Here is a 56591-nt window from a genome sequence, read left to right as displayed (position 1 = left end):
GCGGCGGCTGATCGCCCAGGGCGGCGCCCCGCACGTCGACGAGATCACCGGCCTGCCCCCGGCCGTCGCCCTGCAGCAGCGCCGCGGCGCCCCGAGCTCGCGGTCGACCGTCGGCACCCTGACCACCCTGTCGAACTCGATGCGGATGCTCTACTCGCGGGCCGGCAGCTACCCCGCGGGGGCCGACCGGCTCGAGTCCGACTCGTTCTCGCCGAACACGGTCGCGGGGGCCTGCCCGCGCTGCCACGGGCTCGGCATCGCGCACGAGGTGACCGAGGCGTCCGCCGTCCACGACCCCGACCTGAGCATCCGCGACGGCGCGATCACCGCCTGGCCGGGAGCCTGGCAGGGCAAGAACCTCCGCGACGTCACGAGCGTGCTCGGCTACGACATCGACCGCCCCTGGCGTGACCTGCCGCAGGCCGATCGCGACTGGCTGCTCTTCACCGAGGAGCAGCCCGTCGTCGAGGTGACCCCCCAGCGCGACCGCGTCGCCAAGCCGTACAAGGGCCGCTTCTGGAGCGCCCGCGCCTTCGTCCTGCACACCCTCGCCGACTCGCAGAGCGAGACCCAGCGGACCAAGGTCCTGCAGTACGTCGAGAGCGGTCCCTGCTCGCTCTGCGGTGGCAGCGGCCTGACCCGGGCGGCGCTCGCCGTGACCTTCGCCGGCCGGACGATCGCCGAGCTCAACGCCCTGCCGATCGCCGAGTTGGGCGACGTCCTGCGGCCGACGGCGACCCTGACGAGTGCGTCGGCGGCGGTGTCGAACGCGTCGTCGGGCGAGGTCACCGAGGTCGCCGTCCGCATCGCCTCCGACCTGCTGGCCCGGACGACCGTGCTCGCCGACCTCGGGCTCGGCTACCTCAGCCTCGGCCGTGCGACGCCGACCCTGTCGCCGGGCGAGATGCAGCGGCTCCGCATCGCGACGCAGCTGCGCTCGGGCCTGTTCGGCGTCGTCTACGTGCTCGACGAGCCGAGCGCCGGCCTGCACCCCGCCGACGCCGAGTCCCTCGTCGAGGTGCTCGAGCGGCTGCGGGCGAGCGGCAACTCGGTGTTCGTCGTCGAGCACGACATGAGCATCGTGCGTCGCGCCGACTGGGTCGTCGACGTCGGCCCGGGGGCCGGCAGCCAAGGAGGCGCGGTGCTCTACAGCGGGCCCGTCGCCGGGCTCGCCGGGGTCGCCGACTCCGTCACGAGGCGGTTCCTCGACCCCTCCGCCGACGGTCGCGCCCAGGGCGGGTCGCCCGTCCGCCGCGAACCGACCGCCACCCTCGAACTGCGTGGCGTCACCCGGCACAACCTCGACGGCGTCGACGTCGACCTGCCGCTGGGCGTGCTGACCGCGGTCACGGGGGTGTCGGGCTCGGGCAAGTCGACGCTGGTCGGCGGCGTGCTGGCCGAGACGGCGACGAGCCACGAGCGGGTCGACCGCGTCGTGCAGGTCGACCAGAAGCCGATCGGCCGGACTCCGCGGTCGAACCTCGCGACGTACACGGGCCTGTTCGACGCGGTGCGCCAGGCCTTCGCCGCGACCGACGAGGCACGGGCCCGGGGGTACGGCGCCGGACGCTTCTCGTTCAACGTCGCCGGGGGCCGCTGCGAGGTCTGCCAGGGCGAGGGGTTCGTCTCGGTCGAGCTGCTCTTCCTGCCCGGCAGCTACTCGCCGTGCCCCGAGTGCCACGGAGCCCGCTACAACGCCGAGACGCTCGAGGTCACGTGGCACGGCGCGACCGTGGCGGACGTGCTCGCGATGACGGTCGACGAGGCGGCGACGTTCCTCGCCGAGGTGACCAGCGCCTCCCGGGCCCTCGAGACGTTGCGGCAGGTCGGGCTCGGCTACCTGCGACTCGGTCAGCCGGCCACCGAACTCTCGGGCGGCGAGGCGCAGCGCATCAAGCTCGCGACCGAACTGCAGCGGGCACGCTCGGGCCACACGCTCTATCTGCTCGACGAGCCCACGACGGGCCTGCACCCCGCCGACGTCGAGCTGCTCGTCACCCAGTTGCAGCTGCTCGTCGACGCGGGCAACACGGTCGTCGTGGTGGAGCACCACATGGGCGTCGTGGCGGCGTCCGACCACGTCATCGACCTGGGTCCCGGCGGAGGGGACGCCGGTGGGCGCGTGCTCGCCGTCGGGACTCCCGAACAGGTGGCCGGGGCGACCGGTAGTCGCACGGCGCCGTACCTCGCGGCGGCGCTGCCCGCCTGAGCCGCCGGGGGCCGGTCACCCGAGGAGCCGAGGAGGCGCGGTGCAGGCGACCCGCGCCTCCTCGGTTCCGTCGTCGGTCGGGCTACGGCGAGACCATGCCGCCGTTGACGTTGAGCGTCTCGCCCGAGACGAAGCTCGACTCGGCCGAGGCGAGGAACACGTAGGCCGGGGCCTGCTCGGCGGGCTGGCCGGCGCGACCGAGCGGGGCCTCGCTCGAGCCGAACTCGGGCAGCGACTCGGGGTCGACGCCGTCGGTCACCTGCAGCACGGTCCAGGTCGGGCCGGGCGCGACGACGTTGACGCGGATGCCCTTCGTGATGAGCTGCTGCGCCATGCCCTTCGACAGGTTGTTGACCGCACCCTTGGTGGCGGCGTAGTCGAGGCGGTCGGGCGCGGGCGTGTGGGCCTCGGCCGAGGCGGTGTTGATGATCGTCGAGCCGGGGGCGAGGTGCGGCACGGCGGCCTTGACGATCCAGAACGGGGCGTAGACGTTGGTGCGGAAGGTCAGGTCGAACTGCTCGTCGGTGATGTCGGCGATGTCCTCGTGCCAGACCTGCTTGCCGGCGACGTTGACGACGGCGTCGAGGCCGCCGAGTCCGTCGACCGCCTTCTGCACCAGTTCGCGACAGAAGGAGGCGCTGGTCAGGTCCCCGGGGAGGGCCACGGCCTTCTGCCCCGCGGCCTCGACGAGCGCGATGACGTGGTCGGCGTCGGACTGTTCGCTCGGCAGGTAGTTCAGGGCGACGTCGGCACCCTCGCGGGCGTAGGCGATCGCGACGGCGGCGCCGATGCCCGAGTCGGCACCCGTGATGAGGGCCTTGCGCCCCTGCAGGCGTCCCGTACCGCGGTAGGTCTCCTCGCCGAGGTCGGGGACGGGCGTCATCTGCGACTGCAGGCCGGGCTCGTCCTGGTGCTGCACCTCGGGGCTGATCGTGGGGTAGAGCGTGCGCGGGTCGGAGAAGGTGTACTGGTCGCGGGTCATGCGGGGTCCTCTCTGGTTCGGGGGTGCCCTGGACGCTACGCCGGGCCGCCTCCGCCGACGCGGCGCGTTCGGGGTACGGGCCCGGACGCAGCGGACGAGTGACCGCGGATCGTGCCCGCCATCGTGGCGGAGGACGATCGGCGACCACTCGTCCGGATCGTCGGCGGAGTGCGGGGGCCCGTCGGCGGGCTGCGGGGGACCCGTCAGCGGGTGACGGCGAACGCCGGGGGAGGCGCGTCCACGATCGTCGCCGCGCCGCACGCGATCGCGCGGCTGATCCGCTCGACCAGCTGGTCGGGGACGGGGCGGCCCCAGCCGAAGGCGACGGTGTCCTTGGCGCGTCGGTGAGGGGAGACGTCGCCTTCGAGGGCTTCGTCGAACCGGGGCACGGGGTAGATGCCGAGGTGGCGCGTCCAGGCCGCGAAGTAGAGCGTCTGCCCGTCCTCGAAGCGGATGGCCGGCATGCCGTACCGCAGGCTCTCGACGCCGCCGGTGCAGCCGGCGTGGATGGCCCGCCTCACCCGCTCGAGCGCTTCGCGTCTCTCGGGCGGGAACCCTGCGATGTACTGATCGACCACGGTGTCGCTCATGACGAGTCCTCTCGTTCGCTGGGCACCAGTGTGCGACGGAACGGGCGCGGGCGCCAGCCCCCGGGGCGAGCGCTCGTGTGCGCTCGCCGTGCGCATCGATCAGGATGCGTTTCCCGGCGAGGTGCAGCAGTCCTCCCTGTGGAGCGGAGCCTGCGACGACCGCGGACGAGGAGATCCCCCACTGCCTCTCACGTGGTGGGGCTGGGTGTCAAGGCCCTCACGAGTGGGTCGGGGGAGTGGCTAGATGACGGGACCGCATCGAAGGAGGAGTTCCGCCATGACTGCATCGAGCACCCCGAACGTCCGTCGCCGTTTCGCTGAGACGCCCGTCCAGAAAGCGGCCCTGGTCGTGGGCATCGTCTTTCTCGTCGTCGGCGTCGCCGGCTTCGTGCCCGGCATCACCACGGACGTGGGGGAGCTGCACGGCGCGGGCCACGACTCCGGCGCCCTCTTGCTGGGCCTGTTCCAGGTCTCGGTCCTGCACAACGTCGTTCATCTGCTCTTCGGAGTCGTGGGCGTCGTCCTCGCCCGGACGGTCCGTGCCGCCCGGCTCTACCTGGTCGTGGGCGGGCTCGTGTACGCGGTGCTGTGGATCTACGGCCTCGTGGTCGACAAAGGCAGCCAGGCGAACTTCGTGCCCCTCAACACGGCCGACGACTGGCTGCACTTCGTGCTCGCGGTGGGCATGGTCGGCCTCGGGCTGCTGCTCGGCCGTCGACGTACGGCCCGGACCGATCACTGACGGTCGCAGGAGGACGAGGTGAAGGCGAGGAGCACGTGTGTCAGCGCAGCACAGGGGTCCATTCCCCTGTCCTTGCCATCCGGGCGTTGCTGACCGCGTGCGCGACCGCGTCGCGCTCGTCGATCGGAGTCCTGGAGGCCGGCGACCCCGTCGGCTCGTGGTGCACGGCGGAGGTGCCTCGCAGGTGCGCCGATCATTGCGACCGTCTGCGGGTGGTGTTGTGAACGGCGCCGCCTCGGCCGGATGGAAGTGCTCGACCGATGAGGAGCAGCACCCGTGGTGCCGACGTCAGCTTCGCTTCATCGGGGGACTCCTTCTCGTGCCGGGTGCATTACTGCCATGGGGCTCGTGAAAGCAACCCCTCCCGGGAAAGAGGGACCTGGTCGATAGGTTCACAGGGTCCCTCCCGCCACAGGGGATCAGGGATGCGAACACGAGTGTCCTGCCGGATGCGCGTTCGTCCAACAAGGGAGCCCCGTGGGCAAGCTCACCTACGACCACTCGTTGTCGGTCGACTTCGAGGACCGCACCCTCGCTCACCTGCAGATCGTGATCGGGATGAAGCTACGTCGGGGAGAGTCGTTCTACTTCTCCTGGAAAGACGACCAACAAGTCGGCAACGGACGCACCGCGATCTGGCTGCACCCGTCGATCTCGCTGGTGTACAAGTTCTACGGCAGCCGGCTCCCACGGATCAACGGAGACTGGGTTCGTGCTCTCGAAGTCGCCGCGAACACCCACCAGGGGCTGCACCTCATCGACGAAGACACGATCAGGCTGGCAGAAACGGTCACGTCGTGATCCGGGTCGACGTCCACCACGGAGGGTTCGTCCACACGATCCACGACATCGACCGCGAGACCGTGACAGAGCAGATCGGTCCTGCCCTTCGTGGGCGGCTCCGCATCCCGGGTCGAGTCGGCGTCAGAGGTGGGTGGCGATCTCGTCGACGCCCGACACGGTGAGGGTGGGTGGCGAGAAGTGCGCCGGGTAGTCCCGCCCGGACCGGTTGATCCAGATCGTCGAGAGACCGGCGTTGGCTGCGCCGTGGACGTCCCAGGGGTGGACGGCGGCGAGGTAGAAGGGGTCGGAGCCCCCGATGCGTCCGCGGGCGTCGGTGTAGGCGGATCGGGCGGGTTTCCAGGGCGAGTGGCCGTCGACTGTCAGAAGTTCTTCCATGGTCCCTCGGGCGCCGGCTTCGTCGAGCAGTCGTTCGGCTGTGGTGGTGGGACCGTTGGACAGGGTGAACAGCCGATGTCCGGCAGCGTGGAGCGCCTGCAGCCCGTCGGCGACGTCGGGGTGCGGTGGCGCGTGGGTGAACGCGGTCATCACGGTGTTCACGCTCTCGTCGAGGTCCCGGGGCAGCACCCACGTGCTCAGCAGGTCGCGGGCGTTGTTCGAGGCGATGTCGGGGAACGAGGCGTCGCCGCCAGAGGTCGTGAGAGCGAAACCGTCTCGGAGGACAGTGGCGAACCACGTCGTTGCCAGCTCTCGGCTTGCTCCGAGGTGTTCGAACGCGGCGGCCACGGGGCTGAGGTCGGAGAGGGTCTCGTTGACGTCGAAGACGATGGTCGCTTGCTGCCGGGTCATCTCACCACTGTGCTCTCGTCTCTCGGGTGCACGGCCCGGGTCGGGGTTTCGCGGTGGTGACCGACCGGATCTCTCGGTCGGTCAGGCCGCTTCCGTTTCTGCGATCAGTCGACGGAGGGTGATCAGGGCATCGCGGATGCGGGTCTTCATCGTCCCGATGGCGACGCCGGCCTCACGGGCAGCCTCGCTGTGGCTCAGCCCGCCGAAGTACACCAGCTCGAGGGCTTGCTGCTGCAGGTCGGTCAAGGTGCGCATGGCCTTCGTCACTCGCTCGTGCTCGACCCGGGTCTCGGCCGTCTCCGCCACGTCGTCCCGTGCGTCGACGAATTCCTTGGCACCGACCGCGAGGTCGCGGTCGCGTGAGGACTGGGAGGCGCGCACCCGGTCGACGGCGCGGCGGTGCGCCATCGTGAGCAGCCACGACGATGCCTTGCCACGCGCGGGATCGAAGCGCCCGGCGGTCTGCCAGGCCTCCAGGAAGATCTCCTGCGTGACCTCCTCGGACTGCGCCGGATCGACCAGGATGCGACGGACCAGTCCGAGGACACGGGCAGCCGTCCGGTCGTAGAAGACCGCGAAGGCTTGCTGGTTGCCTTCGGCGACGAGGACGAGGAGGTCGTCGTCGGAGCGCTCGGTCCCCACGGGTGGCGCAGGTGCAAGAGACATGGCGTCCAGTCCGGGGGGCTCGGGATCGAGGTTTCGTGCCACCGACGGCACCCCTCGAACTCTATGCGCTTGAATTGAAAGCGGTGACCCCAGACCGAGGGTCACGAGTCGTGTCTGCGGTGGTCGTCAGCTGCCGGGCAGACGCGGAGGTGACGGGCGCGGTGAGCACGGCGCTCGTCACCCCCGCCGCGCCTCCTGACCCCCGGCCGTCAGTGCGCGAAGAACCCGGTTCCGAACGATGCACCCCGATTCTTCTGGGTGCGTCGTTCGAAACCGGGTTCACGGCCGCCAGACCTCGGGCCGGGCCCTGGGCGGGCAAACGGAAAAACCCCGCCCCGTGCGTGAGCACGAGGCGGGGTCCACCGGGATCGCCGACCCCGTCGAGCAGGGCGGGGCCGGTGCGTCGTCACGGAGACGACCCGGGTTCCAGGCCGCACCTCGCGAGGCGGGGTGCGGCCGTGGGGCCGGGCCGGCGGGTAGCCGGCCAGACAGGTACTACTCCGTGGCGACGGTGATCTTCGCGACGCCGACGAGCATCTCGTCCTGGACGGCGTCGGTCTTGAAGGTCTGGTTCAGCAGCGACGCGGCGTCGGGGCTGATGTGCACCGTGGTGCCCTCGAGGACGGCGTTGCCGTCGACGACCTCGAGGGGCTTCAGCGAGCCACCGTAGAGGTTGAAGAGGTAGGCGTCTTCGGCGGCGACGGTGCCGTTGGCGGTGACGGTGCCGTAGAGCTTGCTCTCGCCCGGGTCGATGCGGAAGTCGGTGAGTTCGACGACGGTGCCGTCGGCGGCGGTCAGCGACAGGCCGGAGCCGTCGTGGTCGATCTCGCCCTGGACGTAAGGTCGCACGTCGCTGTCGGGGCCGTAGTAGTCGACGTTGCCGCCGGTGATGGGGAAGGCGAAGGTGCCGTCGGTGAAGGTCGCGGTGCCGACGACGCCGGGGGTCAGGCCCAGGCTCGTGAGGGCGTCGACGAAGGACTGGTCCACGGCGACCTGGGTGTCGACGCCGTTGCTGAGGTCGGCGATCGACGCGGCGGGCGTCGACGCGGCGCTGGGCTCGGAGGACGACGAGCTCGACGAGGAGGACGTGTCGGTCGAGGTGCCGGAGTCCATCGAGCACGCGGCGAGGGAGAAGAGCAGGGCGCCCGAGGCGACGAGGCCGAGGGTGGTCTTGGTGATGTTCTTGCGAGTGAAAGCGTTCATGGTGAAGCTCCTTGTCAGTTGGTCCCGGTGGGGATGTACTGGGTTCGCCACCGGGCCCGAAAAGGATTGGAACGCATCTACTTCGTTACCCGGCCGTGACCTCCACCGCCGCGTTCAGCAGATCCGACGTGTCCTAGTCTCGGTCCGTGCTCTCGACCGTGCTCGCCCTGGTGCCGTGGCTCGCCTTCTCGGTCCTGGTCGGCGTCGTCGTCGTCGGTCCGGTCGCCGGACTGTGGCTCGTGGGACGCCGACGGACGACCGGCGTTCTCCTCGGCCTGGCAGTGCTCGCGGTCCTGGCGCTCACGCTGTACCCGGATGGCGCGCCCTACCCGGGCATCACGTGCAACCCGGGCCTGCCGTACCTCTCGCCCACTGCGGTGGAGTCGACCGCGAACGTCCTCTTGTTCGTCCCGGTCTCGTTCTTCGCGGGGGTGCTCTGGCGACGACCAGTGGTGGCAGTTCTCGGTGCCGTCGCCCTGTCGGGTGCCATCGAGCTGCTCCAGGCGCTGGTGGTGGTGATCGGTCGGGCCTGCGACACGGGTGACTGGATCACCAACACCATCGGTGCCGTCGTGGGGGGCGTGCTCGCGGCGACGGCCCTCACCTGGCATCGACGCCGCACGTCCGGTGCACGAGGCCGCATCGGCGGCTAGTCGGTGGGGACCACGTCCCAGTGCTCGCGGATGAGGCCGCCGTCGACGCGGAACAGGTCGGCCGCGAGCAGCGGGTCTCCGGGCTTCGCGCCGACCGCCTGGGAGAAGGTCCAGACGATGTCGCCGTCCGAGAGCGAGATGACGGATTGCTGCGCCGGGAACTGCGCACCGCTCCCGAACAGCTGCTTCAGCGCTGCCGTCCCGTTCGGAGCCACCGGGTTGTGCTGCAGGTACGCGGGGTCGAACGCGCGGTCGAGGATCGACGGGTCGTGGTCCCGGAACAGCGTGTCGTACGCCGACACCGCGAGGACGCGATTGCGTTCTTCCTGACGTTCCGACGGCGCGGCGGTCGGACGCGCCGGCCGGTAGAGGTCGCTGAACATCGAGTTCGTGTTCCCGCTGGCCGGTGTGCCGGTCGGAACGGGCTGCTCGAGCGACCAGTGCTCGACGATCCGGCCGTGCTCGAGGCGGAACAGGTCGACGGCGGCGTCACCGCGTCGTTCGTCGCCGGGGTCCGGCGTGATCTGCCAGTGCACCGCGACGAGGTCGCCGTCGGCTGCGACGTGTTTGATCACGGCGTGGGCACCGGGAACGCGGATGCGGTCCGCCGCGAACTGGGCGAGGAGTCCCTCCGGCCCCGCGGCGGTCCCTGCTCCGTGCGCGACCGCGGTCGGGGAGACGAGCCGGGCCGCGAGCTCGCGGGAGGACGTGCCGTCCGGGTCGGCGAAGGTCTGGGTGAGGAGCGTCCGCACGGCGCAGGCGTTGCGGTGTTCGGTGGTGGTGTCCCGCCGGTCCGCGGCAGCCGTCACGGTCGACTTCGGTGGGGTCCCGGGAGCAGCGGCCGCCGGCGTGGCGACGCCGAGTCCGGTGAGGAGGGCGACTCCGGCGAGGACGGCCGTGCCGCGGGCGAGGCGGCGGGAGGAGCTGCGCGTGGTCAGGTCGTTCGTCATGTGTTCTCCTGCTCGTGTGGTCGGCGGGTGATCGCAGCATCGCAGGAAGCCCCGTCGTCGGCAGGTACGCACTTTCTCGTAAGCCACTCACGTGGAGGTCGGAATCGTGGAACCGCCTGCGCCGACCGCGCAGGATCGTGGCGCACTCGTTCGCGTCCCTGCGGCGTGTCCGACGCGAGTCGTGCTCACACCCGTCGCGAGTCGGCGGGGCGTGCTCCTGGCGTGCGGGCCGCCGGCACGCGCCGGCGCTGTCGTCCACGACGATCACGCCGTCTCTGCCGGCGCTCGCTCACGGGTCAGAAGGGCAGGGGCGTCAGCAGCCAGAGAAGCAGCAGACACCCGCTGACCGCCAGCCCGAGAAGGCCGAGCGCCATCCCGGCCGTGACGAAGCGCGGTCGGTCGTCAGGAGCCGACTCGACGTCGTCGCGGGCGAAGGCGACGGCGGCGACTCCGAAGAACACGGACACGACCGCCCAGAGATCCAGCAGGATGCTCGCCCAGGGCACGAGTGGGGTGCCGACCAGCGAGGGGGCGTTGCCCGCGACCAGCAGGACCGGGCCGGACAGGCTCAGCCAGCCCAGGGCCCAGGCCCAGGACCGCGGCTCCGACGTCCTTCCCGGTGATGTCACGACGATCCCTCTCTCCCTCGACGACGACCCGTCCGCCTCCTCGTGACCCTCTCAGCATCGAGCCGCGGGCGCGTCCTCCCGACGGATGACACCCCCGGCGGGGTCGCGTGCTGCGGAGCCGCCGAGAGCGTTCCGCGGCAGTTGCCGTGCGACGGACGTCCCCGCCCGCCCGCCCCCTCGGCAGGAGGGGTGGGCGGACGGGGACGTCGGCGCGTCGGGGGCTACTCGGCCCGGCGACGGCCTCGGATCGGGCCGACCACGCGACGGCCGCGACGCGAGAGCGCCAGGCCGAGCGCGACCCCGAGCAGGGCCATGGCGGCGATGCCGAGCACCGACGCGCTGCCGGTGAAGGCCAGCTGCGTCGCCGACAGGATCATCGGGAACGACACCGTGACGACCGCCTGGACCGTCTCGCCGGCCGTGTCGGTCACGCGGTACTGCACCGACGCCTTGGAGTCGAAACCCTTCGCGGGGGTGAAGACGACGGTTCCGTCGACGACCGTCCAGGTGCCCTGCTCGGGCACGGTCAGCGTGCTGACTCCGTCACCGGTGGCCGGGTCGACGATCACGACGGTGCCGCGGTCGAAGGTCGCACCCTCGGTGGGGGCGTCGTTCGCCGTGACGTCGACGGCGACCGGGTGGTCCGTCGTGCCGCGCTGCTCGTCGTCGACCGCGACGGCCGCGCCCAGAACCGTGATGGTCACCGTCGCCCGGGACGTCTGCCCCGAGGCGTCGGTCGCCGTGTAGTCGAACGAGTCTGCTCCCACGAAACCGGCGTCCGGCACGTACTCGTACGAGCCGTCGCGCGTCATCGTCATGGTGCCGTGGGAGGGCTTCGAGGCCAGGGCGACCCAGAGGGCCGACCCGTCGTCGTTGCCCAGCACGCCGCCGACCTTGCCCGAGACCAGGCGCTGACCGGCGATCGTCGTGCCCTCGTCGTCGACGGCCTTGACGCCCACGGTGATGCGGACCGTTGCGGTGGCGGTGCCGCCGTCACGGTCGGCGACCGCGTAGGTCACGGCGTCCGGGCCGGAGTAGCCGGTCGTCGGCGCGTAGACCAGGCGACCACCGGCGTCGATGGTGACCGTGCCGTGGGTGGCGGTGCCCGTCCCGGTGACGCGCAGTCCCGTACCCAGGTCGTTGCCCAGCACGCCCGGGGCGGCCACGGTCAGCGTCGTGTCGGCCGGGGTCGAGGCCCCGTCGTCGACCGCCGTCGGCAGCACCGTGATGGTGACCGTGCCCGTGCGGATCTGACCCTCGGCGTCGGTGGCCGTGTAGGTGAAGGCGTCGACACCCGAGAAGCCGGGCTTCGGCGCGTAGACGTACGAACCATCCTTCGCCAGGTCGACCGTGCCGTGGGCGGGGCGCCCGTCGATTGTCGCGGTCAGCGAACTGCCCGAGTCGTTCGCGAGCACGCCGTGCGTGGCATCGACGGTCAGCGGCGTACCGGCGCGGGTGGCGCCGGCGTCGTCGACGGCGAGGGCGCCGACGACGATCGTGGCGACGGCCTTCGTGTTGCGGCCCGACGCGTCGGTCGCGGTGTACTCGACGTGGTCGGTGCCCGAGAAGCCCGCGTCCGGCGTGTAGGCGGCCGAACCGTCCCGCTGGGTGACGATCGTGCCGTGCGCCGGGGTGCCGACGCTCGTCACGGTCAGGCCGGTGCCGAGGTCGTTCACGAGCAGGCCGGGGGTCGGCACGGAGAGCGTGGTCGCCGCGGGCGTCGTGTAACGGTCGTCGATCGCGCGGGGCGTCACGGTGACGGTGACCGTCGCGGCGTCGGTTCCGCCGTCACGGTCGGTGACCGTGTAGACGACGATGTCGTCGCCCGAGAACCCGGGGGCCGGCGTGTAGTCGAACGTGCCGTCCGGCGCGACCGTCACGGTGCCGTGCGGCGCCGGAGTGACCGCGGTGACGGTCAGGCCGGTGCCGACGTCGTTGCCGAGCACGCCGGGGGTGGCGACCGTCACGTGACCGTCGGCCACGACGGTGGCGACGTCGTCGACGGCCTTCGGGGCGACCACGACGGTCACGGTGCCCGTGCCCTTCTGGCCGTTGCCGTCGGTGACCTCGTAGCCGAAGGTGTCCTTGCCCGAGGTGCCGGGCTCCGGGGTGTACGTGTACGAACCGTCGGGGCCCGTGGTCACGGTGCCGGCCTTCGGCTGGTCGGTGACCTTCGCCGTCAGGTCGGTGCCCTTGTCGTTCGAGAGCACCCCGTGCGCGGCGTCCACGACGAGGGGCTGGTCGGCCACGGTGCCACCGACGGGCGAGTCGTCGACCACGATCGGACCGACGTGGATCGTCACCGTCGCGACGTCCGAGCCGCCGGATGCGTCGGTGGCGCGGTAGGTCAGCTGATCGGTGCCCGAGAAGCCGTCGGCGGGCGTGTAGGTGATGGTGCCGCCGGCCGCGATCGTGGCCGTGCCGTGGGTCGGGGCGTCGACGATCTCCGCGCGCAGGTCGGTGCCGAGATCGTTGCCGAGCACGCCGGGCTCCGCGACGGTGACCGCGGTGCCGGCCTTCGTCGACGTGACGTCGTCGACGGCGTCGGGCACGACGACGACGGTCACGATGCCCGTGCTCTTCTGCCCCTCGGCGTCGGTCGCCGTGTAGGTGAAGGTGTCGGTGCCCGAGAAGCCCGTCGCGGGGGTGTAGACGTACGAGCCGTCCTTCGCGACGGTCACGTCACCGTGGCGGGGGGCGCCGTCGAGGGCGCCGGAGAGGCCGGTGCCGCTGTCGTTCGACAGCAGGCCCTTCGCGGCGTCGACCGACAGCGGTCGGCCCGCGGTGGCGGTGCCCTGGTCGGCCGCGGCGAGGTCGCCGACGATCACCCAGGCGCGAGCCGTCGCGGTCTGACCCGAGGCGTCGGTCACCTGGTACTCGAACGAGTCGGTGCCCGAGGTGCCGGCGTCCGGCGTGTAGCTCCAGCTGCCGTCGGCGTCGACCGTCACGGCGCCGTGGGCGGGCGTGCCGTGGTCGGTCACGCGCAGCCCGGTGCCGAGGTCGTTGGCGAGCAGTCCGGCCGAGGCTGGCGTGGTCACCGTGGTGCCGTTCGGCGTGGTCGCCGCGTCGTCGACGGCCACCGGCTTCACGGTGATCGTCACCGTCGCGGTCGAGGTGCGACCCGCGGCGTCGGTGACCTGGTAGGTCACGGTGTCGGTGCCCGAGAAGCCGGGCGCCGGCGTGTAGTCGAACTCGCCGTTCGTGGCGACGGTCGCGGTGCCGTGCTGCGGCCCGGTCTCGACCGCGGCCGTCAGGCCGGTTCCGAAGTCGTTGCCCAGCACGCCGGGCCCGTCGAGGTGGGCGTTGCCGCCCGCCGTGACCTGAACCGCGTCGTCGACGGCCTCGGGGGCGACCGCCACGCTGGCCGTCGCGGTGCTCGTGACCCCGTTGCCGTCGGTCAGGGTGTACGTGAACGAGTCGGTCCCCGAGAAGCCCTTCTGCGGCGTGTAGACGAACGAGCCGTCCGGCGACACCACCACGGTGCCGTGCGAGGGGGCGGTGGCGACCGCGGCGGTCAGGGGGCCGGTGCCGCCGTCGTTCGCCAGCAGGCCACGGCCGGCCGGGACGTCGAGGGGAGCACCCGCCACGGCGTCGACCGAGTCGTCGGAGGCGCGGGGGGCGACCGTCACGGTGACCGTGGCGGTGTCGGTGCCGCCTTGGCCGTCGGTGACGGTGTAGTCGAAGGCGTCGGTGCCCGAGAAGTCGTCCGCGGGCGTGTAGACGACGTCGCCGGAGGGCGTCACCGAGGCGGTGCCGTGCCCGGGCGTCGAGACCGCGGTCACCGTCGTGTCGAGGCCGTCGTCGTTGCTCGTCAGGTCGCTGCCGGCGATGGTCGTCGGGGTGCCCGAGGCGGCGGTCGCCGTGTCGTCGACGGCGGTGGGCAGCACGGTGACGGTCACCGTGCTCGTGGTGCTCGCGCCCTCGGAGTCCGTGGCCGTGTAGGTGAAGGTGTCGGTGCCCGAGAACCCGTCGGCCGGGACGTAGCGGTACGAGCCGTCACGACCGAGCACGAGGGAGCCGTGCGAGGGTCCGGTCGCCACGGCGGCGGTCAGACCGGTGCCCGAGTCGTTCGCCAGGACGCCCGAGGCCGCGTCGACCACGAGGGCCTGGCCGGCACGGGCGGTCGCGACGTCATCGCTGCTCACCGGGGTGACGGTGATCGTGACGGTCGAGGTCGACGTGCCACCGCCTCCGTCGGTCGTCGTGTACTGGAAGGTGTCGGTTCCCGAGAAGCCCGTCGCGGGCGTGTAGACGTACGAGCCGTCGGCCGAGACGGTGGCCTGCCCGTTCGTCGGCTGCGTGTTCGACGTCACGGTCAGGTCGGTGCCCGCGTCGTCGGCGAGGACGCCGGGTGCGCCGACCGTCAGGGTGGTGCCGGAGGCGGTGGTCCCGGTGTCGTCGGAGGCTGCGGCCGAGATCGCCGCCACGGTGTTCGCGAAGGTGCACACGACGTCGGTGCCGTCGGCGCTGGTCGCGGCCGGGAAGGTGAACTGCGCGGTGTTGCCCGAGCCCGACGCGACGGTCGCGTCGTCGGTGACGTTCGCGCAGCGGTACGTCGTCGAGTAGTCGGCGAGGTGCGTCGAGCTGTTGCCCGCCGTCTGCGAGACGGTGTACGTCCGGGCCGGGATCGCGAGCGCGGCGCCGGCCTTCTGGGCCTGGACTCCGTTCGCGGTGCCGGAGGTCGTCGCGGTGGACGGCGACGACAGGTTGCCGCCGTCGACCTTGAGGGCGAACTGGTCGCCGGACTTCCAGCGGCCCGTGACGTCCGCCTTGCCCGTCAGGGTGTTGGCGTAGTTGCAGCTCGCGAGGTCGGAGTACGAGGTGATGTTGCTGATGGCCGGGGTCGTCATGCGGCTGACCTCGGTACCCGAACTCGAGTCGAGCTTGATGATCTGCATGCCCGACGAGACGTACAGGTATCCGTCGGACGAGAAGGCGATGCCGGGGCTGTTGGTGCCCGTGGGCAGGTCGGTCAGCTTGGTGGCGGCGAGGGAGGTGGTGCCGGCCGTGGTCGGGATCGTCTCGTCGTTCAGTCGGTAGACCGCGTTGCTCGCCACGACGAAGAGCAGCCCCTGCGTGCTGAAGGCGAAGTCGCCGTTGCCGGCCTGCAGGCCGGGGATGCGGCCGACGACGCCGATCTTGTCCCCGGTCTTCGGGTCGTACGCCGAGATCGTCGACGGGTCGCCACCGGTCGCGTAGTAGTAGATCCCGGTCACCGGGTTGACGGCGCCCCGCAGGGTCGAGGCGGGTGCGCCCGACGGGTTCGCGTTGGCGACCGTCGTGACGGCCCCGGCCGCCGAGTCGTAGCGCGCGAGCGTGTTGCCGTTCGAGTTGTTGGCCGCGCCGTTGGTGAAGGCGTAGGCGTCGAGGCCGTTCCGCCCGACGCCGAGACCGTTGTTGGCCGGTGAGAACGGGTTCGCCGTCCCCGCGATCACGTCGGACACCGTGTTGGCCGCGACGTTGATGGCGACGAACTGGCCCTGACCGGCCGTCGCGTAGATCGTGTTCTGGTCGCACGAGAGCGCTGCGGCGGCCTGGGCCGGCGCCGGCGAGACGGCCTGGGTCACGGCGACGGCCGCCAGCAGGGAGGCGGTGGCGAAGGCCGCGAACGAGAGGGCGCGACGACGGGGGCGCACGGAGGCGCGGAGAAGCGACATGGGGGTGTCCTCGGGTGGGGGCGTCCGGCCGGGTCGGATCCGGTCGGACGTCGGTCCTGCTCGACACGCGGGGGTTCAGGTGCCCGCGTGTCGCCCCCACGGGTACGGGGGCTCCACGGAAGTGGATGCCTCGACAATAAAGCTTCTCGTTTGTCGAGTGGAGTCCCCAGAGCAGGGGTGATTTCGTCCGCCTTGTGGGGGACATCGGGGTACAGCGGGGCGGATGGCGGTGCCGAGGACGCGACCCGCGCCTCCTGCGTCCTACCGGCGGGGGCGACGCCCGCCGTGGCCCTGGCCCACGGTCGGGATCGACGTCGTGACGACCGCCACCGACGAGGTGATGACCGCGAGCGACGAGGTCGACAGGGTCGCCTGCGCGTGACCGGTCAGCGGGAATCCGCGTCGGCCCGCCACGATCACGACGAGGCTGATCGCGACGATGGCCGCGGCGGCGAACGGCACCGTGGCGAGGCCCGTCATCCCGTAGACCTGCCCGCCGATCGCGGCACCGGCGGCGATGCCGACGTTCGAGCCGGCGTTGATCAGCGCGCCCGCGATGTCGGGGCTGACCCCGCCGGTGCGGATCGCGGCCGCCATGAAGAGCGTCCCGGTCGTGCCGTTGGCGGCCATCCACAGCCCCGCGACCACGAACGTGCCGACGAGCGAACCGTGCACGAACGGCAGGGCGGCCAGGGCGCCGATCATCACCGCGACCGCGACGATCAGCGTCTGCCGGGGTGCCCGGTCGACGAACGCGCCGGCCGCGAGCAGGCCGACCACGCCCGTGCCGCCGAGCACGAGCAGGGCGCCGCCGACGAGGTCCTCGCCGAGGCCGGCCCCGGTCAGGTACGGGCCGATGAACGTGTAGACGACGTAGTGGCCGGCGAAGAGCATGAGGTCGGCCACGACCACGGCGAGCAGCCCCGAGCGTGCCCACGAGCGGACCGAGCCGACGTGCGGCGACGACTCGCCCTGGACGTGCGGCAGGAACAGCGCGGCCACGACGGCCAGCACCGCGGTGGCGACGGCGACCGCGCCCACGGCGGGACGCCAGCCGAGCTGGTCGCCGACCGTCGTCGCGAGCGGCACGCCGACGACGAAGCCCAGCGAGCTGCCCGAGTAGACGAAGGCGATGGCGCGGCCCGCCAGGCGCGGCGGCACGATGCGCGTCGCGTAGGCCGAGGCCACCGAGAAGAACAGGGCGTGCGCGATGCCACCGACCACGCGACCGGTCAGCAGCACGCCGAAGCTCGGGGCGAGCGCGACCATCAGGTTCGAGGCCGTGTAGCCGACCAGGGTCGTGACGAGCACGGCCTTGCGGGGGAAGCGTGCGGTGGCCCAGGTGAGGGGCAGGGCCAACGCGGCGACGGCCACGGCGTACACCGTGACGACGACGCCCATGCGCGCCTCGCTGACGCCGAGGTCGGTGCTCATGGTCGAGAGGAGGCCGACCGGGCTCAGTTCGGTGGTGATCGCGAAGAACGTCGCGAGGCCGAGCACGGCGATGCCGACGACGCCCGAGGGGGTCAGGCGGTGCGGCTGGGGCGCGGGGCGGGTGTCGCGCGGGTGCGTCGACGACGAGCGCGGGGGAGGTGCGGCGGCGGGCGTGCGCACGGCGGGCGTGCTCGAGGTCTGGGGCGGGCGCTGAAGGGTGTCGGTCACGGGAATGCCTCCGGGCCCGGGGCGCGTGCGCACGACGATCATCTCGTCGGGGGCATCGTGGACGTCGGCGGCCGACTCGTGGTCGACCCCGGTCTGCACGATGCAGCACACTCGTCGCGGGCCATGCTGCTGGCGGGTGGATTGGGGGGATTGCCACTCCACGACGAGGGCGCTCATCCAGTGTGACATGCCACCCCCGGGGGCTCGCAAGGCCCCCGAACGAGAAACCGAACGACGTTCGCTCGCGGCGAGCGAACCGGGCGGCGATCCGGCGTCCGGCCGGATTCCCGGACCGGATCTCGAGACCGGTCGGGGACGAGGAGGCGCGGGTGGCGTGCCCGCGTCCCGTCACCGCGCGTACCCTGGTCGCCATGAGCACCGACACCGCCCCCGACCGCATCCTGATGTTCGGCGCCGAGTGGTGCCGTGACTGCCGTCGCTCGAAGGCGCTGCTCGACCGCGAGGGCGTGGCCTACGACTACGTCGACCTCGAGGCCGTCGCCGACGGTGCCGACCGCGCCTACGCCGTCAGCGGTCGCACGCAGATCCCCGTCGTGGTCTTCCCCGACGGCAGCCACCTGGTCGAGCCGACCGACGCCGAGCTCGCCGCCAAGCTCTAGCCCGGCACCGCGGCACCGCGGCACCGCGGCACCGCGGCACCGCGTCACCTCGCCACGGGCCGTCCCTCCACCCGCCACGAAGTAAACAACCCGCCACGCGAACGTCTGGCGGGTTGTTCACTTCGTGGCGGGATGCCCGGCGACGCGCTCGTACGTCGTGAGCGCGTCGTACGACTTCGCCGGCCCGCGCACCGTCCACCGCTCCTCGAACGACGTCGGTGAGAGCACCCGGGTCTCGACGAGGTAGGCGTCCGGGGCGCACGGGTGGTGCGCCTCCCAGGCCCCCGACCGCAGGTCGAGGTCGACGAAGTGGCGGCCGTCGGCGAAGCGCACGTCGAGCGACCCGTCACCTCGGGCCGCATAGCCGAGTCGCCGGGTGGCGGGCGTCCGCCGGTCGGCCACGACCAGCACGCCGGCCTCGTCGTACGTCGCCACGAGGTCGGAGCCCGACCGCGCCTCCTCGATCGTGGCCGTCCCGTCGAACCGGGCGCGTTCGCCGGTGCGGTGGTCGTCGATATCGCGCGTGACGGACCACCGGCCGAGCAGCAGCCCGAGCGTCTCAGCCGGCATGTCGATCGACGACCACGGAGAACCCCTCTCAGGCGGTCCCCCTCGACGACCGCGGGAGGACACCCGATCTTCGCGCACGGCCGTCCACGGACCAAGTCGCGGTGGTGTGGCGGCCTGGTGCCGCGCGCTCGTGACACACCACACCGCGTTTCGTGCACCGCACCCCGACTGGTCGTGGTGCGGTGCACGAAAAGCGGTGCAGTGCGGGCGGGCGCCTAGTGGCGGGTGGGGTCGTCCGAGTCCTTGGCGACCGTGACCTTCTCGCCGTCGACCTCGTCGCGCTTGGCCTTCTGGGCGTCGCCGCGGGTCTTGGCGAGGCTGGCGATCGTGGCCACGGTGATGGTCGCGCCGATGAAGAGCAGCGAGAACCAGATGGGGATCTCGGGCACCCACAGCAGCGGTTCGCCGCCGTTGATGAACGGCACCTCGTTGACGTGAAGGGCGTGGAAGACGAGCTTGACGCCGATGAACGCGAGGATGATGGCGAGGCCCTGCGACAGGTACACGAGGCGCTCGAGCAGCCCGCCGATCAAGAAGTAGAGCTGGCGCAGACCCATCAGCGCGAAGGCGTTGGCCGTGAAGACGATGTACGCCTCGTTGGTCAGGCCGTAGATCGCCGGGATCGAGTCGAGGGCGAAGACCAGGTCGACGAAGCCGATCGCGATCACGCAGAGCAGCAGCGGCGTCACGAAGCGCTTGCCGCCCTTCTTGACGGTGAACTTGTCCTCGTGGAACTCGTCGTCGACGGGCAGGACGCGGCGGGCGATCTTGACGAAGGCGTTGTCGGCCGCGTTGCCGCCGTGGTCGCCCTTGATCTGCTGGTAGGCCAGCACGAAGAGCAGGGCGCCGAAGAGGTAGAAGACCCACGAGAAGTTCTCGATCAGCGCGGCGCCGGCGGCGATGAAGCCCGCACGCATGATGAGCGCGATGACGATGCCGATCATCAGCACCTTCTGCTGGTACATGCGCGGCACGGCGAACCCGGTCATGATCAGCAGGAAGACGAACAGGTTGTCGATCGACAACGCCTTCTCGGTGAGGTAGCCGGCGAAGTACTCGCCGCCGAAGCCCCAGCCGCTCACGAAGCCGATGCCGACGCCGAACAGCAGCGCGAGGCCGATGTAGAAGGCCGACCAGCGGGCGGACTCGCCGATCGTCGGCTCGTGCGGCTTGCGCACGTGGGTGAAGAACTCGAACACGAAGAACGCGATGGTGACGGCGATCGTGATGAGCCAGGTGGTCAGTGAGACGTCCACGGGGATGCTCCGGGTGGGTCGGGCTGATGAGGCGGGTCGGGCTGAGCGGCGCGAACGGCCGGACAGCGGAGAAGGCTCGTGACGAGCGGAAAGGCTCCTGAGACGACGGTACGTGGGGGTCCGCTGGGGGCGTGCCCTCAAGCGACCGTGACAGTGCTGAGAAGCTGCAGTGCGTGCAAGGCCCGCACCCGCGTCACCGGGGCGGCCGACGCCCCGGCCGGCACCGAGGCAGGAGGTGCCCCGGCTACGACCGCGGCGGCAGGTGCACCCCGGCGAGCATGCAGCGCACGGACCCGCCGGCGAGCTCGATGGTCGGCACCTCGAGCGGCAGTGGCCGTGCGTGCCGCCACACGGTGCGGCGTTGCGACGGGGTGAGGGACGCCCATCCTCGTGCCGAGATCGCCAGCACGGGCCCGTCGGCCCCCGCCAGTTCGAGCGCGTTGCCCGCGAACTCGCCGAGCTGGGCGCGGGTCAGGGCGACCACCTCGCGTCCGGAGGCCGACAGGCGCTCGACCACGCGCCTCCGTTCGCTCGGGGACGCGATCGACTCGAGACCGACCAGGGCGAACCGCGACGCCACGCTCATCATGACGTTCGTGTGGTAGATCGGCACGCCCGTCGCGTCGGTCGCGGTGAAGGTCAGGGGCTCGTAGCCGAGGTCGGAGCAGACCAGGGCGACGGCCGCCCGGTCGGCACGGTGCGAGAGCGCGACGTAGGCGACGCGCCCGACGTGGTCGAGGACGAGCGCCCCGGTGCCCTCGACGACGATCCCGCGCCGTTCGAGCGGCGAGTGGTCGAGCACCTCGCTGACGCGGTAGCGCTCGCGCAGCAGGTCAACGACGTCCGTGCGTCGCTCGCCCCGACGGTTGGGCGAGTGCATCGGGTAGAGCACCACCCGGCCGTCGTCGTGGGTCGAGAACCAGTTGTTCGGGAACACCCCGTCGGGCCGGTCGGTCCGCTCGTCGTCGACGAGGTGCACCGTGACGCCCGCCTGCCGCAGGGCCTCGGCCGCCCGGGTCACCTCGTCGAACGCGCGCGCCGCGAGCTGGGCCCGGGTCGCGTCGACCTCGGCCGGGTCGGTCTGGAACGCGTTGTCGGCCGCGGTCTGCGGGTTCGGCGTGAAGTGGTGCGGCCGCACCATCACGACCGCGGCGGACGACTGGAGGGCCGTCCGCGCCTCCTCGTCGGCGCTTCGGGTGCGCGAGGAGGCGCGGAGTGCGGGGGACGCCGGCGGCGTCACCACGGCGGTCGCCGGGGACGAGGAGGCGCGGGGCGGGGGAGCGACGGTCGTCACGACGGTCTCGGCGCGGCTTCGGCGGTGGGTGCGGTCCGGGGCGGTCGGGGGCTCAGGCGCCGACGGGTCGGCGGGCGGCGACGAGGCCGAACAGGTCCTTCGGGTCGTCGGGGTCGGCGACGAGGTCGATCTCGACGGCGTAGTCGGTGCCGACGACGTCCTGTCGGAGGTACTTCAGGGCGCACACGTCCTCGATGGCGAAGCCGACCGAGTCGAAGATCGTGATCTGCTCGTCGCTCGTGCGCCCGGGGCGCTGCCCGGCGACGACCTGCCACAGCTCGGTGACGGCGAAGTCGGCCGGCTGGTGCTGGATCTCGCCCTCGACGCGGGTCTGCTCGGGGTACTCGACGAAGACGTCGGCCCGGCGCAGCGTCGCGGGGTCGAGCTCGGTCTTGCCCGGGCAGTCGCCGCCGATCGCGTTGACGTGGACGCCGGGGCGAACGGCCTCGTCGGGCAGGACGACCGCGTTCTGCTTGTCGGCCGTGCAGGTCGTGATCACGTCGGCGCCGTCGGCCGCCTCACCGGGGCTCGCGCAGACCGTGATGTCGAAGCCGAGCGGCTCGAGGTTGCGGACGAACTTCGCCGTGGCGCCGGGGTCGACGTCGAACACGCGGACCGTGTCGAGCCCGAGGGTCGAGCGCATCGCGAGGGCCTGGAACTCGGCCTGCGAGCCGGCGCCGATCAGGGCGAGCACGCGCGAGTCGGCCCGGGCGAGACGCTTGGCGGCCATCGCGCTCGTGGCGGCGGTCCGCAGCGCGGTGAGGATCGTCATCTCGGCGAGGAAGGTCGGGTAGCCCGTGTCGACGTCGGCGAGCACGCCGAACGCGGTGACGGTCTGGTAGCCGCGGCCCGGGTTCGACGGGTGGCCGTTGACGTACTTGAAGCCGTAGGTCTCGCTGTCGCTGGCCGGCATCAGCTCGATGACGCCGATGGGGCTGTGGGAGGCGACGCGGGGCGACTTGTCGAAGGCGGGCCACCGGGCGAAGTCGCGCTCGAGGGCGGTCACCATGCCGCTGGTGATCGGGCCGACCCCGCGGTCGGTGACCCATCGGATCATGTTCTGCACGTCCACGAAGCGCACCACGGCGACCTCCTCCTGCTCGGCCCGGTTCGGTCGTCGCGTCCGGGTGGCACCACGTTAGGACTGGGCGATGTGCAGCCACAATCACCATCGAGCGCCATTCCGCACGCTCGATCACCCGTTGTGCGCGGTCGTGCTGTACGTTTCGATCCATGGCGGATCTCGACGAACTCGACCGGCGCCTCCTGGCGGCCCTGCGGGTCGACGCGCGCGAGTCGGCCGCGAGCCTCGCGCGGCGGTTGGGCGTGACGCGGGCGACCATCACCTCACGGCTCGACCGGCTCGAGGCGTCGGGAACGGTGCTCGGCTACACCGTGCGGGTGCGCGAGGCCGACGATCCCGACCTCATCCGTGCGATCGGCTTCATCGAGATCGAGGGGCGGTCGACCGACCACGTCATCCGGCAGCTGCGCGGGTTCCCCGAGGTGGCGTCGCTCCACACGACGAACGGCGGCTGGGACCTCGTCGCCGAGCTGCGCACGTCGTCGCTCGGCGAGTTCGACCGCGTGCTCGCCCGCATCCGCAGCGTCGAGGGCGTCGTGAACAGCGAGACCAGCCTGCTGCTCAGCTCCGTCCTCCGCTGACCGGCACCCGCGCGGCGGCCGCCGTCCTCGGCCGGGTCGCACCAGAGGTGCTCAGGCCGCGCCGCGCCTCCCGGCGACGATGCTCTTCAGGGCCTCGTCGAGGTGCGGGTGGACGAACTCGTACCCGCCGTCGACGAGGCGCTCGGGCAGCACCCACCGGCTCTTGAGCACGAGCTCGGTCTCGGTGCGGAGCACGGCCGTGCCGAGCTCGAGCATCCACCGCCAGGCCGGCAGGCCGAACGGCACGCCCAGCACGCGGCGGAGGGTGCGCATCACGGTGCGGTTGTCGCTCGGGTTCGGGGACGACAGGTTGAGCGGGCCCTCGACGGACGAGTCCGCACGGGCGAAGCGGATCGCCCCGAGCACGTCGTCGACGTGGATCCAGCTAAACTTCTGCCGTCCACCGCCGCGACCCTCGTGGTGGTACGTGCCGGCCGCGAGCCGCGCCCGGGTGGCCGGCCACGGGCCGTCGAACTGCGGCCCGCCGAGGCCGACCCGCACCAGGTTCATCAGGGGGACGAGCGCGCTGCCGTCGCCCAGCACGATGGCCATGCGCAGGGCGACGCGGCGGGTGGCGGGCAGCTCGCCCGAGAAGAACTCGGCCTCCCACGCGGTGGCCACGTCGACCGAGAACCCCGACCCGATCTCGCCGTCCGACTCGGTCATCGGGCGGTCCTCGGCGTGGCGGTAGATCGTCGCCGTCGACGAGTTCATCCAGACCCGAGGAGGCGCGGTGCACGCGAGCACCGCCTCCTTCAGTTCGCGCGTGGTCTCGACGCGCGAGCGCACGATCTCGGCGCGGTTCTCCGGGCCGTAGCGGCAGTTCACGCTCTTCCCGGCGAGGTTGACGAGCAGGTCGGCGCCCTCGAGCAGGGCGGTGATGCCGGCGGTGTCACCCCACGACGCGTCGGGTCCGTGGCGGCCGATCAGGCTGACGCGGGCACCCTCGGCGCGGAACGCGGCCGCGAGGTGCTGCCCGATGAAGCCGCTGGCTCCGGCGAGGACGATGTGGTCGGTCATGCGCTCAAACTAGGGGACCGGACGGTCACCGTCCGTGCGGTCCCTCGACGTCGAGAAGTCCTCACCTGTGGGACGCCGGTTAGCCTCGTCGGCATGAGCCATCCCCTCGTGACCGCCGCCGAGCTCGACGCCACCCTGACGGGCGGGGGAGTCGTGCGCCTGCTCGACGTCCGGTGGCGGCTCGACCGGCCGGACGGCCGTCCCGCCTTCCGCGAGGGGCACCTGCCCGGCGCCGTCTACGTCGACCTCGACTCCGAGCTCGCCCGGCACGGTGAACCCGTCGAGGGGCGTCATCCGCTGCCCGACCGGGCCGACCTGCAGGCCGCCGCCCGGCGCTGGGGACTCCGCGACGGGGACGCCGTCGTCGTGTACGACGACCTCGGCGGGCAGTCCGCGGCCCGCGCGTGGTGGCTGTTGCGGGCCTCGGGCGTCGCCGACGTGCGTCTGCTCGACGGCGGGCTCGCGGCCTGGACCGACGCGGGCCTGCCCGTCGAACAGGGCGATGCCGACGTGGTGCCCGGCGACGTCACCCTCGGCGACGATCCGTGGCCCGTGATCGACGCCGACGCGGCGGCCTCGTGGCCCACCACGGGCGTGCTGGTCGACAGCCGGGCCGCCGAGCGCTACCGCGGCGACGTCGAACCGGTCGACCCGCGGGCCGGTCACGTCCCGGGTGCCGTCAACCTGCCCACGGCGGGCAACCTCGACCCGTCGGGCCGCTTCGTCGACGCCGCCGGGCTGCGGACCCGGTTCGAGGAGGCGGGGGTCACTCCGGCGACGCCGGTGGCCGTCTACTGCGGGTCGGGCATCACGGCGGCCCACAACGCCCTGGCCGCGACGATCGCCGGGTTCGACCCCGTGCTCTTCGCCGGGTCGTGGAGCGCCTGGTCGAACGACCCGTCGCGACCCGTCGCCACCGGCGACCGCCCCGACTGAGTCGCGCCCGGGGTCGCCGGGGTGCGGTCCGTCAGTCGGCGTGACCCGGTTCGGGCACGGTCGTCCGGTCGTCGACCACCGCGTCGACGGCGGTTCGACGCAGGTCGTCGATCGCGTTCATCGCCGCGCCCTTCTGGCGATGGCCCTCGGAGGAGGCGATGACCACGCCGCTGCCGGTGGTGAGGGCGAAGCGGTACTCGCCCGAGGCGTCCTGGGTGACGACGAAGGTGCCTGCCATGGGGGTCCCCTTGCACGAAGTGGTGCACGCGCTCTGCGTGGCGACAGCATAGGGCCGCACCCCGGGCGGGAGGCCACGCGCGTCGCGGAATCGGGTGGCGCCTCCCGCGGGTCGGCCATCCGGCGACCACTTGACATGTGACATTCCAACTGTCACACTGTGTGAGTCGGTGCGGCCGCCCGCGAGTCTCGTCCCCCCTCCGAGACCGGGCGGCCGCACCGGTCCGTCTCGGTCGCGCGCCGAGCACACGAGAGCGCCCGACCCCGGATGGCAGTCGCGGGGTCGGGCGCTCTCGTCGTCCCGGGCGGTGGCCTCGGGTCTCGGGTGCTAGGTCAGTCGGCCAGCAGGACCGCCATGGCGCCCTTCAGGGCCTCGCGGTCGCGGCGCAGCTTGGCGACCTCCGCCTCGAGCTCGGCGACGCGTTCGGCCGTGGCGGCCGATCCCGAGCCCGGGGGGCGACCTCGGCGCGGGGCCGCGGTGGTCGACGGGGCGGGCTCGTCGTCGTCCGAGGTGACGTCGAGTTCCCTCTCGACCGCGTCGTCGGGTGCCGGCGTGGGGGCGGTCGCCCGCTCGTGGGCTCGGATCCAACCGCGCAGGGACTGCTCGCCGACCTCGAACTCGGATGCCGTCTCGCGGATGATCGACCGGTTGCCCGGCTCGGCCTCGCGACGCTCGAGCACCCGGGCGAGCGACTTCTCTCGCGTCTCGTCGCTGTACTTCTGTTCGAAAGGCATGTGCGCTCCTGGTGTCGAGACACGGTGTCGTGTCGGCTCATTGAATAGCCCCCGTGATGACCGTACTGTACGGTGACGTACGAGCGCACGGTTATGACGACAACTCACGTAACCGATCATGTCGCGCATGTTGACGGATGGTGTAACACGACCGTCGGTGGGCATCAGGTGTCGCCGATGCGTCCGCCGGCGCCGGGGTGGTGCCCCTCGGCGACTCGCGGCGGAACCGCCCGTCCTCCGGGAGTTGTCGGGGCGGACCGCTTAAGGTGTCAGGGTGTGGCGAGCCGACAGACAGCATGACAACGACGACGACGAGAACGACTCCGTCGCCGTCCCGACCGGCGCGCCCACGGGCGTGATCACACCCCACGCCGTCAGCCTCGGGCACCCGGGGCAGTCCCTGGGCAACGTGGCCGAGCCCGTCTGGAACACCTGGCGCGAGTCCCTCCGCCGGGTGGGCGGCCCCTCCACGCTGCTGCACTTCGGCGACTCGCAGCGGTCCCGCATCGAGCTGAGCACGACCCACCCCGGTGGCCTCGCGCAGTTCATCACGGGCAAGACGACCCTGCTCTCCAGCCTGATCCGCGACGACCTCGCCCTGCGCACGGCCCGTGCCGCGGCCGGTGAGATCGCCGCCAAGGGGCTCGAGCTGAGCACGGTCCGCGGCATCGACGCCGTCCACCTGGCCATCGGCGTCGCCGCCTGGTCCTTCGCCGGAGAAGACTTCCGGGCGCCCGTGTTGCTGCGGCCGTTGGCGATCCGTCGCCACGGGCGTGACTTCGAGGTCAAGCTGCTCGGCGAGCCCTTCCTCAATCCGGCGTTGGTCGACGCGCTGCACGACCAGTTCGGCATCACGCTCGACGCCGAGTCCTTCGTCTCCCTCGCCAGCCGAGAGGGGTCGTTCACGCCCAACCCGGTCATCGACCGGCTCCGTGGGCTGACCGCCCACCTCGAGTGGTTCACGGTGCAGCCCCGCCTGGTCGTCTCGACCTTCACCGAGGTCTCGACCGAGATGGCCCTCGACGCCCGCGAGCTGGGGCACCCGGTGCTCGACGCGCTCGCCGGCAACCCGATGGCCATCCGTCAGGTCGAAGAGGCCTACCGCCCGACCACCGCCACGCCCCAGGACGAGCGCAGCCCCGAGACCGACACCCTGCTGCTCGACGCCGATCCCGAGCAAGAGAACGTCGTGGCCCAGATCGCCGCCGGCAACTCGGTCGTCGTCAAGACCCTGCCGGGCACCGGTGGCACGCAGACCATCGTCAACGCCGTGGGTCGTCTGGTGTCGCAGAACAAGCGCGTCCTCGTGGTCAGCGCCCGCCGGGCGACCCTGCGCGGCATCACCAGCCGTCTCGCCGAGGTCGGCCTGCCGGGCGTCGCCGTCAGCCCGACCACGCTGCGTCGTGACGTGATCCGGTCGATCTCCCGCAACGAGAAGGCAACCCACCCGCAGATGGGTGAGGTCGACGACGCCCTCGTGCGCCTCCGCAAGGTGCTCGTCGACTACCGCGGCGCCCTCAGCCGCCGGGACCCCGAGCTCGGCGTCTCGGTGCTCGACTGCCTCACCGAGCTCTCGCGGCTGGCCCTGCTGCCCGCGGCCCCGGCGACCACCGCCCGCCTCAGCCGACGCAGCATCGCCGCCATGGTCGACGGTCGTGGCCGCGTCGCCGAGACGATGGTCGGTGCTGCCAACCTGGGCGAGTTCAAGTACGGCCCGGGCGACTCGCCCTGGTACGGCGCGCGCTTCACCGAGAGCGTCGGGGCCGGTGACGCCCACCAGCTCGCCAAGAACCTCCACCACCGTGACCTGCCGCGTCTGCTCGAGCGCGCCGAAGAGGTGATCGGCAGCACGCGCATGCGCCCGTTCGAGAGCGTCGCCGAGCTCGGCGTCTACCTGCGCCTGCTCACCGAGATCCGCGACACCCTCGACAAGTTCATGCCCGTCGTGTTCGACCGCTCGGTCGCCGAGCTCGTCGCCGCGACGGCGCCGAAGCGCGAGGCACCCGACATGTCGAGCGCCAACCGCCGTCGGCTCAAGAAGCTCGCCCGCGAGTACGTGCGACCCGGCGTCCACATCGCCGACCTGCACGGTGCGCTGCAGCGCATCCAGCAGCAACGCGTCGTCTGGCAGCGCTACGTGTCGGCGGGCACCCCGCCCGAGGTGCCGACGGGCATCGCCGACGCGCACGTGCTGCACCAGCAGGTGTCGCAAGACCTCGAGCGGCTCGACGGCCCCCTCGGCCTGACGGGTGACGACGGGCTCACCGAGATCGGCATCGTCGAGTTGCAGCAACGACTCGAGGCCCTCGCCGCCGAGAGCGACGTCCTGCAGAACCTCCAAGAGCGCACCGAGCTCATGACGACCCTGCGCGACCTCGAACTGACCCCGCTGATCACCGACCTGGCCAACCGCCACGTGCCTGAGCACCAGGTCGCGGCCGAACTCGAGCTCGCCTGGTGGCGCTCGGCGCTGGAGTCGCTGCTCGAGGCCGACCGGGCCCTGCTCGGCGCCAACACCGCGATGCTCGACCGACTCGAGGCCGACTTCCGCCTCGTCGACGAGGCCCACGCCGCGGGCAGCGCCCAGTTGCTCGCGTGGCTCCTGGCCGAGAACTGGAAGATCGGGTTGGTGGACTGGCCCGACGAGGCGTCGGCGCTCAAGGGTCTGCTGCGTCAGGGCCACCTGACCGCTCGCCTGCTGCACGACGCGGCCCCGCACCTGTCGCGCGCCATCGCTCCCGTCTGGGTCGCGTCGCCGTACGAGGTCCACACCATCGCCGACACCGTGCCGTTCGACACGGTCGTGCTCGTCGACGCCGGGGCCACGACCCTGGCCGAGAACGTCGGGGCTATCCGTCGGGGCAAGCAGACGGTCGCGTTCGGCGACCCCGTGACCCAGACCCCCTCCGAGTTCGACATCGGCGTCGTGCCGGGCAAGCCGCCCGTCGACGCGGACGAAGAGGCCCTGGCCGCGTCGCACTCCGAGAGCGCCCTGGCGCGCCTCGCGACCCTGCTGCCCACGCTCTCCCTCACGCGCAGCTACCGTGCCGGCGGAGAAGACCTCGCCGAACTCGTCAACCGTCGTTTCTACGGCGGTCGCATCGAGTCCCTCCCCTGGGCGGGCAGCTTCCTCGGCCACGGCAGCATCGCGCTCGACTACGTCTCGGGCGGCACCGCCGTCCCCGATCCCGAGTCCGGCGCCGTCGAGAGCGTCGACGCCGAGGTCGACCGCGTCGTGTCCCTCGTCCTCGAACACGCCCGCACGCGCCCGAGCGAGTCGCTCATGGTGTTGACGGCGTCGGCCAAGCACGCCATCCGCGTCCAGCAGGCCGTGCTGACCGCCGTCTCGGGGCACAAGGACCTGACCGAGTTCGTCGTGGGCGACCGCAGCGAGCCGTTCATGATCGCCACCCTCGAGCAGAGCGTCGCGCAGAGCCGCGACCACGTCGTGTTCTCGATCGGCTACGGCCGCACCCCGCACGGCCGCGTGCTCAGCGACTTCGGGCCGCTCGGCCAGCCGGGTGGCGAGCGCCTGCTGGCCGTGGCCATGACGCGTGCGCGTCGTTCGATGGTCATCGTCACCTGCTTCCAGCCGGGTGACATCGACTCGAGTCGCATGGGCCACGGAACGGTCGCGCTCAGCGAGATCCTCACCGAGGTGCAGGCCAGGACGTCGGCCGAGCACGTGCCCGACGACAGCGAGCCCATGCTCGTCGACCTGGCTCGCCGGCTCGAGGTCAAGGGCATCCCCGTCGCGCTCGGGCACCGGGGCAAGCTCGGTCTCGTCGCCGCCCACGACGGCGTCTGCGTCACGATCGAGACCGACACGACGCTCTCGCGCACCAGCCTGCGCGAGTCGCTGCGCTCGCGTCCCGAGGTGCTGCGGCGGCTCGGCTGGCACTACATCCGCGTGCACGCGTTCCAGCTCTTCACCGATCCCGACGCCGTCGCCGAGCGCGTCGCCGAGGTGCTCGGCATCGGTGACTCGCACACGCACGAGGTGCCGGCCCTGTCGGCCAGCCAGCACGTCAACCGTCGATGACCGCAGGAGGCGCGGCGTCCGAGGGCGACGCCCCTCACGCCCTCGAGGCGGCCGAGCCGAGCCCCCTGGTGGTGCGTCGGCGGTCCGGGCGTCGCGTCAGCACCGACCCGGTGCCGGGCAGCGACCCCACGCCCGCGCCCGAACTCGCTCGGCAGGGGTCGAGCGAGAACGACCAGCGACTGCGTGCCGACGTCCCGCCGCACTGGGGCTGAGTCGGCCTCGGGCGGCGACGCACGCCCGACGTCAGCATGAACCACGAATGCGACGATGAACCCCGATTCCGGGGGGTTCATCGTCGCATTCGTGGTTCACGGGCGGTCGTTGCCCGGGGGAGCCGCCGGAGCGTCAGCGGCTGCCGAGCGGACCGTTCTCGCTGTGGGGGTCGCGCGACTCGAGCACGGGCGCGGCGTGGGAACCGCCGCCAACGGCGGGTGCGGCCTGCGCACGCAGCAGGTCGCGGATCTCGCTGAGCAGTTCGACGTCGGTCGGCGGGACGTCGGCGGGGGTCTCCTCCGCCTTCTGCTTGGCGAAGGTGCGCTTGAGCAGGTTGTTGACCGGCAGCACGAGCACGAAGTAGACGACGGCCGCGATGATCAAGAACTGGATCGCGGACCCGATGACGGCGCCGAACTTCAGCTGGGCCTCGCCGCCGGCGAGCGTCGGGATCGTGACGATGAGCGCCTCGTCGAGCATGGTCGCGTTGAACGCGGCCCCGATCAGCGGGTTGAACACGTTGGTCACGAGCGACGTCACGATGGCGGTGAAGGCCGCACCGATGACGACCGCGACGGCGAGGTCGATGACGTTGCCGCGCAGGATGAACTCTTTGAAACCCTTCACGGGCGACTCCTTCTGATCGGACGAGATGAGATTCTCGACGTCAAGCAAACCACGGAGGCGCGCTCGGGTGGCCCCGTCGGTCGCCGCGGCCGGTCAGGACGAGCTGGACGAACCGCCCGACGAGCTCGAACCGGACGAGCTCGAGCCCGACGAGCCGGAGCCGGACGAGCCGGAGCCCGACGAGCCGCTGCCGGACGAGGACGAACCCGACCCGCTGCCCGAGGCGCCCGACGAGGACGAGCCGCTCGCGCCTCCTGAGCTCTTGTCGGACGAGCCGGACGACGATCCCTTCTCGCCGGAGCCGCCCGACGAGCCCGAGCCCGACGTGCCCTTCGAACGCGAGTCGGTGCGGTAGAAGCCCGATCCGTTGAAGGTCACGCCGACGGGGCTGAACACCTTGCGGAGCTTGCCCTGGCAGACCGGGCAGACCGTCAGCGTGTCGTCGGTGAACGACTGGACGATGTCGAAGGCGTTGTCGCACTCGGTGCAGCGGTAGGAGTAGGTGGGCACGGAGGCGCTCCTGAAGGAAGGCGAGTCTAGAACTCGTGGATGCCGGAGGGGGTGACGACGCCGTCGACGGGTTGGTCGTGCCGCTCTCGGGGCACCGACTCGACGTACTCGGGGTCGAACACCACAGCATAGACGGGCGGGCGACGCTCCATGGAGCCGAGGGTCTTGTCGAAGTAGCCCCGGCCCCAGCCCATGCGCATGCCGCCGTGGTCGATGGACGCCGCGGGCACGACGATCAGGTCGACGTCGTTGACCGCCATCGGGCTGAGCACCTCGCCGACGGGCTCGGGCAGGTCGAAGAGGCCCCGGGTCTCGCTCTCGCCGTCGCCCACCGCCCAGTCGAGCAGGCCGTCGGCCCGCGTGATCGGGAACAGCACGCGGACGTCGTTCGCGAAGGCCCAGTTCAGGAACGGACGCGTGTTCGGCTCGACGTCGGTCGACAGGTAGGCCGCGATCGAGCGCACCGACAGGCCCGTCGCGAGGTCGGTGAGGTGCCGCGTGATGCCCTCGGTGGCCTGGTCCCTCTCGTGCGCACCCAGGGTGCGACGCTTCTGGCGGATCTCGGCTCGCAGGGCGCGTTTGGCGTTGCCGACGTCGTCAGTCATGACGACGAGCTTAACCGTCCGACTATTAACCTCCGCGAAACGTCGGGGATGGATACGCTGACCCGCATGGGCTTCACGATTTCTAAAGCAGTCATTCCCGCCGCGGGCCTGGGGACACGATTCCTGCCCGCCACGAAAGCAATGCCGAAGGAGATGCTGCCGGTCGTCGACAAGCCGGCGATCCAGTACGTCGTCGAGGAGGCCGTCAACGCCGGCCTCACCGACGTGCTGATGATCACGGGACGCAACAAGAACGCGCTCGAGAACCACTTCGACCACGTCAGCGAGCTCGAGGAGACGCTGAAGAAGAAGGGCGACCACGACAAGCTCGCCAAGGTCAACCAGTCGACCGACCTCGCCGACATGCACTACGTGCGCCAGGGCGACCCGCTCGGCCTCGGCCACGCGGTGCTCCGCGCCAAGATGCACGTCGGTCGCGAGCCGTTCGCCGTGCTGCTCGGTGACGACATCATCGACGCACGCGACCCGCTGCTGACGCGCATGGTCGAGGTGCAGGGGCAGAAGAACGCCACCGTCATCGCCCTCCTCGAGGTCGACCCCTCGCAGACCCACCTCTACGGCATCGCCACGGTCGAGAAGACCGACGAGGAGGACGTCGTCAAGGTCACCGGCCTCGTCGAGAAGCCGGCCCAGGGCGAGTCGCCCTCGAACCTGGCCATCATCGGCCGCTACGTCATCCGCCCCGAGGTCTTCGACGTCCTCGAGAAGCAGGAGCCGGGCAAGGGTGGCGAGATCCAGCTGACCGACGCCCTCATGAAGATGGCCGGTGCCGAAGAGTGGACCGGCGGCGTGTACGGCGTCGTCTTCCGTGGCCGTCGGTACGACACCGGCGACAAGCTCGACTACATCAAGGCCATCGTCCAGCTCGCGTCCGACCGCGAGGACATCGGTGGCGAGCTGCGCCCGTGGCTGCAAGAGTTCACCGCCGGGCTCGAGAAGTAAGCAGGCGACTCGTTCCGTGACGAACATCCCCACGCTGACGGAGGGGGCGGTGACCATCCGCCCCCTCCGTCTCCGTGACACCCGCGACCTCGACCAGGCCCTGATGGAGAACCGGTCGTGGCTGCGGCAGTGGGAGGCCACCAACCCGAACGGCTTCACCAGCCACGACGTGCGCGGCAGCATCCGCTCGTTGCAGACGAACGCCCGGGCCGGGCTCGGTCTGCCGTTCGCGATCGAGCTCGACGGCCGGTTCGTCGGCCAGCTGAACGTCTCGGGCATCGCCTACGGCTCGCTCGGTTCGGCCACCATCGGCTACTGGGTGACCCAGGCCGCGGCGGGCCACAACGCGACGCCGATCGCGGTGGCACTCGCGACCGACCACTGCTTCCGGGCACTGGGGCTCCACCGCATGGAGATCTGCATCCGGCCCGAGAACGCCCCCAGCCTGCGCGTCGTCGAGAAGCTGGGCTTCCGCTACGAGGGTCTGCGGCGGCGGTACATCCACATCAACGGTTCGTGGCGCGACCACTTCTGCTTCGCGCTGGTCGCCGAAGAGGTCCCCGAAGGCGTCCTGCGTCGCTGGACCACGGGCACCGTGCCGGTCGGGCAGGGCAGCGTGCCCGCCGACGCCCTCGCCGAGGCGGGGCGCGCGCTGCCGCTCTAGCGACTCCGCCCCCGGGGGCGCTCGTCGGGTCGCGAGGCACATCCGTGCCGCGACACGCGGACACACCTGTCGATCAGCGGCCTCCGGGGCCCGCCCGCTCATACCTTGGTCACCATGAACATCGAGTCGTGGGGTGGAGGCGTCGTCCTCGCTCTCGTCGCCGCGCTCTGGCTCGTCTACCTCGTGCCCACCTGGCAGCGCCGACGGGAGTACCTCGCGACCGAACGCAACGCCGTGCGGCTGCAGCAGACCCTGCGCATCCTCGCCCAGACGGCCGAGGTCCCCGACGAGGTGCGCATCGAGGCGAACGCCCGCTCGGTCGCCGACGCGCAGAAGATCCTGCGACACGAGGAGGCGCGGCGCGAGGCCCTGAGGCGTGCGCACGAGGCGGCGCGGCAGCGTGCCGTCACCCGTGAGCTCGCCGCGGCCGCCCCCGTGTTGCGTGCCGCCGACCGCGACCCGGCCCTCGCCGCCCGTCGGCTCCGGCGCTCACGCCTGGTCTCGACCGTGGTGCTCGCCGTCAGCGTCGTCGCCGTCGTCGGCGGCGTCGCCGCGGGCCTGACGTCGTCGTGGGTGCTCGTCGTCGCCGGCCTCCTCTTCGGTGCCGGCGCGGTCGCGATGCTGACCCAGCTCGCCGCCGTGTCGCGGGCGCGCGCCCGCCGGGCGGTCGTCGCCCCCGTCGCGCAGCCGCTCAAGGACTTCTCCGGCGTCATGGGGGACGGCGTCGTCATCCGCGACGAGCAGGCCTCGGCCGAGTCGCGCCTGTGGACCCCCGTGCCCGTCCCGAAGCCCCTCTACCTGCGGCGCGGCCGCCAGCGCCCCGTCCCCGACGCGTCGGTGGACGCCGCAGCGGCCGACGCCGCGGCGGCCGAGCTGCAGCGGGACTCCCGTCGCTCGGTCGAGTCCCTCCGGTCGGCCCAGCACGACGCCCTGCGCGAGGCCGCGCGGGCCGAGGCCGCGCTGCAGTCGACGCGACGGGCGTCGGTGGCCCGCACCGCGCCTCCTGCACCCGTCGCGGCTCCCGCCGTCCCCGCCGAGGAGGCGCGGGTCGAGCCGGTCGCGCCCCCTCGCCCCCCGAGTCGCTTCGCCCGCATGGGCATCATCGACGACCTGCCGCAGTCGGACTTCTCGCTCGACGAGGCCCTGCAGCGTCGCCGCGCCGTCTGACCCGCGGAGCATCCGGCCCGGGTTCATCCGGGTGTCGACGAGGTGCTATCGTGGCAGAGCAGTTTCTGGGGCTATGGCGCAGTTGGTAGCGCGTCTCGTTCGCAATGAGAAGGTCAGGGGTTCGAATCCCCTTAGCTCCACCACATCAGGCCCGGGTCGATCACGACCCGGGCCTTCCTCATGCCGCCGCCGTCGTCGGCCCGAGCGACCTGATGGATCTGCTGTGAGCGGGTGCGGCGGGCCGAGGGCGGTCGTAGCATCCGGGCATGTCACTCGCAGTCAGCATCGTGCAGCACGACGAACACGACCACCCGGTCTGGTACCTGCAGTACTCGTACGCCCGCGCCCTGCCCGGCGCGCCGGCCCGGGGGCCGTACCACTCCCGATCCGAGGCCGAGGAGGCGCTGCGCCACCTACGCGACGCCGCCCACATGTACGGCGAGTTCGAGATCTCGGTGCTGCCGGCCTGACCACCCCGATTCGGCGCATGACCGCCGAGAGGTTGCGGAGGGTGAATCAATTACGACAGATCGGTAACGAAAACCGGTCGCGCAGCCTGTTCGACCCTCGGGGACGTCGAGATCACGACATGCTTGCCTGATGAGCACTCCGCAGCCGCCCTACGGCTCGTCCGACGAGCCCCGTGACCCTCGCGACGAGAACGGACGCGGCGACCAGACGCCTCCGCCGTCGGCACCCCAGCCCCCGCAGCCGGCCTACGGCACGACGCCCCCGCCGAGTGCTCCCCAGCCCGCCTACGGAGCCCCGCAGCAGCCCTACGGCGGACAGCCGCAGCAGCCCTACGGCGGACAGCCGCAGCAGCCCTACGGTGGCCAGCAGCAGCCCTACGGTGGCGCCCCGACCGGCGCTCCCGCCTACGGTCAGGCCCCGCAGTCGCCGCAGGGCGGCAACGGCCTGGGCATCGCCTCGATCGTCGTCGGCGGCGTCGGACTGCTGCTGTCGATCGTCGGGTTCGGCGTGATCCCTGCGATCGTCGGCCTCGTGCTCGGCATCATCGCGCTCGTGAAGAAGAAGGGTGCGCGCATGCTCGCCCTGATCGGCACGATCGTGTCGGGGCTGGGCGTCCTGATCGGCATCGCCGTCGTGATCTTCGGTGTCATCGTCGGGCTCGCCTCGGTCCAGGCCATCAACGAATCCCTGCCCACGAGCGGCTCGATCGACTCGGGTGACACCGGGACGGCCGACGGCGACGCCTCGGCCGAGAACAACGCCTTCGGCGACACCTTCACCTACGACGACGGCATCGCCCTGACCGTCTCGGCCCCCGAGGCGTACACGCCCGGCGAGTACTCGAGCGGCGCCGACCAGGCGGCCTCCGTGGTCTTCACCGTGACGATCGAGAACGGCACCGACGTCAACTTCGACCCGATGCCCTACGAGACGGCCACCTCGGGCGGCGTCGAGGCCAGCAAGGTCTACGACTCCGACATCGAGAGCTCGCCCACGACGGTCGTCCCGGCCGGCCAGTCCATCTCGTACCGCATCGTGTTCTCGGTGGCCGACGCCGACCAGATCGTCTTCCAGATGTCCCCGTCGTTCGACTACGACGACGTGGTGTTCACCAGCTGAGCCGTTCCGCGTCCACCGGCCCCGTGTCGGGCGGAGCCCCCGTCGTCCGCGGCGGGGGCTCCGTGGCGTCCGGGGCGACCGGTGTCGCGCCTCCTGCACCATGATGGTCGGGTGCCTCCGACGACCCCGACCGATGCCCCGACGCCCCACCTCTCGACCGATCCCGAGCTGCTCGCGCGGCTGAGGGCCGACCTGGCGTCGTCCGGGTTCACGGTCGAGCGGCTGCAGGGTGCCGACGCGTGGGGCTCGCACGCCGGGGCCGCACTCTTCCGCGGCGAGCGGGTCGCGGCCCGTCGTGCCCTCGCCCGCAGCGCGGCTCGCGACGAGTCCGTGCGTCCGGCCGCCACCCTCGCGTCGCTCTTCGTGCTCGGCTACCCGCAGGCCGTCGAGGCGGTGGCCGGTGCCCTGCCGACCCTGGGTGCCGAGGGCGCGGTCGCCCTCGGGCTCGTGGCGAGGGAGGGCGACTCGGTCCGTGCGCTCGTCGACCTCCGTCCGTACGCCTTCGTCGACGCCTCGGGCGAGGCGAGCTGGTGGATCGCCTCCGACCTCGGCGAGCTCGTCGTCGAGGGGGCGCTGCGCGAGGACCACGTGCTGGGCGTCGGGGGAGCCTCGGCGACGCTCGCCGGCCTGATGATCTCGCGCCAGGTCGACCGGGCGCTCGACCTCGGCACCGGCTGCGGCATCCAGGCGCTGCACGCGGCCCGGCACGCGCGACACGTCGTGGCCACCGACATCTCGCAGCGCGCCCTCGACTACGCCGCGTTCAACGCCGCGCTCAACCTGGTCGACGGCATCGAGCTGAGGCTGGGCAGCCTGTTCGAGCCCGTCGCCGGCGAGACCTTCGACCACATCGTCTCGAATCCGCCCTTCGTCATCACGCCCCGGGCCGAGGGCGTGCCCGAGTACGAGTACCGCGACGGCGGCATGGTCGGCGACGACCTCGTCGCCTCGGTCGTCGAGGGCCTCGGGCGCCACCTCGCGCCGGGCGGCGTCGCACAGCTGCTGGGCAACTGGGAGTCCGGAGGCGCGGGTGCGGTCGCCGGCAAGAAGGGCGCGTACTCGGTGGCCGACTGGGCGGCCCGGGGTGGCGTGCCCGTCGACGTCTGGGTCGTCGAGCGCGAGGTGCAGGACCCGACCGCGTACTCCGAGACCTGGATCCGCGACGGCGGCACCCGACCCGGTTCCGCCGACTTCGAGCGCCTGTACGAGGCGTGGCTCGGCGACTTCGAGGCCCGGGGGGTCGTCGAGGTCGGGTTCGGCTACCTGACGGTGCGTCGGCCCGCGGGCGACGCGAGCCTGCCCGTGGTGCGCACGGAGCGCCTCCTCGGCGGTCTCGGCCAGAACGACGTGGGACTCGGTGCCCACCTGCTCGGCACGCTCGACGCGATCGACCTGCTGCGCGACCTCGACGACGAGCAGCTGGCCGCGCGTCGGCTGGTCGTCGCGGGCGACGTCACCGAGGAGCGCCACTACTGGCCGGGCAACGACGACCCCACGGTCATCTCGTTGCGGCAGGGCGGCGGCTTCGCCCGCACGGTCGACTCGGGCACGGCCCTGTCGGCCCTGGTCGGTGCCTGCGACGGCGAGCTCAGCGTCGGGGCGATCGTCGGCGCCCTGGCCCAGCTGCTCGGGGCCGACGAAGCCGCTCTGCGGGCGGAAGTGCTGCCGCAGGTCCGCGAACTGGTGACGACGGGCATGCTGAGGGCCTGAGCCGGACGGGCGTGTCCCGTCCCGGGCTCGGAAGACGTGCCGGGCGCCGGCCGGACGGGGTCAGGCGGGCGTCGTGACCGTCGCCAGCGCGAGGCGCCAGACGAGCTCGACGTGCTCGGCCATGTCGGTGGCGGGGTCGAGCATCCACTGGATCTGCATGCCGTCGCTGACCGCGAGCAGGACGGTCGCGAGGCGGGTGGGGTCGACGCCCGCCGGCACCTCGCCCCGTCGCTGTCGGGCGGTGATCGCCTCGGCGACCTGGGCGCGGATCGACGCGTAGCGCTCGACGAAGTACGCGTGGGCGGCATGGCTCGGGTCGCTCGTCGCGGCCGTCGACATGCTGGCGAACAGCTGGACCAGCCCGGGCACGTCGGCGTTGTGCCGGATGACGGTGATCAACTGCTCGACGATGTCCGCCTGCGGGTCGGCGAGGGCGAGGTCGACCTCGTCGCGTCGACGCAGGATGGCCGTGAACAGCTCGTCCTTGCTGTCGAAGTAGTGCAGCAGCCCGGCCTGGCTGAGGCCGACCGAGTCGGCGAGCTCCCGGACCGACGTGCCCCGGAAGCCGTTGCGGGAGACCACCTCGAGCGCCGTGTCGAGGATCTCCGTGCGCTTGGCCACACCCTTCGCGTACGAACCCCGTTGTGCCATGCGGTCAGGCTAGCGCGACCGTCGGCGGTCGGGCCCGAAACCCACCGTCACTCGGTTTTCGCTGGTAGCGTCACGTCATGACCCTCCACCACGACGGCGACGCGGCCGACGACCAGATCCGAGACGACCAGGCCCGACTGAGCGAGTTGCTCGGGCGACTCACGCTCGACGAGAAGGTGCAGCTGCTCACCGGCCGCGACTTCTGGACGACCCACCCGAACGAGAAGATCGGCCTGCGGCGCATCCTGGTCAGCGACGGCCCCAGCGGGGTGCGCGGCGAGGTGTGGGACGAACGCTCGCCGTCCCTGAACCTGCCCAGCGCCTCCTCGTTGTCGTCGTCCTGGGACCCCGACCTGGCCCGTCGTTACGGTGCCGCGGCCGCCGTCGAGGCCCGCCGCAAGGGCGTCGACGTCGTGCTCGGCCCGACCATCAACCTGCACCGGTCGCCCCTCGGCGGTCGGCACTTCGAGGCGTTCAGCGAGGACCCGGTGCTCACCGCCGAGCTCGCCGCCGCGTACGTCCACGGCGTGCAGGACAACGGCGTCGGTGCGACCCCCAAGCACTACGTCGCCAACGACTACGAGACGGACCGCTTCACCGCGAGCACCGTGGTGAGCGACCGGGCCCTGCGCGAGCTCTACCTGCTGGCGTTCGAGAAGGCCGTCACCGAGGCGCACGCCTGGCTGGTCATGTCGTCGTACAACTCGATCAACGGCGTGACCGCGACCGAGAACGAGCTGCTCGAGACGCCGCTGAACAGCGAGTGGGGCTTCGACGGCGTCGTGGTCAGCGACTGGACCGGCGTGCGGAGCGTCGAGAGCGCGAAGCACTCGCAAGACCTCGTGATGCCCGGCCCGGACGGTCCCTGGGGCGACGCCCTCGTCGCCGCCGTGCGGGCGGGAGAGGTGCCGGAGGCCTCGATCGACCGCAAGGTGCTGCGCCTGTTGCAGCTCGCCGCCCGCGTCGGAGCCCTCGAAGGCTTCGAGCCGGTCGCCGCGACGCCGACAACGGTCGAGGACGGCATCGCCTTCGTCCGCGAGGCCGCGGCCGCCGGCACCGTCCTGGCCCACGACCGGGGAGGCGCGGTGCCGGTCGACCCCGCGACCGTCCGGTCCGTCGCCGTCGTCGGCCACAACGCGCGGTTCGCGCGGACCCAGGGCGGTGGCAGCGCCACCGTGCTGCCCGAGAAGGTCGTCACGCCCGTCGAGGGCATCGAGCAGGCCTTCCCCGAGGCCACCGTGAGCTACTCCGTCGGCGCCGTCGTGCAAGAGGGCGTGGCCGAGCTGCCCCTCGACCGCATCATCAATCCCGAGACGGGCGAACCCGGCGTCCGGGTGTCGTTCCGCTCGGGCGACGACGAGCTGTTCTCGGAGGACCGTCGGGCCACCGCGCTCGTCTGGTTCGGTGGCGACGCCCCCATCGAGCGCAGCGACACGGTGCGATTCTCGACCCGCTACACGCCGGAGGTCACGGGTGAGATCCTGCTCGGCGTGGCCTCGGTCGGCCACTCGGTCATCCGCGTCGACGGCGAGGTCGTGCTCGACGGCACGAGCGAGGCCGTCGGCGACGACCTCGGCGCGGCGTTCCTCGCACCGCCGTCGCAGTCGGCGGCCGTGACGGTCGTCGAGGGGCGACCGATCGACGTCGTCATCGACCACACCATCGGGGCGAGCGCACTCGGCGGAGCCCTGAGCTACACCTTCGGCATCGAGCCCGACGACGCCGACCCGTCCGGGCTGATCGACGAGGCCGTCGCGGCCGCGGCGGCCGCCGACCTGACGATCGTCGTGGTGGGCACGAACAGCAAGGTCGAGTCCGAGGGCTTCGACCGCACCTCGCTCGACCTGCCCGGACGCCAGGACGAGCTCGTCTCGCGCGTGGCGGCGGCCGCCGCGACGACCGTCGTGGTCGTCAACGCGGGGTCGCCGGTCACGATGCCGTGGCGTGACGAGGTCGACGCCCTGTTCCTCACCTGGTTCGGTGGTCAGGAGTACGGCCACGCGTTCGGCGACGTCCTCACCGGTGCCGTCGAGCCCGGCGGCCGCCTGCCCACGACGTGGCCCGCCACGCAGGCGGACGTGCCCGTGATCGACGTCACCCCCGTCGACGGCGAGGTCGTCTACGACGAGGGCATCCACGTCGGCTACCGTGCCTGGCTGAAGGCCGGCACGACCCCGGCCTACCCGTTCGGGCACGGCCTCGGCTACACGACCTGGTCGCTCTCGGGCCTCGACGCGACCTCGACGGTGAGCGCAGGAGGCGCGGTGCAGGTGGCCGTCGACGTCACCAACACCGGCGCCCGCGAGGGCAAGCACGTGGTCCAGGTCTACGCCTCGCGCCCCGACTCCGTGGTCGACCGTCCGGTGCGGTGGCTCGTCGGGTTCGCGCCCGTCGTGCTGCCGGCCGGGGGGACGAGCCGTGTCGAGGTCACCGTCCCGGCCCGGGCGTTCGCCGACTGGCGCGACGGGTCCTGGGCCCACGAGCCGGGCGCCTTCACGGTGCACGTCGGGTCGTCCGTCGCCGAGCTGCCGCTCGAGGCGACGGTCGTGCTCGAGGGGTGAGGCGCGCCCCGTGACGCGACCCGCGCCTCCTGGTCCGTCGGATCAGGAGGCGCGGGTCGTCGGTGCGCGGAGGGGGCGTCAGCCGCGGTGGTTGCCCGTGCGCTCGCCCCACTCGCGCCACGAGTACTCGGGCACGAAGCCGAGCAGGTCGCGGGCCTTGTCGCTGCTGAGCAGCGGCTCGACGCCCTCGATCGCCCGACGCTTCTCGACCTGCGGCCAGTACTGCTCGGCGAGCACGGCCGTCGGCGTGTTCATCACGGTGTCGGACGCGGCGATGATGAACGCCTCGAAGCCGACGAGGTCGCTCTCGAGCGCCTTGCGCACGGCCTGGGCGCCGTCGCGGGCGTCGATGTACGAGAACAGGTTGAAGGTGCGCTTCTCGGGGGTCTCGTCGAAGGGGTACTCCGAGTAGTCGCCGTCGTCCATCACGTTCGAGAAGCGCAGGCCGATCAGCTTGAGCTGACGGTCCCAGCGCGTGAAGTGCCGCGCCATCTCCTCCTCGACGGCCTTGCCCAGCGAGTACGAGGACTCGGGGCGCACGGCGTACTCCTCGTCGAGCGGCAGGTACGGCGGATCGATGTCGAACGGGATGCCGAGCAGGGTCTCGCTCGAGGCCCAGACGACGTTGCGGATCTTCGCGGCACGGGCGGCCGCGAACACGTTGTAGCTCGACGTCACGTTGTTCGTGAAGAGGGCGGCGTTCGGCACCAGGCCGGGGGCCGGGATGGCGCCGAGGTGCACGACGGCGTCGATGTGGTCGTACCGGTCGTCCACGCTCGTGAGCGCCTGGGCGACCTGGCCGTAGTCGGTCAGGTCGACCTTGACGAAGACGACGCCCGCGACGGGGTCGGGGCTGGGGACGCGGTCGAGCAGGACGACCTCGTAGCCGTGTTCGGCGAGGTCGCGGACGACGGCGCGGCCGAGCTTGCCGCTGCCGCCGGTGACGGCGACTCGGGTGGTGGGGGTGCGGGGAGACGACATCGTCGGCCCTTTCTGCCGGACGCCCGGCGGGTCTGGGGGTGCGCGGATCGGGCTCCGCGCCTCCGTCGTTTCTACTAGCCGGCGGGCCTCCGTGGTCGGACCCGGGTGGTCGGGCCGACTCCTTCCCGACGCCCGGGAGGCGCGGCGGGGGTCCGCATCCGCTGGGAGCCGTGTCGGACGTGCCGGGTAGCTTCGGCGTGACCGGGGTCGACCGTCGGCCCCCGAGAGAGGCCCCCATGAGCACGCCCACGAACCCCGCGAACCACGACGCCGACGAGCGCACCGACCCGGCGGCCGTGCACGGCGACAGCCCCGAGGAGGTCGAGCTGAACGGCGAGTCCCCGGCCGACGAGGCCGCCGTCGAAGGCGCCGTCGACCAGGTCGACGGGCTCCTCGGCGGCCCGGGACGCGTCGCCTGAGCCGTCGGGCCGGTCGACGCGTCAGCCGATCGGCTGCAGCGAGTGGAAGGCGGTGCCGTGGTAGACGAGCGGCGCCGCCGTGTCGTCGACCCGGGCGCCGAGCACCTGCAGGATGACCACGACGTGGTCGCCGGCGGGCACCTCGCGGTGCACCACGCACTCGAGCCGCAGCGGGGTGCCCGACACCAGGACGGCCCCGTCGTCGGTGACGACGTGGTCGACGTCGGCGAACCGGGCGGCGCGCGTGCGCGACGAGAGCTGACGACAGAGCAGGCCCTGGTCGGCGGCGAGCACCGAGACGCCGAGGCGCGGCGCCGTGCGCAGGCGGGCCCAGGTCGCCGAGTCCTGACGCGCGGAGAACGTCACCATCGGCGGGTCGAACGAGGCCCCGACCGTGAAGCTCGAGACGACCATGCCGTCCGGGCCGTCGACCCCGGTGGCGGCGAGCGCGGCGACCCCGCTGGGGAAGGCGGCGAACGCCGAGCGTTCGACCGGGTCGAGCGACGTGGTGCGGGTCATCGGGGCTCCCGTCGAGAGATGTGAACCAGTTGGTTCATCGCGACGTTAGCCGTCCGGTGTTTCATCCGGATTACGAGGTGTTCCAATCACCTGGAAGTCACCCACCACCTCGGGCATCGTCCGAGGTACGGTGTAGTGCGCTCACCGGCTGGTTACCGGGGCGCCCGTTCCCGTCAAGCGGCCGACGAACGCAGCGTGGTCTCCTGATCCGACTTCGTGAGGTCCTCGGCCGTGGGTCCGGTGGGCACGCCCTGGTCCGAGCTCCGCTCGTCGACCGGGGCGTGCCCTCTTCTCGTCCCGGCGGTCGTCGCGGACCGCGCGTCCTCGGGGTCGCGAGTCGCGCCTCCTCGTGATTTACTTGAGTCCCCCTCACCTCGTGGAGGTTCAGGGCACGAGGCGGGGGACCGGCCGCGGGGGCGTCGTCGCGCTCCCGCGGCCGGACGACCCGTCCGTGGTCGTCGCCCTCGGACCGGTGGATGGTGCAGGGTTGACTCATCATGTCGCCCGCTCCCGTCGCCCCCCTCGCCGCCCTGCTCCCCTCGACGCCGGGCGCCGACTCGTACGACGCCGACGCGGCGTACACGGCCTTCGCCGAGTGGGCCGAGTCGCGGGGGCTGCCCCTCTACCCGGCCCAGGACGAAGCGATGATGGAGCTCGTCGGAGGCGCGTCGGTGATCCTCAGCACGCCGACCGGCACGGGCAAGTCGCTCGTCGCGGCCGGCGCCCACTTCGTCGCCCTGAGCCAGGGCGGGCGGTCGTACTACACGGCCCCGATCAAGGCCCTGGTCAGCGAGAAGTTCTTCGCGTTGGTCGAGCTCTTCGGGCCCGAGAACGTCGGCATGGTGACCGGTGACTCGTCGGTGAACTCCGACGCGCCGATCATCTGCTGCACGGCCGAGATCCTCGCGAACCTGGCCCTGCGGCACGGGGCCGACGCCGCCGTCGACCAGGTCGTGATGGACGAGTTCCACTTCTACGGCGACCAGTCGCGCGGCTGGGCCTGGCAGGTGCCGCTGTTGCTGCTGCCGCGTGCGCAGTTCCTGCTGATGTCGGCGACGCTGGGTGACGTCACCCGCATCACCGACGACCTCGCGCGGCGCACCGGTCGGCCCGTGGCGCGGGTCACGGGTGTCGAGCGTCCCGTGCCGCTGCACTACTTCTACGCGCAGACGCCCGTGCAGGAGACGGTCGAAGAACTGCTCTCGACCGGCGAGGCGCCCGTCTACGTCGTGCACTTCTCCCAGGCCGCGGCGCTCGAGCGGGCGCAGGCGCTGTCGAGCATCAAGGTCGCCAGCCGCGAGCAGCGCGACGAGATCGCCGAACTGATCGGCGGTTTCCGGTTCAGCACCGGGTTCGGCAAGACCCTCAACCGCCTGGTGCGCTCGGGCATCGGGGTGCACCACGCGGGCATGCTGCCCAAGTACCGTCGCCTCGTCGAGCAACTGGCGCAACGCGGTCTGCTGCGGGTCATCTGCGGCACGGACACGCTCGGCGTCGGCATCAACGTGCCGATCCGCACGGTGTTGCTGACGGCGCTGACCAAGTTCGACGGCACCCGCATGCGCCAGGTCAGCGCGCGAGAGTTCCACCAGATCGCCGGGCGGGCCGGTCGCGCGGGCTACGACACCTCGGGCACGGTCACGCTCCAGGCGCCCGAGCACGAGATCGACAACCTCAAGCAGATCGAGCGGGCGGGCGACGACCCCAAGAAGAAGCGCAAGATCGTCCGCAAGAAGGCGCCCGACGGCTTCGTGTCCTGGGGCGAACCCAGCTTCACCAAGCTCATCGCCGCCGAGCCGGAGGCCCTGACCTCGCACATGCAGGTCACCCACGCCATGCTGCTCAACGTCATCGGGCGCGGCGGCGACGTCTTCGCCAACGTGCGCTCGCTGGTCTTCGACAACCACGAGCCCCTCGCCAAGCAGTACGCCATGGCCCGGCAGGCCATCTCGATCTACCGCACGCTGCGCACCGCCGAGGTCGTCGTACAAGAGGCCTCGCCCGACGGAGGCGCTCCGACCATCCGCCTGACCGTCGACCTGCAGGCCAACTTCGCCCTCAACCAGCCGTTGTCGCCCTTCGCCCTGGCGACCTTCGAGGTGCTCGACGTCGAGTCGCCCACCTACGCCCTCGACATGGTGTCCGTGGTCGAGGCCACCCTCGACGACCCCCGGCCGATCCTGTCGCAGCAGCAGTTCAAGGCCCGCGGCGAGGCCGTGGCCGCGATGAAGTCCGAGGGCATCGAGTACGACCAGCGCATGGAACTCCTCGAGGAGGTCACCTGGCCCAAGCCGCTCGACGAGCTGCTGACCGCCCTGTTCGAGACGTACGCGGCCTCGCAGCCCTGGATCGGCGACTTCGCGCTCAGCCCCAAGTCGGTCGTGCGCGACCTGTACGAGCGCGCCATGACGTTCGGCGACTTCGTGGCCTTCTACGGGTTGGCCCGCTCCGAGGGGCTCGTGCTGCGCTACCTGTCCGACGCCTTCCGCGCGTTGCGGCAGACGGTGCCGGACGAGGCGAAGACCGACGAGCTGGTCGACGTCATCGAGTGGCTCGGCGAACTCGTCCGGCAGGTCGACTCCAGCCTGCTCGACGAGTGGGAAGAGATGGTGAACCCGAGCGAGCTCGAGGCCCACGACGAGATCGTGCCCCCGACGCTGCGCAACCTCACCGCCAACGCGCGGGCCTTCCGCATCATGGTGCGCAACGAGCTGTTCCGTCGCGTCGAACTCGCCGCCCGCGACGACGCGGACGCCCTCGGGGCCCTCGACGCGGGTTCGGGCTGGGACGCCGACCGCTGGGGCGAGGCCCTCGACCGGTACTACGACGAGTACGACTCCATCGGCACGGACGCCGCGGCCCGGGGGCCGCAGATGCTCCAGGTCGAGCAACTGCCCACGGTGTGGCGGGTGCGGCAGATCCTCGCCGACCCCGAGGGCGACCACGACTTCGGCATCTCGGCCGTGGTCGACCTCGCCTCGAGCGACGAGCGAGGCGAGGCCGTCGTGACCGTCACGGCCGTCGGGCCGGCCTCCGAGCGGAGCCGACCGTCACCCGTCGAGGGGTAATCTCGTAGGGTCGCGCCCCACCCCGGCAGCCGACCAGCTCCACCCGCGTTCCACCACGAAGAGGTCGCCATGTCTCGTCTGTCCGGCAAAGTCGCCATCGTCACCGGGGCAGCCTCGGGCATCGGCGAGGCGATCGTCCGCCGGTTCGCCGAAGAGGGGGCCCGGGTCGTCGCGACCGACATCGTCGACGGGGCGGCCGTGGCCGCCGAGACGGGGGCCGAGTTCGTGCAGCACGACGTCGCCAACGGCGGCGACTGGAAGCGCGTCATGGACCGCATCGCCGAGCACTACGGCCGACTCGACGTGCTGGTCAACAACGCCGGCATCGTCTCGGGTCAGTCGATCGACGTCACCCAGCTCGAGAGCTGGAACCGCGTCTTCGCGGTCAACGTCACCGGCGTCATGCTCGGCACGCGCTTCGCCATCGAACAGATGCGCGCGAACCCCGACGGCGAGGGCGGGTCGATCATCAACCTGGCTCCGGCGACGTCCTTCCTCGGCTTCGGTGACGACGCGGCCTACACGGCGAGCAAGCACGCGCTGGTCGGGCTCACCCGGTCGAGTGCCGCACACGCCGCCCAGGAGGGCTGGAACATCCGCATCAACTCGCTCCACCCCGGCCCGACCGACACCGCCCTGTTCCGCCGTCAGGTCGAGGCCCAGCCGCAGGTGCTCGACGCGTTCCGCGCGATGAGCCCGCGGGGTCGACTCGCCAAGCCCGACGAGGTCGCCGGGCTCGCCCTGCACCTCGCGAGCGACGACTCGGCCTTCTCGACGGGCGCCCAGTTCGTCGTCGACGGCGGGCTGTCGAGCACGCACCCCTCGATGTAGCCGCGCGGCGCTGCGCTGCTTGCCTTGCGCGGTGCGGCACCGCGATTCGTGCACGGCACCGCGTCTAGATCAGGTGCGGTGCACGATTCGCGGTGCGGTGCGGTGCGGTGCGGGCGGGGCGCGTCAGAAGAGCGTCGCCGGAGGCGCGGGCGGGGTCGCCGGCGCCGCGATCGGGTCGGTCGTGGCGACCGGTGCCCCCGGCCAGCCGGGCCCGGACGGCACGTCGGTGCGGTTCTGGAACGCCGTGGCCGCGCCCCGGGCCCGCACGTCGGCCGCCTCGTTCATCTCGTGGCCGACGTGGCCGCGGACCCACTCGAAGCGCACCTTCCGCCCGGCCAGGGCGGCGTCGAGCTCCTTGAGGATCTCGACGTTGAGCACGGGCTTGCCGTCGGCCTTCCGCCATCCCTTGCGCTTCCAGCCGGGCATCCACTCGGTGCAGGCCTTGATCGTGTACTGGCTGTCGCACAGGATGTGCAGGTCGTCGTCGGTTCCGGCCGTGGCGCGCAGCAGCTCGAGCACGGCGGTGAGCTCGCCCTGGTTGTTGGTGGCACGCGGCCAGCCGCCGGCCGCCCACCGCTCGTCGTCGACGTACCAGGCCCATCCGGCGGGGCCGGGGTTGCCGAGGGCCGATCCGTCTGCTGCGGCGGTGATGGTCATGCGGGGTGCTCCTTGCGTCGACGGGTTGCCGGTCCACGGTAACGTGCCGGGCGCGACCGACCGGACCCGCGCCTCCTGCGGGGGTGTCGGCGATCGCCCGGTGGGGTGGCGCCCGCCCGTGTCAGCCGTTGTGGTCGGGGTGCGACCCGGTGCGCTCGCCCGTCTCGATGCCCGCGACGGCGGCGAGGTCGCCGGCGTCGAGCTCGAAGCCGAAGACGTCGAGGTTGGCGCGGATGCGCGACGGAGTGACCGACTTCGGGATCACGACGAGGCCCTGCTGCAGGTGCCAGCGGATCGTCACCTGGGCCGGGGTGACCCCGTGCTTCGCACCGATGCGCACCAGGGCGGCGTTGTCCAGGATGCGCCCTCGCGCCAGCGGCGACCACGCCTCGGTGACGATGCCGTGGGTGGCGTCGAAGTCGCGCAGCTCGCGTTGCTGCAACCACGGGTGCGCCTCGACCTGGTTGATGGCCGGCACGACGTCGGTCTCGGCCATCAGGCGCTCGAGGTGCGCGATCTGGAAGTTGCTCACGCCGATCGAGAGCGCGCGGCCCTCGGCCCGGATCGTCTCGAGCGCGCGGTAGGTCTCGACGTACTTGTCCTGCCGCGGAGCCGGCCAGTGGATGAGGTAGAGGTCGACGTGGTCGGTGCCGAGCTTCGTCAGGCTCTCGTCGAACGAGCGGAGCGTCTCGTCGTAGCCGTGCGCGGTGTTCCAGACCTTGGTCGTGAGGAACACCTCGTCGCGCGGCACGCCCGAGGCCCGCAGGGCCCGGCCCACGCCCCGCTCGTTGGCGTAGAACTCGGCCGTGTCGAGGTGGCGGTACCCCTCGGCGAGGGCGGTCTCGACGACCCGCTCGGCCTCGTCGTCGGCGACCTTGTAGACGCCGAGGCCGAGCTGGGGGATCGTGCGGCCGTCGTTGAGGGTGATCTGGGGCACGTCGATGGAGGGCATGCCCCAACTCTGCCAGCGACCGCCCGACGCGTGTCGCACGCGGCGGGCGACCGTCCGGTGAACGGTGCGTGCCGGGCCCGTCGACCGATGGACGAGGAGGCGCGGGTCAGCTCGTCTGGACCGGCACCGGTTCGGTGTCGGGCAGGGGGCTGGCGTCACGGCCGCGGAGGTCGGGCAGCGCCTTGTGGAACGCGGCCCCGACGATCATGCCGACGAAGGCGAAGCAGGCGGCGACGATGAGCCCGCCCTGGCCGCCGACGTGGTCGATCGCGAAGCCGGCGATGGCCGAACCCAGGGCCGAGCCGATCAGCTGGCCGGTGCCGGCCCAGCCGTAGGCCTCGGCCGTGTCGCTGAACTTCACGCTCGACGAGACGATCGCGAACATCACGGCCAGGGCGGGTGCGATGCCGACGCCCGCGATCAGCAGCGTGATGCTGATCGGCCAGAGGCCCGTCGCGAAGATCGCGAGGGTCATGCCCACGAACACGATGGCGATGCGGCGGGCGAGCGCCCACGGGCCGACCGGGACGTGCCCGAGGGCGAGACCGCCGACCAGCGACCCCGCGGCGAAGATCGCCAGGGCGATGCCCGAGTCGGCGCTCCCCTCGCCGAAGAGCGCGACGACGCCGGCCTCGACCGCGGCGCAGGCGCCGATGAGCAGGAACCCGGCGACGGTCGCGAGCAGCACGGTCGGCCGGGCCAGCACCTTGCCGAAGGCCCGCTTGCTGCGGGGGATGCGGACGCGTCCGACCTCGGGCGAGGCGATGAACCAGATGCCGCCGCCGACCAGGAACGCGGCCGCGAGCCAGATCGCCTCTCGCGTGCCGACCTGCGTGCCGACGAAGGTCGTGATGACCGGACCGGCGACCCAGATGATCTCTTGCGCGGACGCGTCGAGGGAGAAGAGGGGGGTGAGCTGGTTCGAGGTGACCATCTTCGGGTAGATGGTGCGGACGGCCGGCTGGACGGGAGGCACGCTGAGGCCCGTCACGAAGCCGAGCGCCATGAACACCGGCACCGAGAAGTCGTACAGGGTGAAGGTGACCATCGTGATGAGGCAGACCACCAGGGTCAGGGTGAGCACGGGGCGCATCGCCCAGCGGCCCATCCACCGGCTGGTGAGCGGCCCCGAGATCGCCTGACCGATGCTCGTCGCCGCGAGGACGAGACCGGCCGCGGCGTACGAGTGGTGGACGTGCTCGACGTGCAGCAGGAACGCGAGCGACAGCATGCCGAACGGGAAGCGCGCGGTCAGCTGGGCCGCGATGATGCGCGAGACGCCGGGCGTCTTCAGCAGGGTCGAATAGGTGCTCACGAGGGGACAAGTCTACGAGTGGGTCCGCGGTCCGCGACACGCCGTGGTCCCGAACTGGGGACATCCGTCGACGAGTGTCGGTGGTGGGGACGAACATGTGGAGAACGGCGCAGAACCGGGGAGAACCGCCCTCGTTCTGTGCAAAACGTGTGCGGTTCCCTGTGGACAACTCTGCGAGACGAACTACAGGCGTGTAACACCGCATCTAGTTGTGGGGGCAACCCCGGGCCACTAGATGTAGTATCGAGGAGTCGCCACGGGCACCACGACCCGCAGGCTCACGAACCACCGATCCGGCCTCAGGGGCCGGCCAGAACACAGGGGATCCCATGGCCATCACCGTCTACACCAAGCCGTCCTGCGTCCAGTGCACGGCCACCTACCGAGCCCTCGACAACAAGGGCATCGAGTACGACGTGCTCGACGTCACGGCCGACGACGCCGCCCTCGAGAAGGTCCGCGCCCTCGGCTACATGCAGGCCCCCGTGGTCATCGCCGACGACGACCACTGGAGCGGTTTCCGCCCCGACAAGATCGCGGCGCTGGCCGCCAAGGTCGACTAGTCGACCCGGCGCACAGCGCCCCACCAGTCGGATGACCCGGGGCTCGGGCCCACACAACGTCGGAGGCGAGGACTCGTCATGACGAACGAACTCGTCTACTTCTCGAGCGTCTCGGGCAACACCGACCGCTTCGTCAAGAAGCTCGGTCTGCCGGCCCGGCGCATCCCGCTGTTCCCGTCCGAGCCGCCGCTCCACGTCCGTGACCCCTACGTCCTCGTCCTGCCGACCTACGGTGGCGGCGAAGGACGAGGCGCCGTCCCGAAGCAGGTCATCCGGTTCCTCAACGACGAGGGCAACCGGCGCCTCATCCGAGGCGTGATCGCGGCGGGCAACACCAACTTCGGAGAGGGCTACTGCCTGGCCGGTGACATCGTCGCCGCCAAGTGCGACGTTCCCCTTCTCTACCGTTTCGAAGTCTTCGGAACACCAGACGACGTACAAGCCGTACACACAGGATTGGAAGAATTTTGGACGCAGCAGTCGATGACCTCGAAGTGATCGCCGCCCCGGGGCAGGGTCTCAGCTCGGGGATGGACTACCACTCCCTGAACGCGATGCTGAACCTCTACGGTCCGTCCGGCGAGATCCAGTTCGAGAAGGACCGCGAGGCGGCGAAGCAGTACTTCCTGCAGCACGTCAACCAGAACACGGTCTTCTTCCACAACCTGCGTGAGCGTCTCGACTACCTCGTCGAGAACGAGTACTACGAGCTCGCCACCATCGAGCAGTACGACTTCGCCTTCATCGAGAAGCTGAACGACCTCGCCTACTCGAAGAAGTTCCGCTTCCAGACCTTCCTCGGCGCGTTCAAGTACTACACCTCGTACACGCTCAAGACGTTCGACGGCAAGCGCTACCTCGAGCGCTTCGAGGACCGCGTCGTCATGACCGCCCTCGGCCTCGCCCAGGGCGACGAGAAGCTCGCCGTCGACCTCGTCGAAGAGATCATCGCGGGCCGGTTCCAGCCGGCCACGCCGACCTTCCTCAACACGGCGAAGGCCCAGCGCGGCGAGCTCGTCAGCTGCTTCCTGCTGCGCATCGAAGACAACATGGAGTCCATCTCGCGCGGCATCAACTCGTCGCTGCAGCTGTCGAAGCGCGGTGGCGGCGTCGCCCTGTCGCTCTCGAACATCCGCGAGGCCGGCGCCCCGATCAAGCAGATCGAGAACCAGTCGTCGGGCATCATCCCCGTCATGAAGCTGCTCGAAGACAGCTTCAGCTACGCCAACCAGCTCGGTGCCCGCCAGGGTGCCGGTGCGGTGTACCTCAGCGCACACCACCCCGACATCATGCGGTTCCTCGACACCAAGCGTGAGAACGCCGACGAGAAGATCCGCATCAAGACGCTGTCCCTCGGCGTCGTCGTGCCCGACATCACGTTCGAGCTCGCGAAGAACAACGAAGACATGTACCTCTTCTCGCCGTACGACGTCGAGAAGGTCTACGGCGTTCCCTTCGGCGACGTCGCGATCAGCGAGAAGTACCGCGAGATGGTCGCCGACTCGCGCATCAAGAAGACCAAGATCAAGGCGCGCGACTTCTTCCAGACGATCGCCGAGATCCAGTTCGAGTCGGGTTACCCCTACATCGTGTTCGAGGACACGGTCAACAAGGCGAACCCGATCAAGGGTCGCATCAACATGTCGAACCTGTGCTCCGAGATCCTGCAGGTCAACACGCCGACGACCTTCAACGAAGACCTCTCGTACAACGAGATCGGCAAGGACATCAGCTGCAACCTCGGCTCGATGAACATCGCCCTGTCGATGGACGCCCCCGACCTCGGCAAGACCGTCGAGACCGCGATCCGTGGCCTCAGCGCCGTCAGCGACATGAGCCACATCACGTCGGTCCGCTCGATCGAGGTCGGCAACGACCAGTCGCACGCCATCGGCCTCGGCCAGATGAACCTGCACGGCTACCTCGCCCGCGAGCGGGTGCACTACGGCACGCCCGAGGCGATCGACTTCACGAACATCTACTTCTACACGGTGCTGTTCCACGCCCTGCGCGCCTCGAACACCATCGCTATCGAGCGTGGCGTCACCTTCGGCGGCTTCGAGGACTCGACCTACGCGTCGGGCACCTTCTTCGACAAGTACACCGAGACCGAGTGGAAGCCCGAGACCGAGCGGGCGGCGGCACTGTTCGCCGACGCCGGCGTCGCCATCCCCACGCAGGACGACTGGCTCGCGCTCAAGGCCAGCATCATGCAGCACGGCATCTACAACCAGAACCTCCAGGCCGTGCCGCCGACCGGGTCGATCTCGTACATCAACCACTCGACGTCGTCGATCCACCCGATCGCGTCGAAGATCGAGATCCGCAAAGAGGGCAAGCTCGGTCGCGTGTACTACCCGGCGCCGTTCATGACGAACGACAACCTCGAGTACTACACCGACGCCTACGAGATCGGGCCCGAGAAGATCATCGACACCTACGCCGCGGCGACGCAGCACGTCGACCAGGGCCTGTCGCTCACGCTGTTCTTCAAAGACACGGCGAGCACGCGCGACATCAACAAGGCGCAGATCTACGCATGGCGCAAGGGCATCAAGACGATCTACTACATCCGTCTCCGCCAGCTCGCGCTCGAGGGCACCGAGGTCGACGGCTGCGTCAGCTGCATGCTCTAGGTCCTGCGCCTCGAGTCCTTGCGCCACCCGGCGCGGGCCGGTCTCGACGACCGGCCCGCGCCTCCTGAACTCACACTCCTGCTCCTGAAAGGCACGTCATGACCCTCACCGATCCGGTCCACGCCACCGGCAAGTCGGTCCCGCTGATCTCGTCGGTCAGTGCGATCAACTGGAACCGCATCCACGACGACAAGGACGTCGAGGTCTGGAACCGGCTGGTCAACAACTTCTGGCTGCCCGAGAAGATCCCGCTGTCGAACGACGTCCAGTCGTGGAACACCCTCACGCCCGAAGAGCAGCAGATGACGATGCGGGTCTTCACCGGCCTGACGCTGCTCGACACCATCCAGGGCACCGTCGGCGCGATCAGCCTGATCCCCGACGCGATCACCCCGCACGAAGAAGCCGTCTACACGAACATCGCGTTCATGGAGTCGGTGCACGCCAAGAGCTACTCGTCGATCTTCTCGACCCTCGCGTCGACCCCCGAGATCGACGACGCCTTCCGCTGGTCGACCGAGAACGTCAACCTGCAGAAGAAGGCCCAGATCGTCCTCGACTACTACACGGGCGACGACCCTCTGAAGCGCAAGGTCGCCTCGACGCTGCTCGAGTCGTTCCTGTTCTACAGCGGCTTCTACCTGCCGATGTACTGGTCGTCGCGCGCCAAGCTGACCAACACGGCCGACCTCATCCGCCTCATCATCCGCGACGAGGCCGTGCACGGGTACTACATCGGCTACAAGTTCCAGAAGGGTCTCGAAGGCGCCTCGGACGAGCGCAAGCAAGAGATCAAGGACTACACGTTCAACCTTCTCTTCGAGCTCTACGAGAACGAGATCCAGTACACGCAAGACCTCTACGACGGCGTCGGCCTCAGCGAAGACGTCAAGAAGTTCCTGCACTACAACGCCAACAAGGCGCTGATGAACCTCGGCTACGAGCCGATGTTCCCCAAAGAGACGACCGACGTGAACCCGGCGATCCTGTCCGCTCTCTCGCCGAACGCCGACGAGAACCACGACTTCTTCTCGGGGTCGGGTTCGTCGTACGTCATCGGCAAGGCCGTCAACACCGAAGACGAGGACTGGGACTTCTGACCCACCCCCGCACCACGCAGCAGGCGTCGCCCATCCCGGGCGGCGCCTGTTCTGCGTCCGGTCCGACCTCGCTCGGCCTCAGTCGGCGAGCAGCGCCGCACGGATCGCGGCGATGCCGATCCGCACCTCGGCGAACGAGGTGCTGAGCGGCGACAGTCCGATGCGCAGGGCGTCGGGGTTGCGGAAGTCCGGCACGACGCCGGCCTCCCAGAGCCGCGCCACGATCGACCGGAACGAGTCGTGCGTGATCGTGACGTGGCTGCCGCGGCGGTCCGGTTCGCGAGGAGTCGCGACGGTCACCCCGAGCGGCACGAGCCAGGCGTCGACGAGGTCGAAGGCGTAGTCGGTCAGGGCGAGCGACTTCGACCGGATGGCATCGATGCCGGCCTCGTCGATCAGGTCGAGCATGTCGTGCATCGCGAGCATGCCCATCACCGGGGGAGTGCCGCTGATGAACCGCCGGATGCCGGTCGCCGGCTGGTACCCGTCGGCCATGGCGAACACGTCGGCGGCGCCCATCCACCCCTGGATCGGCTGGTCGAGCTCGGGCAGCAGCGAGGCGCGGGCGTAGACGAACGCGGGAGCTCCCGGCCCACCGTTCAGGTACTTGTAGGTGCAGCCGACGGCGAGGTCGACGCCCCACTCGTCGAGCTGCATCGGCACGACGCCGACGCTGTGGCAGAGGTCGGCCAGCACGAGACCGCCCGCCTCGTGCACGAGCGTCGTGATCGCGGGCAGGTCGACCAACCAGCCCGACCGGTACGACACGTGGTTCACCAGCAGGAGTGCGGTGTCGGGCCCCACGACGTCGCGCACCTGCGACACGGTCACGCCGGTCGCCTTGTCGACGGCGATCCAGCGGATCGTGGCCCCGTGCTCGCGGGCGATGCCCTCGACGACGAAGCGGTCGGTCGGGAACTGGTCGTCGTCGATGACGATCTCGTGGCGGTCGGGCCGAGCCCGCAGGCCCGCACGGATCGCCTTGTAGAGCAGCACGGTCGTCGAGTCCGCCACGACGGTCTGGCCCGGGGCGGCACCGAGGCAGGCCGCCGCGATGCGGTCGCCGAGCTCGGTCGGCAGGGCCATCCAGCGTTCGTCCCACGAGCGGATCAACCGCGTGCCCCACGCGCCCTCGACGAACTCGGACAGTCGCGACAGCGTGGCGGTCACGGGCCGCCCGAGCGAGTTGCCGTCGAGGTACGACACCACGTCGACGGCCGGCACGAACCGGTCGACGAACGACGCCAGCGGGTCGGCGGCGTCGAGCGGGCCGGCGGGATGCGCCGAGGCCTGCTCGTCGGGGTCGGTGGCGTCGACGGGGTAGGCGAGCGGATCGGTCATCGGGTCTTCTCCTCGAGGGCGACGGCGAGCAGTTCGTCGGCGGTCAGTGCGGTCGCGCGGGCGAGCCAGGCGGCCCGTTCGTCGGAGGACGCGGAGGCGCGGGGCGCGTCGGCGATCCAGGTCACGCGGGTGAACGGCAGGCGCGCACCGCCGGTGGGCCCGGCGACGTCGGGGGCGAGGGCGTCGAGCAGGCCGGCCAGCCCGAAGCCGGCCCGACCCATCGCGCGCAGCTCGCGTTCGTTCACCCCGAGCGGAAGGTCGCCGTTCCCGAGGTCGGTGCCGTAGAGCACCCGGCCCCCGGCGGCACGGAACCGCGACAGGTTGTCGACGGCCGTCTCGTGCGCGACCCCACCGAGACCGTAGCCATGGATGTCGAGCGTGCTCACCCACGTCGTGGACGCGGCCAGCCGGGCGATCAGGTCGTCGTCGAGCCGTTCGCTGAAGGGCGTGTGGGCGAGCCGGTCGACCCCGGCGTCGGCCGCGCGTGCCGCCTGGCCGACGCCCTGGACGTGGGCGACCACGGGCAGGTCGAGCCCGTGCGCGGCGTCGACGACGGCGCCCAGCGTCGCGTCGTCGAGGACGGGGCCGACGTCGGAGTTCAGGGCGACCTTGACGATCGAGGCGCCGAGGGCATGCTGCTGCTCGACGAGCCGGGCCGCGCGGCGCAGCCGGGTCGAGGCGCGGAGGCCGCCGACCGGGAGGGAGGCGCGGGGCGGCGCCCAGCCCGCCTGGCTCGGGTACCCGCCCGGCGCCGTGATCAACCCGCCGGCGATCGCCACCTCGGGCCAGCCGTCGCGACCGGACCGGCCGAGCCAGCCGGAGGCGACCGTCGGGTCCCACCCGAGGTCGACGACCCGCGAGATGCCGCCGACGGGCAGCTGCGTGGCGTCGATCAGGCCGAGGTGGACGTGCGAGTCGGTGAAGGGGGCCAGCACGGTGCCCGGCACGTGGGGCAGCTCGGCGCCGGCCAGGGTGTCGGCGTCGTGCGCGTCGGCCGATCCGGCGAAGACCACGCCGTGGGCGTCGAGGCGCAACAGGCT

The 56591-nt window shown here is 71.3% G+C and carries 50 protein-coding genes and 1 tRNA gene (2 of these 51 cut by a window edge); 24 read left to right on the top strand and 27 right to left on the bottom strand.

Annotated elements, in window-relative coordinates; all coding sequences use genetic code 11:
* Positions 1–2209, top strand: partial view of an excinuclease ABC subunit UvrA gene (locus HQQ78_RS10415; protein WP_173153037.1) — the 3' portion only. Its footprint begins 260 nt before the window's first position; the window shows 2209 of its 2469 coding nt (coding positions 261–2469); its start codon lies off the left edge, out of view; the stop codon is at positions 2207–2209.
* 82 nt (positions 2210–2291) lie between these two features.
* Here HQQ78_RS10415 and HQQ78_RS10410 read toward each other — a convergent pair whose 3' ends face one another.
* Complete coding sequence (locus HQQ78_RS10410; RefSeq protein ID WP_056042968.1) at positions 2292–3191, bottom strand: SDR family oxidoreductase; 900 nt, start codon at positions 3189–3191, stop codon at positions 2292–2294.
* A gap of 203 nt (positions 3192–3394) precedes the next feature.
* Positions 3395–3781 (bottom strand): iron chaperone, encoded by a 387-nt coding sequence (locus tag HQQ78_RS10405; RefSeq protein ID WP_056042961.1) that lies wholly within the window; start codon positions 3779–3781, stop codon positions 3395–3397.
* Between the two features lie 277 nt (positions 3782–4058).
* Here HQQ78_RS10405 and HQQ78_RS10400 point away from each other — a divergent pair, with 277 nt between their 5' ends.
* Entirely contained in the window at positions 4059–4523 is a 465-nt protein-coding gene (locus tag HQQ78_RS10400; RefSeq protein ID WP_173153035.1) for a DUF4383 domain-containing protein, read from the top strand.
* A gap of 477 nt (positions 4524–5000) precedes the next feature.
* Positions 5001–5324, top strand: a complete 324-nt coding sequence (locus HQQ78_RS10395; protein WP_173153033.1) for an ATP-dependent DNA ligase — start codon at positions 5001–5003, stop codon at positions 5322–5324.
* 123 nt (positions 5325–5447) lie between these two features.
* Here the strand turns inward: HQQ78_RS10395 and HQQ78_RS10390 are convergent, their stop codons facing one another.
* From HQQ78_RS10390 to HQQ78_RS10380, 3 genes are all read right to left on the bottom strand, one after another.
* A complete protein-coding gene (locus tag HQQ78_RS10390; RefSeq protein ID WP_173153030.1) occupies positions 5448–6113 on the bottom strand; it encodes a haloacid dehalogenase type II in 666 nt (221 codons plus the stop codon).
* 81 nt (positions 6114–6194) lie between these two features.
* Positions 6195–6779 (bottom strand): ECF RNA polymerase sigma factor SigK, encoded by a 585-nt coding sequence (sigK, locus tag HQQ78_RS10385; protein WP_123571661.1) that lies wholly within the window; start codon positions 6777–6779, stop codon positions 6195–6197.
* A 495-nt stretch (positions 6780–7274) separates the two neighbouring features.
* Positions 7275–7982 carry a hypothetical protein gene (locus HQQ78_RS10380; protein ID WP_173153027.1) on the bottom strand — a complete coding sequence of 236 codons (708 nt, stop codon included), beginning with the start codon at positions 7980–7982 and terminating at the stop codon, positions 7275–7277.
* A gap of 146 nt (positions 7983–8128) precedes the next feature.
* Between HQQ78_RS10380 and HQQ78_RS16400 the strand changes: the two genes are divergently transcribed.
* Entirely contained in the window at positions 8129–8635 is a 507-nt protein-coding gene (locus HQQ78_RS16400; protein ID WP_173153024.1) for a VanZ family protein, read from the top strand.
* On the opposite strand, the gene HQQ78_RS10370 is transcribed toward HQQ78_RS16400, so the two are convergent.
* From HQQ78_RS10370 to HQQ78_RS10355, 4 genes are all read right to left on the bottom strand, one after another.
* Positions 8632–9585, bottom strand: a complete 954-nt coding sequence (locus tag HQQ78_RS10370) for a nuclear transport factor 2 family protein (RefSeq protein WP_173153021.1) — start codon at positions 9583–9585, stop codon at positions 8632–8634. The genes HQQ78_RS16400 and HQQ78_RS10370 overlap by 4 nt on opposite strands.
* Before the next feature lie 296 nt (positions 9586–9881).
* The gene (locus tag HQQ78_RS10365; RefSeq protein WP_173153018.1) at positions 9882–10214 is read right to left on the bottom strand and encodes a hypothetical protein; all 333 of its coding nucleotides are present in this window, start codon (positions 10212–10214) and stop codon (positions 9882–9884) included.
* Positions 10215–10435: 221 nt separating this feature from the next.
* Positions 10436–15871, bottom strand: coding sequence for an Ig-like domain-containing protein (locus HQQ78_RS10360; protein ID WP_173153015.1), 5436 nt, complete (start codon positions 15869–15871; stop codon positions 10436–10438).
* A 261-nt stretch (positions 15872–16132) separates the two neighbouring features.
* Complete coding sequence (locus tag HQQ78_RS10355) at positions 16133–17632, bottom strand: MFS transporter (RefSeq protein ID WP_173153012.1); 1500 nt, start codon at positions 17630–17632, stop codon at positions 16133–16135.
* A 272-nt stretch (positions 17633–17904) separates the two neighbouring features.
* On the opposite strand from HQQ78_RS10355, the gene HQQ78_RS10350 reads away from it, so the two are divergent.
* Positions 17905–18153 (top strand): glutaredoxin domain-containing protein, encoded by a 249-nt coding sequence (locus HQQ78_RS10350; RefSeq protein ID WP_043594734.1) that lies wholly within the window; start codon positions 17905–17907, stop codon positions 18151–18153.
* Positions 18154–18270: 117 nt separating this feature from the next.
* Here the strand turns inward: HQQ78_RS10350 and HQQ78_RS10345 are convergent, their stop codons facing one another.
* The 4 genes from HQQ78_RS10345 to HQQ78_RS10330 all read right to left on the bottom strand — a co-directional run bounded on the left by HQQ78_RS10345 (position 18271) and on the right by HQQ78_RS10330 (position 22357).
* Positions 18271–18723, bottom strand: a complete 453-nt coding sequence (locus HQQ78_RS10345; RefSeq protein ID WP_173153010.1) for a DUF6314 family protein — start codon at positions 18721–18723, stop codon at positions 18271–18273.
* Positions 18724–18938: 215 nt separating this feature from the next.
* Entirely contained in the window at positions 18939–19979 is a 1041-nt protein-coding gene (locus tag HQQ78_RS10340) for a TerC family protein (RefSeq protein WP_056049019.1), read from the bottom strand.
* 244 nt (positions 19980–20223) lie between these two features.
* A complete protein-coding gene (ctlX, locus tag HQQ78_RS10335; RefSeq protein WP_216844325.1) occupies positions 20224–21273 on the bottom strand; it encodes a citrulline utilization hydrolase CtlX in 1050 nt (349 codons plus the stop codon).
* A 52-nt stretch (positions 21274–21325) separates the two neighbouring features.
* Positions 21326–22357, bottom strand: a complete 1032-nt coding sequence (locus tag HQQ78_RS10330) for an ornithine cyclodeaminase (RefSeq protein WP_173153009.1) — start codon at positions 22355–22357, stop codon at positions 21326–21328.
* Positions 22358–22506: 149 nt separating this feature from the next.
* Between HQQ78_RS10330 and HQQ78_RS10325 the strand changes: the two genes are divergently transcribed.
* Entirely contained in the window at positions 22507–22938 is a 432-nt protein-coding gene (locus tag HQQ78_RS10325; RefSeq protein WP_056049014.1) for an Lrp/AsnC family transcriptional regulator, read from the top strand.
* A 51-nt stretch (positions 22939–22989) separates the two neighbouring features.
* Here the strand turns inward: HQQ78_RS10325 and HQQ78_RS10320 are convergent, their stop codons facing one another.
* Positions 22990–23958, bottom strand: coding sequence for an epimerase (locus HQQ78_RS10320; RefSeq protein WP_173153006.1), 969 nt, complete (start codon positions 23956–23958; stop codon positions 22990–22992).
* A 93-nt stretch (positions 23959–24051) separates the two neighbouring features.
* Here HQQ78_RS10320 and HQQ78_RS10315 point away from each other — a divergent pair, with 93 nt between their 5' ends.
* Entirely contained in the window at positions 24052–24894 is an 843-nt protein-coding gene (locus tag HQQ78_RS10315; RefSeq protein WP_173153003.1) for a sulfurtransferase, read from the top strand.
* A gap of 31 nt (positions 24895–24925) precedes the next feature.
* Here HQQ78_RS10315 and HQQ78_RS10310 read toward each other — a convergent pair whose 3' ends face one another.
* Together HQQ78_RS10310 and HQQ78_RS10305 are read right to left on the bottom strand one after the other, a co-directional pair.
* Positions 24926–25132, bottom strand: a complete 207-nt coding sequence (locus HQQ78_RS10310) for a DUF1508 domain-containing protein (RefSeq protein WP_173153000.1) — start codon at positions 25130–25132, stop codon at positions 24926–24928.
* Between the two features lie 332 nt (positions 25133–25464).
* Entirely contained in the window at positions 25465–25866 is a 402-nt protein-coding gene (locus HQQ78_RS10305) for a hypothetical protein (RefSeq protein ID WP_056049005.1), read from the bottom strand.
* 274 nt (positions 25867–26140) lie between these two features.
* Between HQQ78_RS10305 and HQQ78_RS10300 the strand changes: the two genes are divergently transcribed.
* Together HQQ78_RS10300 and HQQ78_RS10295 are read left to right on the top strand one after the other, a co-directional pair.
* Positions 26141–29908, top strand: coding sequence for an ATP-binding protein (locus tag HQQ78_RS10300; RefSeq protein ID WP_173152997.1), 3768 nt, complete (start codon positions 26141–26143; stop codon positions 29906–29908).
* The gene (locus HQQ78_RS10295; protein ID WP_173152994.1) at positions 29905–30120 is read left to right on the top strand and encodes a hypothetical protein; all 216 of its coding nucleotides are present in this window, start codon (positions 29905–29907) and stop codon (positions 30118–30120) included. The genes HQQ78_RS10300 and HQQ78_RS10295 overlap by 4 nt, the downstream gene beginning before the upstream one ends.
* Positions 30121–30253: 133 nt before the next feature.
* Here the strand turns inward: HQQ78_RS10295 and mscL are convergent, their stop codons facing one another.
* From mscL to HQQ78_RS10280, 3 genes are all read right to left on the bottom strand, one after another.
* Positions 30254–30748, bottom strand: a complete 495-nt coding sequence (mscL, locus tag HQQ78_RS10290) for a large conductance mechanosensitive channel protein MscL (RefSeq protein WP_056049319.1) — start codon at positions 30746–30748, stop codon at positions 30254–30256.
* A gap of 93 nt (positions 30749–30841) precedes the next feature.
* Positions 30842–31258 (bottom strand): FmdB family zinc ribbon protein, encoded by a 417-nt coding sequence (locus HQQ78_RS10285; RefSeq protein ID WP_082460604.1) that lies wholly within the window; start codon positions 31256–31258, stop codon positions 30842–30844.
* A gap of 26 nt (positions 31259–31284) precedes the next feature.
* Positions 31285–31863 (bottom strand): 5-formyltetrahydrofolate cyclo-ligase, encoded by a 579-nt coding sequence (locus HQQ78_RS10280; RefSeq protein ID WP_056048994.1) that lies wholly within the window; start codon positions 31861–31863, stop codon positions 31285–31287.
* 48 nt (positions 31864–31911) lie between these two features.
* Between HQQ78_RS10280 and galU the strand changes: the two genes are divergently transcribed.
* The 7 genes from galU (at position 31912) to HQQ78_RS10245 (ending at position 37957) form a co-directional block, all read left to right on the top strand.
* Positions 31912–32826 carry a UTP--glucose-1-phosphate uridylyltransferase GalU gene (gene galU, locus HQQ78_RS10275; RefSeq protein ID WP_371740471.1) on the top strand — a complete coding sequence of 305 codons (915 nt, stop codon included), beginning with the start codon at positions 31912–31914 and terminating at the stop codon, positions 32824–32826.
* A gap of 16 nt (positions 32827–32842) precedes the next feature.
* Positions 32843–33490 carry a GNAT family N-acetyltransferase gene (locus tag HQQ78_RS10270; RefSeq protein ID WP_056048986.1) on the top strand — a complete coding sequence of 216 codons (648 nt, stop codon included), beginning with the start codon at positions 32843–32845 and terminating at the stop codon, positions 33488–33490.
* A 114-nt stretch (positions 33491–33604) separates the two neighbouring features.
* Positions 33605–34657, top strand: coding sequence for a hypothetical protein (locus tag HQQ78_RS10265; protein ID WP_173152991.1), 1053 nt, complete (start codon positions 33605–33607; stop codon positions 34655–34657).
* A gap of 67 nt (positions 34658–34724) precedes the next feature.
* Positions 34725–34800: transfer RNA gene (locus HQQ78_RS10260), tRNA-Ala, on the top strand.
* A 123-nt stretch (positions 34801–34923) separates the two neighbouring features.
* Positions 34924–35127, top strand: a complete 204-nt coding sequence (locus HQQ78_RS10255; RefSeq protein WP_056048981.1) for a hypothetical protein — start codon at positions 34924–34926, stop codon at positions 35125–35127.
* A 130-nt stretch (positions 35128–35257) separates the two neighbouring features.
* Positions 35258–36247: a DUF4190 domain-containing protein gene (locus HQQ78_RS10250; RefSeq protein ID WP_173152988.1), complete on the top strand. Its 990-nt coding sequence runs from the start codon at positions 35258–35260 to the stop codon at positions 36245–36247.
* A gap of 111 nt (positions 36248–36358) precedes the next feature.
* A complete protein-coding gene (locus tag HQQ78_RS10245; RefSeq protein WP_173152985.1) occupies positions 36359–37957 on the top strand; it encodes a methyltransferase in 1599 nt (532 codons plus the stop codon).
* 60 nt (positions 37958–38017) lie between these two features.
* On the opposite strand, the gene HQQ78_RS10240 is transcribed toward HQQ78_RS10245, so the two are convergent.
* On the bottom strand, positions 38018–38608 hold the full coding sequence (locus HQQ78_RS10240) for a TetR/AcrR family transcriptional regulator (protein WP_173152982.1): 591 nt from the start codon (positions 38606–38608) through the stop codon (positions 38018–38020).
* A 77-nt stretch (positions 38609–38685) separates the two neighbouring features.
* Here HQQ78_RS10240 and HQQ78_RS10235 point away from each other — a divergent pair, with 77 nt between their 5' ends.
* Positions 38686–41169, top strand: coding sequence for a beta-glucosidase (locus HQQ78_RS10235; RefSeq protein WP_173152979.1), 2484 nt, complete (start codon positions 38686–38688; stop codon positions 41167–41169).
* Between the two features lie 78 nt (positions 41170–41247).
* Here the strand turns inward: HQQ78_RS10235 and HQQ78_RS10230 are convergent, their stop codons facing one another.
* Positions 41248–42150, bottom strand: coding sequence for an NAD(P)-dependent oxidoreductase (locus HQQ78_RS10230; RefSeq protein WP_173152976.1), 903 nt, complete (start codon positions 42148–42150; stop codon positions 41248–41250).
* Positions 42151–42386: 236 nt separating this feature from the next.
* Between HQQ78_RS10230 and HQQ78_RS10225 the strand changes: the two genes are divergently transcribed.
* Positions 42387–42569 carry a hypothetical protein gene (locus tag HQQ78_RS10225; RefSeq protein WP_056048970.1) on the top strand — a complete coding sequence of 61 codons (183 nt, stop codon included), beginning with the start codon at positions 42387–42389 and terminating at the stop codon, positions 42567–42569.
* Between the two features lie 21 nt (positions 42570–42590).
* On the opposite strand, the gene HQQ78_RS10220 is transcribed toward HQQ78_RS10225, so the two are convergent.
* Entirely contained in the window at positions 42591–43088 is a 498-nt protein-coding gene (locus HQQ78_RS10220) for a flavin reductase family protein (RefSeq protein ID WP_159827263.1), read from the bottom strand.
* Positions 43089–43585: 497 nt separating this feature from the next.
* Between HQQ78_RS10220 and HQQ78_RS10215 the strand changes: the two genes are divergently transcribed.
* Together HQQ78_RS10215 and HQQ78_RS10210 are read left to right on the top strand one after the other, a co-directional pair.
* Complete coding sequence (locus HQQ78_RS10215) at positions 43586–46156, top strand: RNA helicase (RefSeq protein ID WP_082460602.1); 2571 nt, start codon at positions 43586–43588, stop codon at positions 46154–46156.
* A 69-nt stretch (positions 46157–46225) separates the two neighbouring features.
* On the top strand, positions 46226–46987 hold the full coding sequence (locus tag HQQ78_RS10210; RefSeq protein ID WP_173152973.1) for an SDR family NAD(P)-dependent oxidoreductase: 762 nt from the start codon (positions 46226–46228) through the stop codon (positions 46985–46987).
* 123 nt (positions 46988–47110) lie between these two features.
* Here the strand turns inward: HQQ78_RS10210 and HQQ78_RS10205 are convergent, their stop codons facing one another.
* The 3 genes from HQQ78_RS10205 to HQQ78_RS10195 form a co-directional block, all read right to left on the bottom strand.
* A complete protein-coding gene (locus tag HQQ78_RS10205; RefSeq protein WP_056048966.1) occupies positions 47111–47644 on the bottom strand; it encodes a ribonuclease H in 534 nt (177 codons plus the stop codon).
* Positions 47645–47765: 121 nt separating this feature from the next.
* Positions 47766–48596: an aldo/keto reductase gene (locus tag HQQ78_RS10200; protein ID WP_056048963.1), complete on the bottom strand. Its 831-nt coding sequence runs from the start codon at positions 48594–48596 to the stop codon at positions 47766–47768.
* A gap of 106 nt (positions 48597–48702) precedes the next feature.
* Complete coding sequence (locus HQQ78_RS10195; protein ID WP_056048960.1) at positions 48703–49911, bottom strand: MFS transporter; 1209 nt, start codon at positions 49909–49911, stop codon at positions 48703–48705.
* A 329-nt stretch (positions 49912–50240) separates the two neighbouring features.
* Between HQQ78_RS10195 and nrdH the strand changes: the two genes are divergently transcribed.
* The 4 genes from nrdH to nrdF all read left to right on the top strand — a co-directional run bounded on the left by nrdH (position 50241) and on the right by nrdF (position 54210).
* Entirely contained in the window at positions 50241–50474 is a 234-nt protein-coding gene (gene nrdH / locus HQQ78_RS10190; RefSeq protein WP_043596549.1) for a glutaredoxin-like protein NrdH, read from the top strand.
* 78 nt (positions 50475–50552) lie between these two features.
* Positions 50553–50972 (top strand): class Ib ribonucleoside-diphosphate reductase assembly flavoprotein NrdI, encoded by a 420-nt coding sequence (nrdI, locus tag HQQ78_RS10185; protein ID WP_056048957.1) that lies wholly within the window; start codon positions 50553–50555, stop codon positions 50970–50972.
* A gap of 32 nt (positions 50973–51004) precedes the next feature.
* Positions 51005–53110, top strand: a complete 2106-nt coding sequence (gene nrdE / locus HQQ78_RS10180; RefSeq protein WP_123571747.1) for a class 1b ribonucleoside-diphosphate reductase subunit alpha — start codon at positions 51005–51007, stop codon at positions 53108–53110.
* Between the two features lie 98 nt (positions 53111–53208).
* On the top strand, positions 53209–54210 hold the full coding sequence (nrdF, locus tag HQQ78_RS10175) for a class 1b ribonucleoside-diphosphate reductase subunit beta (RefSeq protein ID WP_056048952.1): 1002 nt from the start codon (positions 53209–53211) through the stop codon (positions 54208–54210).
* Positions 54211–54288: 78 nt separating this feature from the next.
* On the opposite strand, the gene HQQ78_RS10170 is transcribed toward nrdF, so the two are convergent.
* Positions 54289–55551, bottom strand: coding sequence for a kynureninase (locus HQQ78_RS10170; RefSeq protein ID WP_173152970.1), 1263 nt, complete (start codon positions 55549–55551; stop codon positions 54289–54291).
* Positions 55548–56591: the 3' portion of an amidohydrolase gene (locus HQQ78_RS10165; RefSeq protein ID WP_173152967.1), read on the bottom strand. The gene runs 63 nt beyond the window's last position; 1044 of the gene's 1107 nt are visible here — the last part of the coding sequence; its start codon lies beyond the right edge, outside the window — the gene reads right to left on this strand; the stop codon is at positions 55548–55550. The genes HQQ78_RS10170 and HQQ78_RS10165 overlap by 4 nt, the downstream gene beginning before the upstream one ends.

This window comes from Frigoribacterium sp. VKM Ac-2859 (assembly GCF_013204925.1).
In the GTDB taxonomy this organism is placed as follows: Bacteria; Actinomycetota; Actinomycetes; order Actinomycetales; family Microbacteriaceae; genus Frigoribacterium.
The sequence above is the reverse complement of the archived record's forward strand: the minus strand, read 5'-3'. Positions and strand labels throughout refer to the sequence as shown.

Coding starts and splice junctions, on each gene's coding strand:
- nrdH (WP_043596549.1), top strand. CDS start 50,241: ATGGCCATCACCGTCTACACCAAGCCGTCCTGCGTCCAGTGCACGGCC.
- HQQ78_RS10325 (WP_056049014.1), top strand. CDS start 22,507: ATGGCGGATCTCGACGAACTCGACCGGCGCCTCCTGGCGGCCCTGCGG.
- HQQ78_RS10370 (WP_173153021.1), bottom strand. CDS start 9,585: ATGACGAACGACCTGACCACGCGCAGCTCCTCCCGCCGCCTCGCCCGC.
- HQQ78_RS10400 (WP_173153035.1), top strand. CDS start 4,059: ATGACTGCATCGAGCACCCCGAACGTCCGTCGCCGTTTCGCTGAGACG.
- HQQ78_RS10305 (WP_056049005.1), bottom strand. CDS start 25,866: ATGCCTTTCGAACAGAAGTACAGCGACGAGACGCGAGAGAAGTCGCTC.
- HQQ78_RS10255 (WP_056048981.1), top strand. CDS start 34,924: ATGTCACTCGCAGTCAGCATCGTGCAGCACGACGAACACGACCACCCG.
- HQQ78_RS10360 (WP_173153015.1), bottom strand. CDS start 15,871: ATGTCGCTTCTCCGCGCCTCCGTGCGCCCCCGTCGTCGCGCCCTCTCG.
- nrdF (WP_056048952.1), top strand. CDS start 53,209: ATGACCCTCACCGATCCGGTCCACGCCACCGGCAAGTCGGTCCCGCTG.
- HQQ78_RS10225 (WP_056048970.1), top strand. CDS start 42,387: ATGAGCACGCCCACGAACCCCGCGAACCACGACGCCGACGAGCGCACC.
- HQQ78_RS10250 (WP_173152988.1), top strand. CDS start 35,258: ATGAGCACTCCGCAGCCGCCCTACGGCTCGTCCGACGAGCCCCGTGAC.
- HQQ78_RS10310 (WP_173153000.1), bottom strand. CDS start 25,132: ATGGCAGGCACCTTCGTCGTCACCCAGGACGCCTCGGGCGAGTACCGC.
- HQQ78_RS10205 (WP_056048966.1), bottom strand. CDS start 47,644: ATGACCATCACCGCCGCAGCAGACGGATCGGCCCTCGGCAACCCCGGC.
- HQQ78_RS10265 (WP_173152991.1), top strand. CDS start 33,605: ATGAACATCGAGTCGTGGGGTGGAGGCGTCGTCCTCGCTCTCGTCGCC.
- HQQ78_RS10350 (WP_043594734.1), top strand. CDS start 17,905: ATGAGCACCGACACCGCCCCCGACCGCATCCTGATGTTCGGCGCCGAG.
- HQQ78_RS10235 (WP_173152979.1), top strand. CDS start 38,686: ATGACCCTCCACCACGACGGCGACGCGGCCGACGACCAGATCCGAGAC.
- nrdI (WP_056048957.1), top strand. CDS start 50,553: ATGACGAACGAACTCGTCTACTTCTCGAGCGTCTCGGGCAACACCGAC.
- HQQ78_RS10410 (WP_056042968.1), bottom strand. CDS start 3,191: ATGACCCGCGACCAGTACACCTTCTCCGACCCGCGCACGCTCTACCCC.
- HQQ78_RS10240 (WP_173152982.1), bottom strand. CDS start 38,608: ATGGCACAACGGGGTTCGTACGCGAAGGGTGTGGCCAAGCGCACGGAG.
- HQQ78_RS10405 (WP_056042961.1), bottom strand. CDS start 3,781: ATGAGCGACACCGTGGTCGATCAGTACATCGCAGGGTTCCCGCCCGAG.
- HQQ78_RS10320 (WP_173153006.1), bottom strand. CDS start 23,958: ATGACCGACCACATCGTCCTCGCCGGAGCCAGCGGCTTCATCGGGCAG.
- HQQ78_RS10295 (WP_173152994.1), top strand. CDS start 29,905: ATGACCGCAGGAGGCGCGGCGTCCGAGGGCGACGCCCCTCACGCCCTC.
- HQQ78_RS10230 (WP_173152976.1), bottom strand. CDS start 42,150: ATGTCGTCTCCCCGCACCCCCACCACCCGAGTCGCCGTCACCGGCGGC.
- HQQ78_RS10215 (WP_082460602.1), top strand. CDS start 43,586: ATGTCGCCCGCTCCCGTCGCCCCCCTCGCCGCCCTGCTCCCCTCGACG.
- HQQ78_RS10390 (WP_173153030.1), bottom strand. CDS start 6,113: ATGACCCGGCAGCAAGCGACCATCGTCTTCGACGTCAACGAGACCCTC.
- HQQ78_RS10200 (WP_056048963.1), bottom strand. CDS start 48,596: ATGCCCTCCATCGACGTGCCCCAGATCACCCTCAACGACGGCCGCACG.
- HQQ78_RS10210 (WP_173152973.1), top strand. CDS start 46,226: ATGTCTCGTCTGTCCGGCAAAGTCGCCATCGTCACCGGGGCAGCCTCG.
- HQQ78_RS10220 (WP_159827263.1), bottom strand. CDS start 43,088: ATGACCCGCACCACGTCGCTCGACCCGGTCGAACGCTCGGCGTTCGCC.
- HQQ78_RS10170 (WP_173152970.1), bottom strand. CDS start 55,551: ATGACCGATCCGCTCGCCTACCCCGTCGACGCCACCGACCCCGACGAG.
- HQQ78_RS10380 (WP_173153027.1), bottom strand. CDS start 7,982: ATGAACGCTTTCACTCGCAAGAACATCACCAAGACCACCCTCGGCCTC.
- sigK (WP_123571661.1), bottom strand. CDS start 6,779: ATGTCTCTTGCACCTGCGCCACCCGTGGGGACCGAGCGCTCCGACGAC.
- nrdE (WP_123571747.1), top strand. CDS start 51,005: ATGGACTACCACTCCCTGAACGCGATGCTGAACCTCTACGGTCCGTCC.
- HQQ78_RS10280 (WP_056048994.1), bottom strand. CDS start 31,863: ATGACTGACGACGTCGGCAACGCCAAACGCGCCCTGCGAGCCGAGATC.
- galU (WP_371740471.1), top strand. CDS start 31,912: ATGGATACGCTGACCCGCATGGGCTTCACGATTTCTAAAGCAGTCATT.
- HQQ78_RS10315 (WP_173153003.1), top strand. CDS start 24,052: ATGAGCCATCCCCTCGTGACCGCCGCCGAGCTCGACGCCACCCTGACG.
- HQQ78_RS10345 (WP_173153010.1), bottom strand. CDS start 18,723: ATGCCGGCTGAGACGCTCGGGCTGCTGCTCGGCCGGTGGTCCGTCACG.